The sequence below is a fragment of the Dyella sp. 333MFSha genome (assembly GCF_900102405.1).
In the GTDB taxonomy this organism is placed as follows: domain Bacteria; phylum Pseudomonadota; class Gammaproteobacteria; order Xanthomonadales; family Rhodanobacteraceae; genus Luteibacter; species Luteibacter mycovicinus.
The window spans coordinates 744880-799331 of sequence record NZ_FNBR01000002.1 but is presented as its reverse complement, the minus strand read 5'-3'; the positions used below and the strand labels follow the sequence as shown (position 1 = coordinate 799331).

The following is a 54452-nucleotide window of genomic DNA, read 5'->3' as shown; positions in this document are numbered from 1 at the left end:
CGGCTGATAGAATCTCCGGCTACTTGTCGGGAGAAGCAGCATGAAGGTCCTCGTTATCGGCGGCGGCGGTCGCGAACACGCGCTTGCCTGGAAACTCGGCCAGTCGGGCCGCGTCGACGAGGTCATCGTCGCTCCCGGCAACGCGGGCACGTCACGCGAGCCGGGCCTCCGTAACGCCTCAGTCCCGGTCACCGACATCGACGGTCTCGTGGCCCTGGCGAAAGCCGAGGGCGTAGGCCTCACCGTGGTCGGCCCCGAAGTCCCCCTCGTCGCCGGTGTGGTCGACCGCTTCACCGCCGAAGGCTTGCGCTGCTTCGGCCCTTCGGCCGCCGCCGCACAGCTGGAGGGCAGCAAGGCCTTCGCCAAGGACTTCCTCGCCCGCCACGGCATTCCTACGGCGCACTACGCGGTCTTTACCGAGCTGGCGCCTGCGCTCGCGCATGTGCGCGGTACCGGCGCCCCGATCGTCATCAAGGCCGACGGCCTCGCCGCCGGTAAAGGCGTGGTGGTCGCCATGACGCTCGCCGACGCGGAAGCCGCGCTCGAGGACATGCTCGGTCAGCAGGCCTTCGGTGACGCTTCGTCCCGTGTGGTCATCGAAGAATTCCTCGACGGGGAGGAAGCCAGCTTCATCGTCATCGCCGATGGCAGGCATGCGCTGCCGATGGCGACCAGCCAGGATCACAAGCGGCGCGACGACGGCGATCTCGGCCCGAACACGGGCGGCATGGGTGCCTATTCGCCAGCCCCGGTCGTGACCGACGAGGTCTCGGCGCGGGTCATGCGCGAGATCATCCAGCCCACCCTTGACGGCATGATCGCCGACGGTGCGCCGTTCACCGGGTTTCTCTATGCCGGGCTGATGATCGACAAGGCGGGCGCGCCGAAGGTCATCGAGTTCAACGTGCGCTTTGGCGATCCGGAAACGCAGCCGATCATGCTGCGCCTCCGTTCGGACCTGGTCGATCTGATCGAGGCGGCGCTGGATGGCCGCGTCGGCGACGTCACCGCCGAGTGGGATCCGCGCCCGTCGCTGGGCGTGGTGCTCGCCGCGGGCGGCTATCCGGGCAAGGTCCGCGCCGGCGATGTGATCACCGGCGCGGAGGGTGACTTCGGTGCGGACGTGAAGGTGTTCCATGCGGGTACGGCCGACAATGCCGACGGGCAGGCCGTCACCGCCGGGGGCAGAGTACTCACCGTCTGCGCGCTGGGCGTGGACGTGGCGGCCGCCCGCGCGTCGGCCTACGAGGCGCTCGGCAGCGTGCGGTTCGCCGACATGTATTTCCGCCACGACATCGCACACCGCGCGCTCTCACGAGCGTGAGGCCGCCACGCTACGTGGGCTAGCGGTTCGAATCGATCGGCAAAGGTTGCCAACGTTCTTCCGCACTGACCGCCGTGTGCCGGAGCAGCCCCTGGGAGATGGCGGGAGAGGCACCCGCAACGGCCGGCACGACGTCGCCCGGCGTCGGTGCCTGCGGATACGACGACCACGGGCGCAGCAGGTGATGGAATGGGTTGCTGCCGATCTCCTGGTGTCGCACGGGGTCGAAGATAGCCCGGGGTACGCCGTCGCGTACATGAAGGCGCCAGGAACCTCCGTCCATGTAGGTGGAGTGCAGGCGGTCGGCGCGCCATTGCCACTGCTTGTTCAGCATGGAGCCTGCGCAGGCTTCTGTCCTGACGCCGCCACCCGCCGGATCCGCCGCAAGGCAGAGCCGGCTCGCGACGTTGCGATAAGTGTGGTCGCTGTCGAGATACCACTGCTGCTCCGCACCGTCGGTGCCGCCTTTGCACGGCGTCAACGTCACGGCAGGCTGGTCCCGCTGTGACTGGGTGAGGCAGTGGCCCTCGCCTGCGAGAGATTGCAACCTGACGACGGGTTGCCGTTCGAGATGCGGCGAGCCGAGATCGATGCGCGTCAGATGCCCGATGCCGGCGTCCTCGTCGCGCCATGTCTCCATCGATGACGTCGGCGCGAGCCGCGTGGAGTTGTCCACCGAACTGCGCGTGGCGATGTCGATGGGACCGCTGTAGCCACCCGGGAGGCGCCACTCCGAGACGGTCTCGATCGTGGCTCGCTGCATCATCGGAGTCGTCGTGGGGAGCTTGAAGAGCCAGCCTGGCCCCACCCGATAGTGCGAGTACGAATACCAGACGTCGCTGGCGATGTCGGGCGCCAGCCGGAAACGCCACAGCGCCGATGCCTCACCCGCGGCGTTCTTCGTGACGGCGCTCTCGGTGAAGTAATCCTTCAGCGTCATCGCGACGCTGCGCTCCGACGTCTGCTCGAATCCCGCGTTGAACGAGACAGGCAGCTTCCCCCATGAGAAGCCGCTGTCTTTCGAAACGGCCGACGTCAGTTCCGCACTCGCCCCCGCGCCCACGCTGGTTTTCACGCCGACCTTGTCCACGAACGTGCGATCGGTCGCGCCGTCCGAACGGGGTGCCTGCGAAATCAGGCGTACCTGTCCTTCCCGCAGGTCCGGTGCGGTCAGGGTGGTCTCCACCTCGTAAAGAAGGGGCAGGGTCAGGATGTTTCCGTAGTTGTCCTCGGGCTCGCGGCCTCCCCACATGTGAAGACCCTGCACGCCAGGCAGCTGGTTGACGACGGTCTTCACGATGACGACCTTCTCGTCGACGCTGGGACTCACTTCCCGGACGACGACGATGTCGTGGTGGATGCTGCGGCCGTTGTCGAAGACGTCGCTGTCGCGCACTTCCATGCGTGGCACGTAACCGCCGACGGTGCGTGCGTCCTGAGCGACGACGGCCGCGAAAGGCGCCGCCGCGAGCACGGTGGCGACAAGCCAGGGTTCCGGGTGGCGCGTGGGGTCCGGTGCTCTCTTCCTTCTTGTCATGGGTTGTCTTCCTTGGATCGTGGGCAGTCACGCCGGTCAGGATGGCATCTGCTTGCAGGCGGCGACGTAGGAACCCGACGTTGCTGTCCGTGAGGTTTTTCCTGAAAACGCAGCGCACCGCGACGAGACCGGGTGTACCGGCCACGGTGACCCATGTCTCAGCTACACTCCGGAAAAATCAGAGGGTCGATCACGGATGTCCCAGTTCTCACTGCTCGCCACGCGCCGCTTCGCACCCTTTTTCTGGACCCAGGCGCTGGGCGCCTTCAACGACAACGCGTTCCGCAACGCGATGGTGATGCTGGTCGCCTTCCAGATGAGCCTGCCGGACGCCGAGGTTTCGCTATACACGAACCTCGCGCCCGCGCTCTTCATCCTGCCGTATTTCCTGTTCTCCGCCACGGCGGGACAGCTGGCCGAGAAGTTCGAGAAAACCCGGATCATCCGTTACGTGAAGCTCTTCGAAATCGCAGCGATGACCATCGCGGCCGTCGGCTTCTTCACTCACCACGTATCGCTGCTGCTCGTCGTCCTGTTTCTGATGGGCATCCATTCGACCGTCTTCGGCCCGATCAAGTATTCGATTCTTCCGCAGACCCTCGATCGCAGCGAACTCGTCGGCGGCAACGCGCTGGTCGAGATGGGCACGCAGCTTGCGATGCTGATCGGCATGATCGTCGGCAATTCGCTGATGCTGATCGCCGGCTACGGAACGCTCGCGGCATCGCTGACGACCATCGCGATCGCCGTGACCGGTTACCTCGTCAGCCGGTCCGTACCTCCCGCGCCCGCGACCGCGCCCGATCTGAAGTTCAACTGGAACCCGTTCAGCGAAACCTGGCGGGTGCTGAAGATCACGAACGCCGATCGCGCGGTCTTCAACGCCGTGCTGGGCATCTCGTGGTTCTGGTTCTTCGGCACCGTGATGATCGCGCAGCTGCCAAACTACACGCGTCACGTTCTCGGCGGGGACGGTTCGGTCAATACGCTCGTGCTGACGTTGTTTTCGCTGGGTACGGGCGTGGGCTCGCTCATGTGCGAGAAGCTCTCGGGCAAACGTGTCGAGATCGGTCTGGTGCCGATGGGCGCGTTCGGCCTGACCGTGTTCGCCGTCGATCTGTACTTCGCGCGGCCCGGTGTGACACCCGGCGCCTCGCTCGACTGGCTGGCCTTTCTCGCCATACCGGGCGCGTGGCGCGCCGCGCTCGACCTGACCATGATCGGAGCCTTCGCGGGCTTCTACGTCGTCCCGTTGTTCGCCTTCGTGCAGAGTCGCGCGCCTCGCGACCGCCTGTCGCGCGTGATCGCGGGCAACAACATCGTCAATGCGCTTTTCATCTGTGCCGCTTCCGGCTTCGGCATCGGCCTGACGGCGCTGGGACTTTCCGTGCCGACGATCTTCCTCGTGACGGGGCTGATCAACATCGCGGTCGCGGTGTATATCTTCACCCTCGTTCCCGAATTCATGATGCGCTTCATCACCTGGGTGCTCGTGCACACGCTTTACCGGGTGCGGGTGGACGGTCTTAAGAACGTGCCGGACGAAGGTGCCGCGCTGGTCGTGTGCAACCACGTGAGCTTCATGGATCCGTTGATCCTGATGGCCAGCGTGCGCCGCCCCATGCGTTTCGTCATGTACTACAAGATCTTCAACATCCCGGTGCTGCGCTTCGTCTTCCGCACCGCGAAGGCGATTCCCATCGCCGGGCGTAACGAGGATGTGGCGCTGATGGACAAGGCGTTCGACGAGATCGACGAGGCGCTGGCGGCCGGAGAGGTCGTCTGCATCTTCCCGGAAGGTGGTCTGACGCGCGACGGTGACATCCAGACCTTCCGCCCTGGCGTGGACCGCATCCTTGCGCGTCGGCCGGTACCCGTCGTGCCGCTGGCGCTGCGAGGCATGTGGGGCAGTATCTTCAGTCGCCGTGACGGTGCCTTGCGCCGTGCGCGTCTGCCGCGCCGGTTCTGGTCGAAGATCGAACTGGTGGGTGGTGCACCGCTGCCTGCGGAGGCCGCGAATGCGGCGTCACTGGAAGCGCGTGTCAGTGAACTGCGGGGCGACAAAGCCTGAGGGCATCGCCGGCGCGTTGAGCGCCGGCGATTCGATTCTCCTGCTTCAGCGACTGAGGGCGATCGTCTGCCAACGCTCCGCTGCCGGTACACGACGGTAGCTCAGGTAGCTGTCCGGCACCGTCGGCGAATTCGTCGACAGGCGCGGAATGGTGCTGCCAGGTGACGGTGCCAGCGGATAGTTGCTCCACGGCGGCAGCAACGCGTTTTCCGTGTTGACCACGACTTCGTCATGTCGCATGTCATCGAACTTTGCGATGAGGGAGTCATTCGACACTTCGAGGCGATGACGCGTGCCCCCTTCCATCAGGGACATGACGCGATCCGCGGCCCACTTCCAGCGCTGGTTGTGACGAAGGGCGCACTTCGCCGTGCCGACCGTGCCACTCTTCGTGTCGATCTGAAGGCACTGCGCACTCTCGCGGTTGCGGTATCGGCCTTCCGAATCCATGTTCCATTGCTGGGCGAGATGGCTTTCGGCGTTGTCGCATTCCATGAGCTGGGCGGCGCCGGCTTTCTCGTCAAAGGGGCCCTGGGTGATGCACAGGCCTTCGCCGCTGCTCGACTGAATCAGCACCGTCGGGCTGGACGTGAGAAAGGGTGAGCCAAGGTTGATCTTTACCACCTGCGTCGGCTGCGCGGGTACCTGGCGGAGATGCGCCCACGGATCGTTGCCCTTGTGCCAGAACCACCATGGAATGTCGGCCGTGTAGTCGGGATGGACATCGGAACTGCGGTCCCAGGAAAGGCCCATCGATCGGTTCCATCCGTAACGTCGATTCTCGACACGGCCGCCCGTACCGATCAGCAGATTTCCTTCGTAGTCGCCACGGACTCGCCATACCGACATCAGCTGGGCGGAGGCTTTGCGCATCATCGGCGTCACCATCGCCGTGCTGACTTTGTACTTGCTCTTTGCGTTGAAGTAGCCGGGGTTGCCTGCGACATCGTTGGCGAGGTGCATGTTCCAGGTCACGCCCTGGGCTCTGCCATAGTTCTCGGTCACGGCGTCGATGTAATAGGACTCCGTCTCCATCGATACCGAGGTGGCGTCGGTGTACGTGCGATTGGCGGAGAACTCGAACGGGACCTTGCCGATGGCGGAGATGCCGATACCCTTGAGTGCATCCTCGGCATTGGATGCGGTGCTGACGCCATAGGACGTGCTCACTTCGCTGCTCTTCGCAACGGTACGATTCACGTCCGGCGAGGTGTCGGGAACCATCCGGTCCAGACGGAGCTCCGGGCCACGGTCCTTGCCTTCCCAATCCACAAGCGTTCTGAATTCGTAGCGACCCGCGATGGCGAGGAAGTCGTGGATACCATCACGCTCGAAGGCGGGGCGGTTTTTGCCATAGACGCCGTTGTCCCATGGCGCGATATCGACACTCGCCTTGACGACGATGACCTTGCTGTCCCCGCTGGTGCGCGCATCGCGCAGTACGACGATGTCGTGGACGACCTTGTTGCCATGGGCGCTGATGGGTTTGTAGCGGAAGCGCTCGTGCGGCACGTGGTCGGGTATGTCGTCAGGCGCGGAGTGCGCACCGTTCAGGGTGCCGCTGCGCGCGAATGCCCTGAACGCTGGAGCCGCCGCCAGCTCGCGATAAAGCCGTTGGGAGGTTTCGACGTCGGCTGTCGTGTCGTCGAGCGTCGAGACTTCCAGTACGCCATCCTTGCCACGCCTGTACAGCGATGTCCGTCCCTGGCCTTCGATGCCGAAGACTTCCGCCTCATGACGGGTGGTCCCTTCGGGCGAGGTCACCAGTACGCCGATGCCCTCGTGGAGAGCCCTGCTTGCAAGCGAACGAACGGTTGCTTCGCTCAGGGCGTCACCGGAGATCCACGCGACGACGGGTTCTCGTTCCGCGGCGGCTTCCCGGTAGGACAGGCCGCGGAGCTCGTCGGGGGTTCGCCAGCGAGCCGGATCGCGTTGAGCCGTGGCCATGGCCTCGGGTAGGGTCTTCAGTCGCAGGAAGCGAACGGCGCTGTCGTTCGGTGTGGGGGAAGGCGGCAAGTGGGCGTCTACGCCAGAGCTCAGGCTGGCCAACAGGACCAGGGCAAGGGTGCGGGTTTTCATGGTCGCCATATCCTTGGCAGGGGGGAGTACGAAGCGTGCCGCTTTCCCCTACGAAGCGAGGTCAGTCCTTCGCCCCGAATTTGGCTCAGTCACCCCACCGCTAACACGTAGGGCTTTGTCTCGGATCGGCGTAAGTCGATATATCACGCCACCCAGGCGACCAACACGATCAGCGCGACCACTGCCAGCCAGACCACAAGCACGCGCCGTATGACCCGGCGCGCATCTTCGAGTTCAACGACGGGGTCGCTGACGTCCTGCGCGTAGCCATCGCCGGCTTCCACGTCGGCATCGACACCGGCACGGGCGACGGCACCCAGGAAGTCCGGATCCAGCCGTGAGCGCGGGCTGCCCGAGGTGCGATGCCACTGTTTCCAGGCACCCATGACGGCATCGAAGTCGGAAACCAGCGCCATCGCGAAGACCATGAGGTGCGCGGGAATCCAGTCGAGCGCATCGGCCAGGCGACGTGCCGCGGTACGCGTGTCCGTGTCGACGGATAGCGACGCGTCGCGACCCAGCAACTGCGCAAGACGGTAGCCGAGCGCGCCGGCCGGACCGAGCAGCAGGAACCACAGCAGCACGCCGAAGCGACGGCGCAGCGCGCCGTAAAAGGCCGCCTCGACCAGAGCCGGCGCAAACCACGGAAGGGTCTCTTCGTCGTGGCGGAGCGCGATCAGGGCCTCGTCGCGGCGAAGCGTATCGCTCGCACGCAGGATCGCGTCGATATCGGTCTCGATTTCGCGGGGTCCGAGTGCGTAGGTCAGGACGACGATCGCGAAAGCCAGCCATGCCAGATCGAAGAAGGGCAGGGCGCGGAGTACGCCTGCGATGATCGCCGCCGCGATGACGGGAACCAGCAGCACGACCGCGACGCGACCTGGACCGGAAAGATCGCTCAAGCGGGAGACCCAGCCCCGGAACCAGCGGTCGTCACGCCAGCGCGCCAGCCGGGGCACGCTCCAGACGATGGCCAGGGAGATGAGAATCGCGAGGAGACGTAGAGCCATGGCAAGCGGAATCCGCAGATCGATGGCCCGATTGTAGGCGAACCGTCAGCGGGCCGGCGAACTCGCGATCAGTTCCTCGAGGGAGATATTCCGCTGCGCCAGCCAGTGTTCGATCAGGCGATACGAGACCGAAAGCGGAGGCGGTACGCCCAGTTCACCCGAGCGCATGCCGGAGACGATGTCCTCGGCCGTGAACCAGCGGGCATCTTCCAGCTCGTCGTCGCGGAGGACGATCTCGCGGGTTCTGGCCGTGGCCGTGAAGCCGACCATCAGGGACGCCGGCAGGGGCCAGGGCTGTGACGAGTGGTAGGTCGCATGAAGTACCTCGACGCCGGACTCTTCGCGCACTTCGCGCCTGACCGCATCCTCGAGCGACTCGCCCGGCTCGATGAAGCCGGCCAGTGTGGAATACCGGCCCGCCGGCCAGCCGCGCTGTCGGCCCAGCAGGCAACGGTCGCCGTCCTCCACGATCACGATGATCGCGGCGTCGGTGCGGGGAAAATGCATGTGCGGACCGTCGGGATTCGTGCACTGCACGCGATGTCCCGAAGCCACGACGAGCGTGGGAGCACCGCAGAGACTGCAGAAACGCGTCTGCCGCTGCCAATGCGTGATGCCCTTGGCGAACGCGAAGAGTCCCGCTTCGAAGGCCGGCAGGATCAGCCCGGCTTCGCGCAGGGACATGCGTCGCGCGGAGGTCAGGTCGACGAAGATCTCAGCATGCGCCTCGTCGAGCACCAGCGTGAACCATGCCGTTCCGTTGGCTATCCCCAGCAGCGTGGAGACCACATCGCCGAAGCGTTCGGCCCGCATCACGGGAGTCATCCACTGAGGATGCTCGCCACGCTCGTCGACGAAGGCCTGCCCTTCGCTGTCCAGCACCAGGAAGCGCGTGTCGTCGGCGCGTTCGGTTTCTTCGACCCAGAGACGATCGTCGCGGCGCTCGGCCATCCGGTCGATAGCGACACCGGCGAAGACGTTCTCCCGCACGCGGCCCTCTGCGGACGTGTGGCGCTCCGTGCCGGAGCTCACGCGGTACGACCGGTCATGCGCTGAACGAGGAGCCGCAGCCGCACGTGGTCTTCGCGTTGGGATTGCGAATCACGAACTGCGAACCGCTGAACGACTCGGCGTAATCGATCTCGGCGCCGGTCAGGTACTGCAGCGACAGCGGATCGACGACAAGGGTCACGCCCTCGCGCGATACGGCCAGGTCGTCCTCGGCCTGATCTTCGTCGAAGGTGAAGCCGTACTGGAAACCCGAGCAGCCGCCTCCGCTGATGTACACGCGGAGCTTGAGCGAGGGGTTGCCTTCTTCGTCGATCAGCTCATGCACCTTTCGTGCGGCGGCCTCGGTGAAGATCAGGGGCGAACCCGCCGAGCGGTAATCCGGCGCGGCTGCCGACGGAGCCATGGGGAAGGGGTTGTTCATGCCTCCCATAATGGCGCCGATCGGCTACAGGTCAAGCCTCGGACAAGGTCGGGGTCTTCTCGATACCCGCCTGGGCCAGCTGCCGTACGGTCGGGGGCGCCCGATGGATCATCTTGCCGTTGACCTGGGCGCCGGCGGCCATTTCCAGCACCTGGTAGTGAACGTCGCCTTCGATACGCGCCAGCGGCGCCAGTTCGAGCCTTTCGGACACATCGATGTCGCCGGTCACGCCGCCGTTGATGCTTGCGTGTGGCACCTCGATCCGTCCGGTGACGCGTCCCGTCTCACTAATGGTGAGAAAGCCGTCGCTACCCGTGTCGGCGTGGACGGAGCCCTCGACCGCGCCATCCAGGTGCAGCGAGCCGCTGAAAAGCACGTCTCCACGAATGATCACGCCCCGCGCGATCAGGCTCGTGGCGGCGACGCCGACGGCTGGCCCCTGGTTCTTCCCCTTACTGTTGAACATCGCTTGCCTCGTCGTTGCGTGTTGCGTCGGCCCAGGCCACGGTGGCGCTGACGGCGTCATCCCCGGCAGGCCGTGCCTCGAGGCGCAGCCGCGTCGGCTGAAATCCAGCCGGCAGCGTGAAGCTGCCCTGGATCTGTTGAAAATACCGGAAGGCGAAGGGCAGGCCATCCACGGATGCGGCCTGGCCGAGAGCGGCGCCCTCGAGCGTACGCACCTTGTTGTCCTGGATACCCTCGACGGCGAGGTGGATGTCGCCCTTGACCTCATCGCCCCGGCGCGCGTTCTGAGTCAGGGTGATCATCACGTTCCAGGCGTTCGGCGTGCCCTTGATCGCCGTGGTGCGTGTGCCCTGGATTTTCAGCCCGTCGCGCTGCCCGTTACCGCCGACCAGGCGCGAATAAAACGCCAGATCCGTGCGCAGGCCACTGATCTCCTCGTCGCGCTCAGCAAGGTTCCGCTTCAGCTCCCGCGCGGCGATCTCGCTGACCTGGCCCGCTCGCTGCAGGTTGGCCACCTGCTGGCGCAGGTCTTCAGCCTCGGTCTCGTGCGCCACGATGCGGCCATGGCCGGGTGTGCCGGCCGGCGCCCTGCCCGCCGTCAGGCTCCAGGTCACCAGCGCGGTCAGGAGCAGGCTGCCCAGCCACGCGGCGCCCATCAGCAGCCGCTTTCGCCGCTCGACGGACATGTCGTCGAGACGGCGCACGACGAAGCGAGGTGGATGGCTTGGGGCCATGAATGGATCCGTGGAGAAGGCGTGAAGGCCGGATGGTATAGCCCCCGACTTCCGCCGCGGTCAAGGAACCCGCTCTCGTTCCACGAAAAAGGCCGCCTTGCGGCGGCCTTCCGGGGCGTCGAAGCGACCTGATCAGTGCTTGTCGAGCGAGCCGACCTTGCTGAGCATGTAGCGCTCCGGACCGATGTCCGAGATGAGACTGAACTGCGTCTCCAGCCAGTCGATGTGCTCTTCTTCCTGGCCCAGGATGAACTTGAAGAGGTCGCGGCTGACGAAGTCGTGGATGCCCTCGCTGTAGGCAATGGCCTCGCGCAGATCCTTCGTCGCGATCATTTCGAGATCCAGGTCGCCCTGCAGCGCTTCGACCACGTTCTCGCCGATGCGCAGCTTGCCCAGGTGCTGAAGGTTCGGCAGGCCGTCGAGGAACAGGATCCGCTCGATCAGCTTGTCGGCGTGCTTCATTTCCTCGATGGACTCCTCGTACTCGTGCTTGGCGAGTTCGTTGTAGCCCCAGTCCTTGAACATCCTGTAATGCAGGAAGTACTGGTTGATGGCGGCCAGCTCGTTGTAGAGGACCTTATTGAGGAATTCGATGACCTTCGCGTCGCCCTTCATGGGGGTGTCTCCCTGGATATTCAGCGGCGACTATACGACTCGCGGGGAAGCGATGACGTAACGAGAATGAAGACGGTTCGCGTCCGCAAAGGCGGGGCGCGAGCTCAGGCCGGAGTAGGGAGAAAGCTCAGTACCGGGCGCATCTCGGAGACCGCCTCACGGAGGCACTGCCGGGCTTCGGATTCACAGGCCCCGCAGCAGTCGGAGCAACCGGTGCGGGCCTGGAGCTCGGCGAACGATTCGACACCATCGGCCGCGGCGCGGCGAATGGCGTGGTCGGTGACGGCGTTGCACATGCATATGTACATGGGCCGGCATTCAAATACGAATGCGAACGATTGTCAACTACACAAATGTGAAATTCAGCGGTGAGGCCGCTCAGCGATCATTCGCCGCCGCGGGCGAGCCGCTCGGCTTCGGCCTGCTGTGGGCAGGTGCCCACCGTGACCGAGCACACGGTCTCGACCGTGGGAGCGAACTGACGTAAGGCGCGCTCGTACACCTGGCGCTTGAAGTTGACCACATGATTGGCGGGATACCAGAAATCGACCCAGCGCCACAGATCGAACTCCGGTTTTTCGCAGGCGTCCAGCCGAAAGGTGTCCTCGGTGCACTTGAGGCGCAGGAGGAACCACACCTGCTTCTGGCCGATGCAGGTGGGGCGCTGGTGGTGTCTCACGAAGCGGCTGGGCAAGCGGTAGCGCAGCCAGCCACGAGTCTCGGCAAGCACTTCCACGTGCTTGGCGAGCAGGCCTGTCTCTTCTTCCAGCTCGCGGTACATGGCCTCGAGCGGCGTTTCGTCGCTGCGCATGCCCCCCTGAGGAAACTGCCAGCCGTCGCGGTTGACACGGCGCGCCCAGAACAGGCGCCCGTCTCCATTGAGGAGAACGATGCCCACATTCGGTCGATAGCCATCTGCGTCGATCATCCGCCCTCCGCGAATCCATGCCGCGCGCCAGACTTGCAAGCCGGAAACGTGCGCGATGGGCCCGATTCAACCACAGCGCGAGAAGACGGGGCAAGGCACCACTTGAACGGAAGCTCAGCCCCGATTAAACTGCCCGGCCTTCGTGAGCCTCGCTTACGAACGACCAGGTTCCATGGCTAGGTAGCTCAGCTGGTCAGAGCGCGGCACTCATAATGCTGAGGTCGGCGGTTCGAGCCCGCCTCTAGCCACCAAAGTGAAAAGATAAAAGCGTGCCCACAAGGCGCGCTTTTTTCTTTTCCGCCAATTAGTTGGCTTGCCTCAGTCACTTTTCGGGCGCGCGGTGCGCGACTATGGAAGGTCGATATCGCCAGTCTGTTCGCGGCGCCGATGGCTGGAAAGCGTTGAATATCGCCCGGTCAAAGAGGCTGGCGCTGGATATGTCGGCGACCGGAATGACTTTGTACGCGGGTAAATCGGTGACAACGGCCTGGAAGGCCTTCGTGTAGTCCTCGGTGAAGGTGACTCTGAGAGTGTCCTTGTCGCGGTAGCCGCTCCGGAGAACGACGAGATTGACATGGGTGAACGCACTCGCCGTGAACGAAGGTGTGTTTTCCAGCACGCCCACATAGACCTTTCGGTCCTTCATCGTGATCAGAAGCGGGGCTCAGCATCCCAGGAGAATCCGGCTGTTAGAGTGCCTCGAAAAGCGCTTCTTCATGAAGCCGATGGGCTATCCATTGGCGGATGCCAGGAATCGAGCACGCGAGTCGCCGGAAAATCTCGAGCGGCATTGAGCGAAACCGCGCGCCCGGTGCGGGCCGAAAGGCGTGAGCGCTCATCATCATGAGCGATTCCAGCTGAGTCAGTGAGCCCCGGCCGTAGAGCCAGAGGCCGGATTCGAACATCGGCCAGGCTCTATTGAGCCAGATCGCCCCGGCGACACCGAGCCCGAACGCTAGCGCGCCGGTCCCGATGCCTTGCATGTCCAGGGCCCGATGGACTAATCGCCCGAGAAGGAGGCCTCCGGGCACCTGCAAGGCGATGAGCACTATGGCTCTTGCTATGACCGCTAACAGCAGGCCGACGAAGGCGGAGGCGAGCAACAGCTGTTCGCGTGCCTGTCGGGATGACCAATACACCGCGCAATTGGTGTAAGTGACCAGAATGTATCCGCCGAGCAAGGGGAGGATTAGCAGGTTGTACGGCATGCTCGCGTCCTTGCGTCGGTTCAACCGATCAACCTTCAGGCTTTTTGTTTCGCTTCGTCGCTGCGCCAGACGAGGCCGGGAGCGCGGATATCGCCTCGAGCATCTTCCGACCCCCCTCGCTCTTGAAGAAGCGGCGCACGTCGACCGTCATGCCGTTGCGGTGGAGGGACGCGTAAGTCATGCCCTTCAGCTCAGACGCTTTGAACAGCTTGCCCACGGTTCGATCTCCTCAATGCCTTTACCGCCGCTCACCCTTTGAAGTTCACGGGTAGCACTGTCAGTCTGCGCGTAACCTGCCTGCACCTGCCAGTGCCTGGCAACCTAGACGTATTGTCCGCCAATGGCAGCAGCCGAGTCGGTCTCGCCCGCGCCTGCGGTCTGCGCAGCGCTCACAGTGGCCCCGTCCAGCACCGCCCTCGCCAGTTCCACGACGTTATGCACGCGCAGCTTCGCCATCAGGTTGGCGCGGTGGAGTTCGACGGTCTTCGGGCTGATCCGCAATTCGCTGGCGATGACTTTGTTGAGTTTGCCACCCATGATTCCGTCGAGCACCTGCGATTCCCTTCGCGTCAGGCCGAGGTCCGGGCGCGTGGCGGCGATCGAAATGGGGCTGGCCGGAGAATCCGCCGCCACGCTCTCATCATCGGAGAGGGGCATCAGAAAAACGGCCTGGAACGCGCCGCTGGGTGCTTCCAGGCGCTGCCGGGTCACGCGATAGCGGCGAGGCTGGCCGTGCGGATCGCGGAAGGCGAATTCGTCGGCGGCGCCGGCAGGCTCCAGGTGATCGGCGATCCAGCGCGGTCCGGCTCTTCCACGGCCCACGCCAAACTCCCGCCGGAATGCGGCGTTGACCATCACGGCGCGCCCGCCTTCGTCGCGCCAGACCACGCAGGGCATGGGCAGGGCGGCAAATACTTCCTCGGCCAGTCCGCACTGGTGCGGCCGGTCTAGCGAGTCACGACCAAGGCACATGGATGCCTCCTCAGTGAGCACGAATTTCCTCAACGGACGCCCCCCGGCTCCGTCGGACAAGTTACCACTGCAACCGTTCCGATCGTAAAAGTCCACGAAACGACGCCATGACGGTTCGAAAATGCGAACCACGTCGTGAAGGCGGCCGCTGAGATCGTTTGAAGCCCGGTCCGTTACACTGTCCAGTCATCAGAGATCGATTCACCCTCATGCGTATCTATAAGACGTTCAACATCGAGGCGGCCCATCGCTTGCCGAATGTGCCCGAAGGCCACAAGTGCGCGCGGCTGCACGGTCATTCGTTTCGTGTGGAGCTCCACGTGGAAGGCCCGGTAGACCCCGTTTTCGGCTGGGTCATGGACTTCGGCGACCTGAAGGCGCGCTTCCAGCCGCTCTACGACCGCCTCGACCACAACTATCTCAACGACATCGACGGTCTCGAGAATCCGACCAGTGAAAACCTCGCGCGCTGGATCTTCCAGCGGCTGCGTGTCGACGTGCCGGGTCTGGCCAAGGTCGTGGTCAACGAAACCTGTACCTCGGGTGCGGAATACTCAGGCGACTGAGGCAAAGGCTGTCATCGCAACAATTAGCGGTTGCTGCGCCGCCGCAGACGGGTCTACACTCCGGCACCTCCCCGTTCCCCACGGATGCACTCGATGCCTCACGTAAACGGTTACGCCGATCTTGCCCGCTTCGTCGAGCAGGCCACTTCCGCGCAGGCCCTGGCCTGGCGCGGCATGGAGCGCGTGGCCGACCTGCACCTGCAGGCGATGGAAGGGCATGCGCGTGCGGCATCCGGCCTGATGGCCGATGCCATGCTCGCTACGGATGCGAACGCGATGCGCGCCATCATGGCTCGCGGTGGGGACCTCCAGCGGGAAGGCGTCGAGCGTGCCGCATCGGCCGCCGGTGGCATATTCGACGTAGCCGTTGAGACGGCCACCTCGCTCGGCGCGCTGGTAGGTCAGCCCGCCAGGGCCTGATCCACCGCCGCTCCCTCGCCAACGACGCGACGGACGGTCGCGCCGGCGGGTGGTTATTGGACTTTCGTCGCTTGTCCCGTCGTTTACGGCGCTGGTATACTTTTCCAGATTAGACCGTGGCCCGTTGAACCAAAGGTGCCGCCTCGAGCGAAACCACGGGAGCCTCGCGTTGCTCAACAGTCTTGCCGCCGGTCGTCATCTCGCCATGCGCATCGTTATCGCGCAGATCGGGGTGGCTATCATCGCGGGACTCGCTTTTTCACTGCAGGGGCGTGCCGCCGGACTGGCCGCATTTGCAGCCGCCCTGATCGTCGCTATCGCCAACGCGCTTTTTGCAGCGCGAGCGTTCAGCGCGCTGGGTGGAGGCGCGGCGACGTTCATGAGGTTCCTGGTGGGAATGATCCTTCGCTGGATCGTCCTCGTCGGCGGGCTGGCGCTCATTCTGGTCCAGTGGAAACTGCCGTTCCTGCCCGCGCTCGTGGGGTTGGTAGCGGGTTTCACGGTCAACGTATTTGCATTCAGATTCAAGGGTTGAGGCATGGCGAGCGAACCGCAAGGCGGTCTGACCGAATACATCCAGCACCACCTGAACCACATGACGGTGAATTTCAGCGCCGATCATTTCTGGTTCTGGAACATCCGCCTCGACTCGATCGTGGTGTCCTTCGTGCTGGGCGCCATCTTCTGCCTGTGGTTCTGGCTGTTCGCCCGTAAGGCGACGTCGGGGGTCCCGTCCAAGGGTCAGGCGCTGGTCGAACTCGCCGTTGAATTCGTCGACACTCAGGTGAAGGACACCTTCCACGGCGACCGCCGCACGGTCACGCCGCTGGCGCTGTCGATCTTCATGTGGGTGTTCTTCATGAACGCGATGGATCTGCTGCCGGTGGACCTGCCCGGCTGGCTGGTGCATACGTTCAGCGGTGCCGAAGTCGCGCATCACACCTATTTCCGCCAGGTTCCCACGGCTGACATCAATACGACGGTCGGTCTGGCCCTCGCGGTGATCCTCATCGTCATCGGCCACGGCATCAAGGCCAAGGGCGGCTTCGGTTTCGGCAAGGAAATGCTCACCGCGCCGTTCCATGCGGAGAGCATGGGCGCCAAGATCGTCCTGCTCATCCCGAATCTGCTTCTTAACGTCGTCGAGACCCTGTCGAAGCCCGTGTCCCTCGCGATGCGACTCTTCGGCAACATGTACGGTGGCGAACTGGTGTTCATGCTGATCGCCGGCCTGATGGTGAGCTGGATCGGCTTCGTGCCTGGTGTCGTGTTCAACACGGCCTGGGCGATCTTCCACATCCTGATCATCGCCCTCCAGGCGTTCATCTTCATGATGTTGACGATCGTCTATATCGCCACGGCACGTGAACACCACTAACTCACCGCACCGACGTTAGACCGCTCAGTCCAGTTTCGTTTCGTTTCCACCCATTCGTCATTCTTAGATATCCCAGGAGAACACCATGGAACTCACCGCACTCTTCGCACACGTGCAGGGCATGACCGCCATCGCCATCGGCGTGATCATCGGCCTCGGCGCGCTCGGCGCCTGCCTCGGCATCGCGATCATGGGCTCGAAGTTCCTCGAGTCGGCCGCTCGTCAGCCGGAACTGGTTCCGCTGCTGCAGGGCCGCATGTTCCTGCTCGCCGGTCTGATCGACGCCGCGTTCATTATCGGCCTCGCCATCGCCCTGCTGCTCGCCTTCTCGAACCCGCTGATCGGCGTTCTGCGCACCGCCGCCGGCGGCTGAGCAAGCGTTCGTCTTCGTCGCCGTGGCGTAATCCGTCACGGCGACCGTCAGTACCCCAGCGTTCGGAGTCTTTGGAGAGATCATGGAAATTAACATGACCTTCCTGGGCCAGATGATCTCTTTTGCGATCCTGGTCTGGTTCACCACCAAGTTCATCTGGCCCCAGCTCAACGGTGCCATCGAAGAACGCCAGAAGAAGGTGGCCGAAGGGCTCGCCGCGGCGGAGCGCGCCCGCGCCGAGCTGAAGGATGCCGACGCCAAGGTCGCCACCGAGATCAAGCAGGCCCGCGTGCAGTCGACGGACATCATCGACAAGGCGCAGCAGCAGGCCAACCAGATTCTCGAGAAGGCCCGCGCCGACGCGATCGAAGAGATCAACCGCCTGAAGGCTTCGGCCCAGGACGAGATCGCTTCGATGGCCCAGCGTGCCCGTGAGCAGCTTCGCGAGCAGGTCGGCGCCCTCGCTGTCCGTGGCGCGGAGAAGATCGTGCAGCGCGAAATCGATCCGGCGGCCCACAAGGCCCTGCTCGACCAGCTCGCTGCCGAGATCTGATCATGGCCCAGGCGCTCACCCTCGCCCGTCCCTACGCACGCGCCGCCTTCGAAGTGGCGCATGCGTCGGGTTCGCTGGCCGACTGGTCGTCGGCGCTGAACTTCGCGGCGCTCGTCGCCGCGGACCAGCGCGTCGCCGGCCTCGGCAACGATCCGCGCGTGCTGCCGACCCAGCTGGTCGCGCTGCACCTGCCGCAAGGCATGGCCGCCGAGGCGCCGTTCGCCCGCTTCCTCGAGGAGCTCGCGGAAAACGGCCGCATGGCGCTCCTGCCGGAAATCGCCTCGCTGTACGACGACTACAAGCGTGAGTCGGAGTCGACCCTGCTGGTCAAGGTTACGAGCGCGATGGATCTCGACGCCGCCGAGTCGGACAAGCTTCGCGTTTCGCTGAAGCGCCGCTTCAAGCGTGAGATCGAACTGGATACGCACGTCGATCCGGCGTTGCTTGGCGGTGTCGTCATCGACACGGGCGAGCAGGTCATCGACGGTTCCGCGCGAGGCCGCCTGCAGCGGCTGGCCAGCGCGCTGACGCACTGATTCTCATACCACCGGGTGCCGTGAAAGCGGCGCGACCCAAGGAACCGACCATGTCCAGCACCACACTGAATCCGTCCGAGATCAGCGAGCTGATCAAGACCCGCATCGAGCAGTTCAAGCTCGGCGCCGAGGCACGCAACGAAGGCACGATCATCAGCGTGTCCGACGGCATCGTGCGCATCCACGGCCTGGCCGATGTGATGCAGGGCGAAATGATCGAACTGCCGAACGACACCTACGCCCTCGCGCTGAACCTCGAGCGCGACTCGGTCGGCGCCGTGGTGCTTGGTGAATACCAGCACCTGCGCGAAGGCGATGCCGCCAAGACGACCGGCCGCATTCTCGAAGTGCCGGTCGGCCCGGGCCTGCTCGGCCGCGTCGTCGACGCACTGGGTAACCCGATCGACGGCAAGGGTCCGATCGACGCCGCCGGCAGCAGCCCGGTCGAGAAGGTCGCTCCGGGCGTCATCTGGCGCCAGTCGGTCGACCAGCCGATGCAGACGGGCTACAAGTCCATCGACTCGATGATCCCGATCGGCCGCGGCCAGCGCGAGCTGATCATCGGCGACCGCCAGACGGGCAAGACCGCCGTCGCGATCGACGCGATCATCAACCAGAAAGATTCGGGCATTAAGTGCATCTACGTCGCCATCGGCCAGAAGCGCAGCTCGATCGCCAACGTCGTGCGCAAGCTCGAAGAGAACGGCGCGCTGGCCAACACCATCGTCGTCGTCGCTTCGGCATCCGAAGCCGCCGCCCTGCAGTACGTCGCGCCGTATTCCGGCTGCGCCATGGGCGAGTACTTCCGTGACCGCGGCGAAGACGCGCTCATCGTGTACGACGATCTCTCCAAGCAGGCCGTGGCTTACCGCCAGATCTCGCTGCTGCTGAAGCGTCCGCCGGGTCGCGAAGCCTACCCGGGCGACGTGTTCTATCTCCACTCGCGTCTGCTCGAGCGCGCCTCGCGCGTCAGCGCCGAATACGTCGAGAAGATGACCAACGGCGAAGTGAAGGGCAAGACCGGTTCGCTGACCGCGCTGCCGATCATCGAGACCCAGGCCGGCGACGTTTCCGCGTTCGTTCCGACCAACGTCATCTCGATCACCGACGGCCAGATCTTCCTCGAGACCGATCTGTTCAACGCCGGTATCCGTCCGCCCGTCAACGCCGGTATCTCGGTGTCGCGCGTCGGTGGTGCCGCCCAGACCAAGATCATCAAGAAGCTGTCCGGCGGCGTGAAGCTCGCTCTCGCCCAATACCGCGAGCTGGCTGCGTTCGCGCAGTTCGCCTCGGACCTGGACGCCGCGACCCGCGCCCAGCTCGACCGTGGCCAGCGCGTCACCGAACTGATGAAGCAGGCGCAGTACTCGCCGCTGTCGATCGCCGAACTCGGCGTCTCGGTCTACGCGGCCGAGAAGGGCTACCTCGACGACCTGCCGGTCAACAAGGTGCTGCCGTTCGAGAAGGGCCTGCACGCCTTCTTCCGCCAGAATCACGGCGACCTGATGAAGAAGATCGACGAGACCGGCGACTGGGACAAGGACATCGAGGCGACCTTCAAGTCGGCCGCCGACGAGTTCAAGAAGACCGGTAGCTGGTAATAGCGAGACGCACGGGGCGGCGGCAACGTCCGCCCCGTGATCCGGCGTCACCCTTTACAGACGAGTAAGCCATGGCTAGCGGCCGCGAAATCAAAACCAAGATCAAGAGCACGCAGAACATGCGCAAGGTGACGCGTGCGCTCGAAATGGTCTCGGCGTCGAAGATCCGCAAGGCGCAGGACCTGATGAAGGCGTCGCGTCCTTACGCGCGTCTGATGCGCAAGGTCATCGCGCACGTCGCCCAGGCCAGCACGGACTTCACCCATCCGTACCTCACCGAGCGTCAGAACGTCGCGCGCGTGGGCTTCATCGTGGTGTCGACCGATCGCGGCCTCGCGGGCGGTCTCAACTCCAACCTGTTCCGTCGCACGCTGACCAGCATCCGCGAGTGGCAGGACAAGGGTGCCGAGATCGACGTCGTCGCCGTCGGCCAGAAGGCCGTGCAGTTCTTCCGTCGCATCAAGGGCGTCAACCTGATCGGTTCGGCCACGCACCTCGGCGAAAAACCGAAGCTGGAAGACCTGATCGGCGTGATCAAGGTCGTGCTCGACGCCTACGGCGACAACAAGCTCGATCGCGTTTTCCTGGTCTACAACGACTTCGTCAACACGATCGTGCAGAAGCCGACGATCGAGGCCCTGCTGCCCCTCACGCTGGTGGCGAAGGAACTCGAGGACGCCGAAGGCGATGCATCCACGGGCGTGAAGGTCGAGCAGACCCACGACTGGGATTACATCTACGAACCCGATGCGCGCACGGTGCTCGAGCATCTGATGACGCGTTACATCGAGTCGGTGGTGTACCAGGCCGCGCTGGAGAACCTCGCCAGCGAACACGCCGCGCGCATGGTCGCCATGAAGGCCGCGTCGGACAACGCGAACAAGGTTATCGGCGAACTGACACTGGTCTACAACAAGGCACGTCAGGCCGCGATCACCCAGGAAATCTCGGAGATCGTCGGCGGCGCCGCCGCGGTCTGACCGAAAGCTACACGCGATGGCGACGCAGTGAGCGGCGCCCGAACAGAACCTTACGAAGATTCATCCGGAGCATTCCATGAGCCAGGGCAAAGTTGTTCAGATCATCGGCGCGGTCGTCGACGTCGAATTCCCGCGCGACCAGGTGCCGCAGGTTTACGACGCACTGAAGATCGACGGCACCGAGATCACCCTCGAAGTGCAGCAGCAGCTCGGTGACGGCATCGTGCGCACCATCGCGCTCGGTTCCACCGACGGCCTGCGCCGCAACCTGCTCGCCCGCAACACCGGCGAAGGCATCAAGGTGCCGGTCGGTACCGCCACGCTCGGTCGCATCATGGACGTGCTGGGCAACCCCATCGACGAAGCCGGCCCGATCGGCGAGAAAGAGCAGTGGGTCATCCACCGCGAAGCCCCGTCGTATGACGAGCAGGCCGCGGCGAACGAACTGCTGGAAACCGGCATCAAGGTCATCGACCTCATGTGCCCGTTCGCCAAGGGCGGCAAGGTCGGCCTGTTCGGCGGCGCCGGCGTCGGCAAGACGGTCAACATGATGGAGCTCATCAACAACATCGCCAAGGCGCACTCGGGTCTGTCCGTGTTCGCCGGCGTGGGTGAGCGTACGCGTGAAGGTAACGACTTCTATCACGAGATGAAGGACTCCAACGTCCTCGACAAGGTCGCGATGGTCTACGGTCAGATGAACGAGCCGCCGGGCAACCGCCTGCGCGTCGCGCTGACCGGCCTGACGATGGCCGAGTACTTCCGTGACGAGAAGGACGAGTCGGGCAAGGGTAAGGACGTCCTGCTGTTCGTCGACAACATCTACCGCTACACGCTGGCCGGTACCGAAGTGTCCGCGCTGCTCGGTCGTATGCCGTCGGCCGTGGGTTATCAGCCGACGCTGGCCGAGGAAATGGGCGTCCTGCAGGAGCGCATCACCTCGACCAAGACCGGCTCGATCACGTCGATCCAGGCCGTTTACGTTCCCGCGGATGACCTTACCGATCCGTCGCCGGCCACGACCTTCGCGCATCTCGATGCCACGGTCACGCTGAGCCGCGATATCGCCTCGCTGGGTATCTACCCGGCCGTCGATCCGCTCGCTTCCAGCAGCCGTCAGCTCGATGCCTCGGTTATCGGCCAGGAGCACTACGACACGGCCCGTCGCGTGCAGGGCACCCTGCAGCGCTACAAGGAGCTGAAGGACATCATCGCCATCCTCGGCATGGACGAGCTGTCGCCGGAAGACAAGGCCTCGGTGTCGCGCGCCCGCAAGATCGAGCGCTTCTTCTCGCAGCCGTTCCACGTGGCCGAAGTCTTCACCGGCTCGCCGGGCAAGTACGTCGCTCTGAAGGAAACCATCCGCGGCTTCAAGATGATTCTCGACGGCGACCTGGATCACCTGCCCGAGCAGGCGTTCTACATGGTCGGCGGCATCGACGAAGCCATCAAGAAGGGCGAGGACATGGGTGCGAAGAAGGCCGCGTAAGCGACCTTCTCCTCCCATTCCCGACCAACGGAAGACAAGCCCATGACCCACACCATCCGCGTCGACATCGTCAGCGCCGAAGCCGAGATCTACTCCGGCGAAGCCACGCTCGTGGTCGCCACCGGTGAGCTTGGCGAGCTGGGTATCGCGCCGCGTCACGCGCCGCTGATTACCCGCCTGAAGCCGGGCCACGTGGACGTGGTCGGCACCAACGGCGATCGCCAGCAGTTCTATGTCTCCGGCGGCATCCTCGAGGTGCAGCCGCAGGTCGTGACGATCCTCGCCGACACAGCCGCCCGCGCGGCCGACCTCGACGAGGCGGCCGCCCTGAAGGCGAAGGAAGAAGCCGAGGCCGCGTTGTCCAACCGCGGCCCCGAGATGGACGTCGCCGAAGCCCAGGCCAAGCTGGCCGAGGCGCTGGCGCAGCTCCAGGCACTCGAGCGCATGCGCAAGACGCTGAAGCACTGAGCGACGCAGCCTCGCCCGATAAACCCCTCTCCGGAGGGGTTTTTTTTGCTTCTTCATCCGGAAATGACTGCCGCGGCGCAACACTGGGCTGTCGTTTCAAGGTGAAAGTCTCATGCGCACCCGCTACCGCCGAAGCTTCTGGATCCTGGGGATCGTCGCCGTCGTGCTCATCGCGGCCCGCGTCGCGCTGCCGTATGTCGTGCTCAACTACCTCAACGGTCGCCTGGCTCACATGGGCGCCTATGCCGGGCGGATTGCCGATATCGACATCCATCTGTGGCGCGGGTCGTACTCGATCGACCAGATGTCGGTGACCAAGGTCGACGGCAAGGTGCCGGTTCCACTGTTCAAGACCACGCGCGCGGACATTTCGCTGACCTGGCGCGCGCTGGTGAAGGGTCACTTCCGCGGCAAGATCGATTTCTACGATCCCGTCGTCAACTTCGTGGACGGCAAGTCGGAGGGCGACAAGCAGACGGGTAAGGGCGTGGACTGGCGCGAGCAGCTTCGTGCCCTGGCGCCGTTCCGGTTCGACGAAATCAACGTCATGAATGGCACGATCACCTTCAACAACTTCGTGTCGAGCCCGAAGGTCGACCTGAAGATGACCGACGTCAACGGCACGGTGACCAACCTCACCAACGTCCAGCGTGAAGGCGGAGACCGGGTAGCCCATATGCACGCGACGGCCAAGGTGCTTGGCGACGCGCCGCTCGAAACCCATGCCGACATCGATCCGGTGGAACGCCTCGGCGACTTCCATTATTCGATCACCGTCCACGACATCAAGCTGGTCAAGGCCAACGATCTCGCGCGCGCTTATTCCGGCCTCGATTTCGCGGGCGGCGAAGGCGACTTCGTCATGGAGCTTCAGGCCAAGGATCGCAAGCTCAGTGGCTATGCCAAGCCACTCTTCCACGGACTGAAGATCTTCAGCTGGAAGCAGGACGTGGAGGAAGACAAGAAGGGTCCGCTGAAGATCGTCTACGAAGCGGCGGCCGAGGGCGTGGCCAAGCTGTTCAAGAACCAGTCCAAGGACCAGTTCGCGACGCGTGTGACGATATCCGGCAACATCGACGACAAGAGCGTTTCCACGTCGGACGCCATCATCGGCATCCTGCGGAATGCCTTCGTCGAGGCCTATAAGCCGAACCTCGAAAACCTCAGCAAACGGAAGGACGACGAGTAGCCGACTTGGCAGCGCCGGCCAAACGCGCGACAGTGCGGCCCTCACTTACAGGCAGGTACGAGAGCCCATGACCGCTACGCCCCTTCACGTCCTGATCCTCGCCGCGGGCGAAGGCAAGCGGATGAAGTCCGCATCCGCCAAGGTGCTGATGCCGTTGGCGGGGCGGCCTCTGCTGTCGCATGTCATCGGTTCGGCGCGTGCGCTGAACCCCGTTGGCGTGCACGTCGTCTACGGACATAACGGGCAGCAGGTGCGCGATGCGTTCGCCGCCGATGGCTCGCTGGGCTGGATCGAGCAGCGCGAGCGTCTCGGTACCGGGCATGCCGTACGCACGGCGCTCGAGGCCCTGGAGACGGATGGCAAGCTCGAGGGACGGGTCCTCATCCTCTACGGCGACGTTCCTCTCATTCGCGCCGGAACGCTGGCGGCACTGGTCGGCACCGGCGAGGGTCTCGCCATGCTGGCGACGCGCCTCGCGGATCCGAAGGGTTACGGGCGCGTCGTGCTCGATGCGGCCGGCAAGGTCCGTCACATCGTCGAAGAAAAGGATGCCAACCCTGCCCAGCGCGCGGTCGACCTCGTCAACACGGGTATCGTCGCCGGCGATGCGGCACGCCTTCTCGCCTGGACGCGTGCGCTGGGCAACAGCAACGCGCAAGGCGAGTACTACCTCACCGACGTCTTTGAAATGGCCGCGGCCGAAGGAGCGCCCGCCGCCTGCGTCGATTGCGATCCGGTCGAAGCGTCAGGCGCGAACGACCCGTGGCAGCTGGCCGGTCTCGAGACGCTGTACCGGGAACGCGCCGCGCGCGAGCTGGCCCTGGCGGGCGTCCGTCTCGCCGATCCGGCGCGGCTGGACGTGCGTGGCAGCGTGAGCGCGGGGCGCGACGTCGAGGTCGACGTCAATGTGATCTTCGAAGGCGAGGTCGTGCTCGGCGACGACGTGCGCATCGGTCCGTTTACGCGCGTGCGCAACGCGACGCTGGCTGCCGGCACCGTCGTGCTCGCGCATTGCGACCTGGATGGCGTGGTCACCCACGGGCCTTGCACGATCGGTCCGTTCGCCCGCTTGCGCCCGGGGACCGACCTGGCGGCCGGCGTGCACATCGGAAACTTCGTCGAGACGAAGAACGCCGTGATCGCGGAGGGATCGAAGGCCAATCACCTCAGCTACCTGGGCGACACCGTGATCGGCAGCAAGGTCAACATCGGTGCCGGCACGATCACCTGCAATTACGACGGCGTAAACAAGAGTCGTACCACGATCGAAGACCGGGTGTTCGTGGGATCAAACAGCTCGCTCGTCGCGCCGGTGACCCTGCGTGCCGGTTCGACGATCGGTGCGGGCTCGGTGATCACCAAGGACGCACCGGCCGATACGCTGACGATCTCGCGTGCACGGCAGACGGCGATCGAGGGCTGGGTGCGACCTGTCAGGAAGCCGTGAGGCTATCAGCCCCGGTAGCGCCATCCATCGATCTCCACCAGCAACTCCGCCCGGCAGATGTCGCCGTGCACCAGCAGCAAGGGGGCGGAGGGGAAGCGCTTTGCCGCGAAGGCCCGCACCGCGGCTTCATCCTCAGGATGCCGTACGTACACCTTCAGCGGCGCCCCGCCATCGAGTCCGGCGGGCATGCCGCCGGACTCGAGCAGGGCATCGAGATTCCGCAGCGTTTCCGCCAACTGAGCTTCGAGATCCCCGGCGTGCGCGGAGGCATGACCCACGACCGCGGCGGTGCCTGAAATCGCCAGCACATCGCCCGCCGGCAGCAGGGTGGCGCGCGCGAAGCTCGGCGGGGTGCGCCCGTACTGACGCGGATACTGCCAGGCACTGACCTGACGCGGATTTTCCACGCGGGTGCCCGGCCGGTCGGTCGCGAGCAGATACACCTGCAACAGCCCGGGATCGCCGTGATGCCCGATCGCCGAGGCCGCCGGAAATCCCTGCGCGAACACGTCGCCCATGCCGCGGATACGCCCCGTGCAGAAGTGCTTGTAGCGTTCGTCGTCGCCCGAGCCCTCGTTGATCGCGCCGAGGTAATTCCAGATGCGCTGCACGTGCCGTTCTTCGGCCGCCTCGACGAACCTCGAAAGCAAACCATACGCATGCACGGCCGCGCCTTCGGGCCCGCCATGGTCGTCCTCGTGGCATTCGACGGCGGCGTAGAGCCAGCCGCCGCCGCGCGACCAGCGCAGGTCGCCGTCGCGGCCCGCCTCGACGGGGGCATCCACTTCCCACGCTTCCAGCGGCGCGTCGCCCAGCGGATCGAGGACGACCCGCAGCCAGCGCGGATCGTCGATCTCGCGAGGTGTCGAGCCAAAGCCGAAAAGGGCCAGCGTCCGCGGACCCGGCGCGGCGGAGCCGTCGCGATAACGGACCAGCGGGGAAGGAGGGGCGGTGAGCGCCGTGCGCTCGCGCATTTCATTGCCGTGGGGCATCAGGTAGTCCATAGAACGCGTTCGGGGCATCATATCGTCACGCCGTCGGCGATAAACGTGAACGGTCGATTCTTCACGAAGCTGAGTGGCCGCAGGGGCTTGCCCGGGGGCCCTGTGATAAACTCCGCGACCGCTGCCATCCGGGGGGAGGCAGGAAATCCAGGACCTGGAAACACAATGGCAACGCAAACCGCAGCACAGCACGAACTCGCCGAACTGATCGTCACGAGCCTCAACCTCGAGTCGGTGCAGCCGGCCGACATCGACCCGGAAGCGCCCCTGTTCGGCGGCGACCTGGGCCTGGATTCCATCGACGCCCTCGAAATCGCCCTGGCGGTGTCCAAGCGCTATGGCTTCCAGCTGAAGTCCGACAATCCGGACAACCGGACCATCTTCACCAGCCTCCGCACGCTGTCCGAGCACATCGAACAGCACCGCGCCGCGGCCTGATCGTCGTTCAGGCACCACTCGCCCGGAGCGTGCTTTGCTTCGCCCCGACCGTGAGCCTGAGATGCCCATGACCGATCCAGCCGACATCGCATCGTTCGTGCGCCCGCTGCGTTTCGACGCGGCGCACCCGAGTTTCGCCGGACATTTTCCCGGTCGCCCCATCGTTGCCGGCGTCCTGCTGCTCGAAGCCGCGGCCGACGCGTTGCGCGCGTGGCGCGGTGTCGGCGTGGGCCAGGTGATCGACGCGAAGTTCCTGCTGCCGCTGCTTCCCGATGAGGATGCCGAGGTCGAGCTGACCGGGCTGGATGCCGCGCGGGTGCGTTTCACCGTTCGCCGCGGCTCCGACACCCTGGTCCGCGGCACGCTCGAGGGCCGGGCATGAGTCACTGGAAACAACGGGAAGGTGGCGGGCGCTTTGCGATCTGGCTGATCCGCACGATCGCCCTGCGCCTCGGACGGGGCGTCGCGCGCCTGCTGCTTTATCCCATCGCGCTGTATTTCTTTCTGCGTCGCGCCGACGAACGCGCGGCCTCGCGCACCTATCTGTCGCGCGTGCTCGACCGGCCGGTGACCGCATATGACGTGTTTCACCATATCCACATGTTCGCCGCGACGCTGCTTGACCGGCTGTTTTTTCTGGCCCGTGGCGAGCGCGACTTCGAGGTCGAGGTGGAGGGCCTGCCGGAACTCGACCGACACCTGAATGCGGGACGCGGTGTTCTCCTGATCGGCTCCCATCAGGGTAGCTTCGAAGCATTGCGCGCGCTTGGCGGACGCCGTCCCGATGTGCCGCTGCGCGTCGTGCTGGACAAGCAGAAGACACCGGCGTTGACCGCCGTGCTCGAGGCGCTCGCGCCCGATGTCGGCGCCGCGGTGATCGACGCGGCGCTGGGAGGCGCATCCATCGCGCTCGCAATGGCCGAAGCCGCGGAGCAGGGCGGCATGCTCGCGCTGTTGGCCGACCGCGGGCATCGCGGTGAAGCGACGCGCATGGTGCCGTTCCTCGGCAAGCCTGCGCCGTTTCCCACGGGGCCATGGCAGCTCGCCGCCGTGCTCAAGGTTCCGGTGGTGGTCTGCATGGGTATCTATCTGGGCGGCAACCGCTACCGGTTGATCTTCGAGGCCTTCTCCGAAGGCATCGACGTGCCTCGTACGGAACGCGCCGCCGTCCTCGATGCGGTCGTGGCGCGCTACGCCCAGCGCGTCGAGCACTACGCCCGCGCCTATCCGTTCAACTGGTTCAACTTCTACGACTTCTGGCAGGAGATGGAGTCCGTAGAGGAGCCAGCCGCCGCCGTCGCTCTCTCCGGGCACTCCGATGCCCACGGCGGATGACCGTGTCCCTGCTGTCCAGACACGAGTTCATCGACCTGATTCCGCATGCGGGCGATATGTGCCTGCTCGACGGCGTGGTCGCCTTTGACGCATCCGCCCTCCATGCGTTCAGCACGCGCCATGTACTGCCGACGCATCCGCTGCGCGGCGCCCACGGCCTGCACGCGCTGCATCTGGCCGAATACGGCGCGCAGGCGATGGCGGTGCATGGCGCTTTACTGGCGAAGGAGCGCGGGGACACCGAGCCCCGTCCGGGGATGCTGGTGAGCCTGCGAGGGGTGAAGCTGGCGGTCGAACGGATCGATACGCTGGAAGGACGCCTCGACGTGCAAGCGGAGTGCCTGATGGCCGATACGTCCGGTGCCCAGTACAGTTTTCGTATCGCGCATGACGGCGTCGAGATCGCCTCGGGTCGAGCCGCGGTCATTCACCCGGCGGGTTGATTCGCCGGGCCGGAGGGGCAGCGCGAAAGGGTGACTGATGAGGAGCCTGACCGGCCCCTCCGGACCGACCGCCGTAGTGTCGATCCGCGGCGTCTCAGATCGCGCGACTCACGCCACCTGAGCGAACAGCGTCGTCCGCGCGCCCTCGACATCCACCAGATGCTCCGCACCTTCGATCAATGACGGATGATCCGCCGCCGCACGCTCGACCACGTGGGCCGCGAGCAGCCGCATCATGTGCACGTTGGCGCGGATGCGATCGCCGAGCGCTTTTTCGTTGAGCGAATCGTGCAACGTGGCATTCATGTCGGCGAACCAGGTGAGGTCGCGCTGATCCAGCATCATCTTCGGGTTACGGCGCTCGGACACGGCGTGCCAGCGCTGGAAGAAGACCTGCATCTCCTTGTTGAGGTCGGCCGCGGCGAGCAGCTCCGGCGCCAGGCGCCCGATGAAGTGCGTGTCGGCCAGTCGCTCCTGGAACATGATCTGGCAGAGCACACCCCAGTAATAGGCGTAATCCCAGATCACCTTGATCGACAGTACTTCGGGATCGCCGAACAGGTTGTACTGGCCGCGGTACATGTGCAGCGTATTCTCGTAGAACGAGAAGAACAGCCGCTCGTAGGCACGCGCGTGTGGCGCCAGCGGTTCGCCGCGCCGGTCCACGCCGATCAACTCGGTGATGTACGTGTTGGAGATGGCGATGAAGTCGCTGCCGGGCGAATAGAACGGATCGAGAAACGCGCCGGCTTCGCCGGTGAGTGCCCAGCGGTCCGACGAAAACATCCGCGAGCAGCCATAGGAGAAATGCCGGAAGAAGGCGAAGTCCAGCAACTTGTCGCGGCGCTTTTCGATCTCGCGCGCGACCACGGGCTGGTGCTCATGGATCCACGCCAGCGCCTTCTCGAAATCGCGCATGCCATCCAGGGGATGCATCTTGGCGTCGGCCACGATGCCGACCGAATGCGCCCCCGACGACAAGGGAATCAGCCACAGCCAGTAGCCCGGGCCGACCAGATGATTGGTGGAACGCCAGCGCTCCGGCGGATGCACGCGGTCCTTCCATTCGGCGTCATCGCACCAGCCGTCGATCTCCAGGCGATCGTCGATACGGAACCACACCGCATTGGCGTGGTGGCCGTTGTCGCGGGTGAGATCGAGTTTGCGCCGTATCATGCCCGCACGCCCCGAGGCGTCGAGCAGCCAGCGTGCCTGCAGCTCGTGGTCACTGCCGGACTGGCTGAAGCGAACCGTGTGGCTGTCGTCACCCTTGCCGATGTCAAAGCCACGGACGGTGGCGCCCTCGCGGAAATCGATGCCGCGGCGTACCGCTTCCTCGCCGAGGAAGGTTTCCAGAATACCGCGATCGATCTGGTAGCTCGGCGTCGGCAACACAGCGCTGACCCCCAGTTCAAGAACGTCGGCGAGGTCGTCGCGACCTTCCGAGAAAAAGAACCGAAAGCCGAACTTGCGGATGTGCTCCGTCTCGAAGTGTTCGCGCAGGCCCAGCGTATGCGTGAAGTAGTGGGCGGCGATTTCCACCGTCGACTCGCCGACCTTGTGCGCCGCCACCGGCAGCGGTCTTACCTGCCGCTCCAGCACGACGATGTCCATGTCGGGGTAGGCGCCTTTAAGCTGCAGCGCCAGGGACAGTCCCGCCAGGCCACCGCCAAGGATGACTGCGTCATATAACTTGCGATCCATCGTATCGACCCCTTGCGCGGTGCGTGCGCGTAGCGTTTTCAGTGCGTGTCGCGTGTCCCAGGTGCCGTCGCGACAATCGTCGGTGTCGCGCGGGAGGACCGGTAGCATGCCATTACGTGACCGTAATGGAAGATGCGGCCTACCGTATACACCGTGATCCGGGTGACGTCGCGCACCGGCTGGAAGTGGCTGAGGCGGAACTCGCCCTCGTAGCGCGAGGCGATCGGCACCGAGACCACGCCGATGCCGCGCTCGCGGCACGCCGTGATCAGCAGCGCGGCTTCGAAGACGAAGTTCTCGGCGGGAAGGTCGACAAGGTCGAGCGCGGCACGCGGGTACAGGCGCTGGCCGCTTTGCGTATCCGCCACCGGGCGACCGCAGGCCCAGGAGATGCCCCAATCGGCCACCGCGTTCGCACGGCGGCGTCCGGGCGGCTGCTGTTCACGCTCGAGCAGCCGCGCACCGATGACGATGCTGCCGGGATAGCGGCGGTGAGCTTCGAGGATCGCCGGGATGTCGGACGCCAGGTGCTGGCCGTCACCGTCCATCGTGATGACGTTGTCGAAACCCTGACGCAGCGCCTCGCGAAAGCCGCTGCGCAGGGCCTCACCCTTGCCGCGTCGTGTCGCGTGGCGGATCAGGGTGACGGGCAGCTCACCCACGATCCCGGGCGTGCGGTCGTCCGAGCCGTCGTCGACGACGATGACCGGCAAGCCCAGCTCCATGGCTTCGGCAACCACGCGACCGATGGCACGTTCCTCGTTGAGGCATGGAATCAGGATGCAGCAGCGATCACCGGTGGCGTTCATGGTGCGGCCTCGATATCCACGTGAAGGTCCAGGCCGGTGGCGGCGGCCACGCGCAAGGCGGTGGGGCGTGCGAGGGCCAGTGCACGCAACAGCGGTATCGCCTGGGCCGAGGGGCTGCTGGCCGCGATGTCGTCCATCCAGGCGTCACCCAGCGCGACAGCGCCCGTATTGCCGGCCGACGGCGTCAGATCGAGGCGCGCCAGGGCGCCCTCCGGACGCGGCGACAAGACCAGCGCGCAGGCGAACGGGCCGGTGGTGCTGGTCATCTCGCCGAGCGGGCCGGTGCCCGCGATGTCGTAACTGGCCAGCAGGACGTCGCGCTCGTCGGCCACCGCGAGGGTGGCGGCCTCGAGCAGTCCGGCGCCAAAGCTCGTCTCGCCGCCGGACACCGCGCTCGAGCTCGCATGGCAATGCGTGGCGATGGTCCAGTAGCCGGCAGGGGCGTTATGCACGGAGTTGTGGAATTTGGTGGGCGACAGTTCTGTGGGTGCCGTCGCCAGCGTGGTGCACATGTAGTCGGTGATCACCTGGTCGCCGTGCGCGGAAGCGAAGACGCAGGGCAGGGTGGCCGCGTCGAGACCGCTCATCCGCACGGCCTGACCCGCGGCGGCGGCGGCCAGCAGCACGCTTTCCGGCGCGCGTCGCCGTTCGTTCGGCGGCAGGACGTCGGCCACGGGCCGCGTGGTCGCACCCGGCGCGGCGGCACCGTTGGCGATCTCGCGGAACGCCTGCCAGTCGTCGGCGCCGGGTGCCCACGTGCCGATACCCTTGATCCATACGGTCAGCGCGGCGCTCATGCGGCAACCTCCGCCCGGGCAAAGGCGAGACAGGCGTTGTTTCCGCCAAAGCCGAACGAGTTGCTCAGGGCGATGCGAAGATCGCCGCGCTCGGATGTCCACGCCATCTGCGGCCCGCACAGCGGATCCGGTGTCGTCGCACCCAGATTGGCGGGCACGACGCCGTCGCGCATCGACAACAGCGTGAGCGTGGCCTCGAGAATGCCCGCGGCGCCCAGCGTATGACCGGTGAAGCCCTTGGTCGAGCTGGCGCGTGTGCTCGCCGGGAAACGCCGTGCCACCAGTGCCGCCTCGACCTCGTCGTTCTTCTGGCTGGCGGTTCCGTGCAGGTTGATGTAATCGACATCGCCCACGACGATGCCCGCCCGCGCCAGCGTGTCGTTCAGTGCGAGCTCGGCGCCGAGCCCTTCGGGATGCGGTGTCGACATGTGATGCGCGTCGCTGGCTTCGCCGTAGCCGATCAGCAGCGGCAGTCCGCCACCCTCCACGGCGCGCTCGATGAGCGCGAAGCCGGCCGCCTCGCCAATCGAGATGCCGCCACGGTTCGCGTCGAACGGGCGGCACGGTTCAGGTGACACGAGCTCGAGCGAGTTGAAGCCGAACAGGACGCTGTCGCAGAGCGTGTCGGTACCACCGACGACGGCGGCGTCGATCAGTCCGAGGCGGATCATGCGCTCGGCGTTGGCGAACACCTTGGCGCTGGAGGAGCACGCGGTGGCGACGGTCAGGCAAGGCCCTTCCAGGTCGAACGCCGTGGCGACGAATCCCGCCAGCGAATGGGGGGTGTGCAGGACGGAGCGATGGAGATCCGCCGGCATCCGGCCTCCTTCCAGGCGTCGATAGCCTTCTTCGGTCGCACCGATGCTGGCGGTCGACGTGCCGAGCAGGACGGCGACGCGCGAGGCGCCGTAGCGCTCGCGTGCGTCCCTGACCGCGTCGATAAAACCGTCCTGACGCAACGCCAGCCAGGCCAGGCGGTTGTTCCGGCATTCCCACTCGGCGAGAGCCGGCGGGAGCGGTTCGTCTTCGAGTCCGGCGACGCGGCCGATCCAGCAATCCAGGGGTGCTGAGCTGAAGTCGTTGGGTTGAAGGCCGCCCCGGGAGGTGGCGATGGCGGTGGCGTGAGCGTCGAGACCGCGACCGAGCGCGGAGGTCGCCGTGTACGCGCGGATGGCGAGAGGAGGCATGGGATGAGGCATGCGGCGAGCCTATCCTTTTTGAGCCGCAGCGTCGCGTGAATGACGGCACCCATGACATGGCCATTCATTCGCAGGACCTCATCGTTGCGCCTCGCCAGCCAAGTCGCCAGACTCCGCTGTCTATGGCCGGTCTTCTCAAACCCCTGCGTCGCGGCGTCTGGCGTTACCTCAGTGACCGCGACATCCTGATCGCGGCGTTCGTCACCGTCGTGGTCTTCGTCGGCACCCTGGGCCTGGTCTACGTCGCGCACGTGATCAACGTATGGGGCCTCGCCCGACGCAGCCCGATCGCCGGAGGGCATCGTCGGGCGCTGCTGATCTTCGGGCGTCGCCTGGTCGACGATCTGCCGGAGGCCGACTTCACCGAGCGTCTGGCGCGCGGGCGCGAAAACGTGCTCGCTGGCGCCGCCGATCGCGTGTTGTTGCTTGGCGGCACGAGTGGCGGCTCGGTCAGCGAAGCGGAGGCGGGACGTCGCTGGCTCGTCGCCGCGGGCTGGCCTGTCGATGTGCCGATGACGCTCGAGCAGCTGTCGATCGATTCCCTCGAAAACCTGCGGCACGCCCGCGAACTGTTGCGTCCATCGGACGAAGGCCGGCTGCCCGCCGTCTGGCTCGTCAGCAGTCGCTACCACCTGGCGCGTTGCCTGTACCTCGCCCGCCGGCTGGGTTTCGACGCCTCGCCCATCGCCGCCGAACCCCGGCTCGCGCTCAGCGGTCGTTATGTCGTGCGGATGCTCATGGAAGCGGGCTATCTGATGTGGATCGACATCGGCATGCGCTGGGCCTCGCTCACGGGCAACCGCCGCATGGCCGCACGTATTTCCTGACCCGTCATCCCTGACCCGTCATCGTTACGCGGCGGCGTGCCGCAGCGGGCCTCCCGGCCCGACTTGCTAAGCTTCGCGACATTTCCCGCCCAAGGATCCTGCGCCGTCATGTCCGAACAAGCCGATCTTGCCGAGTCGTTCCTGCGCGGGCTACAGGACCGCATCTGCGCCGCCATCGAGGGGATCGACGGCAAGGCGACGTTCGAGGAGGATGCCTGGACGCGCCCTGCGGGCGGCGGCGGACGCACGCGCGTCCTGCGCGACGGCGCCATCTTCGAACAGGCGGGCGTGAATTTTTCGCGGGTCGCCGGTTCGCCATTGCCGCCGAGCGCCACGGCGCACCGGCCCGACCTCGTCGGCGGCAGCTTCATCGCCACCGGCGTCTCGCTGGTTCTGCATCCGCGTAACCCGCACATCCCGACGACGCATGCCAACGTGCGTTACTTCGAGGCCTCGAAAGAAGGCGCGGAGCCCGTGTGGTGGTTCGGCGGCGGCTTCGATCTCACGCCGTTCTATCCGGTCGACGAGGACGTGCGTCACTGGCATCGGGTCGCCAGGGACCTCTGCGCGCCGTATGGCGATGACGTGTACTCGCGATACAAGCAGTGGTGCGACGAGTATTTCTACCTCAAGCATCGCGGCGAAACGCGCGGTGTCGGCGGTCTTTTCTACGACGACCTCAACGAGGGCGGCTTCGAGCGGTGCATGAGTTTCACGCGCGACGTCGGTCAGGGTTTTCTCGACGGCTACCTGCCCATTGTGGAGCGCCGTCGCGACACGCCGTATGGCGAGCGCGAGCGCGAATTCCAGCTCTATCGTCGCGGTCGTTACGTCGAGTTCAACCTGGTCTACGACCGCGGCACCTTGTTCGGTCTGCAGTCGGGCGGGCGCACGGAATCGATCCTGATGAGCCTGCCGCCACGTGTTCGCTTCGAATACGCGTACGCGCCCGAGGCGGACAGCCCCGAAGCGCGGCTGCAGGAATACCTGAAGCCGCGCGACTGGATCTGAGTTACGGGGCGCTGCCCGAGAACGTGTGCGGCGTGGCGCCTTCGATCTTGCCGACCGTCGCGGAGTCGCTCACGTAGAGATCGACCGCACGTTCGAACCTCAGGGTGCCCTGAACCACGGCGTGCGGTCCGATCACGATCTTCGGATTGCGGTCGTTGTTGGTGTGCCAGCCCATGTTGGGCTTCTTCACCAGGATGCCGCCCTCGACCTTCGAGCCGCCACCGATATCCATGTCCGCGTTGACGGTCTCGATGCCGCCGCCCACGTGCGCGCCGTCGAGCGAGATCTCACCATTGACGTTGGACAGGTGGCCTTTGACGTCGGCACCGCGCTCGAGCTGAACCCGCCCGTTGACCGTCTGCACGTCATCGCTCACGCGCGACTGCTCATGCAGGGACACCGCGCCGTTGACCGACTTCACGGCGGTGGCGGTGGCTCCTTCGCCGAGCTCGACCGAACCGTTGACGGTACTGGCCTTCTGTACCGTGGCGCGCGAACCGATGCGGACCGAGCCGTTCACCGTATGGACGTCGCCCGCGTTCTGGCCAGCGTCGACCGACGCGGTGCCGTTGACCTTGCTGATGTCGTCGGCCGCGACGGCGGCGCCGGCGAGGGACAGGGCGATGAGGAGGGAAATCAGGCTACGACGCATGCTGCGGCACTCCGCGAGTGGACTAGGACACCTGAGATGCGCGCGCCCCGCGCAAGGTTTAGCGTGACTTCCGGCACGGCTGCCTGCCGTCGCCGCGTAAGTTGACGCCTCGCGGGCGAGGTTCCACCATCGGATTTTTCCTCCTGACGTTGGATGCCATGTACAAGCTTGTCATGATCCGCCACGGCCAGTCGGCCTGGAACCTCGAGAACCGCTTCAGCGGCTGGGCCGATGTCGACCTCACCGAGCAGGGCGTGGCCGAGGCCCGTGAGGCCGGTCGCCTGCTCAAGGACGCCGGTTTCACCTTCGACCTGGCCCACACCTCCTACCTCAGGCGTGCCGTGCGCACCCTGTGGCACGTGCAGGACGAGATGGGCCTGATGTGGATCCCGGTGGTCACCGACTGGCGCCTCAACGAGCGCCACTACGGCGCCCTGACCGGCCTCAACAAGTCGGAGACCGCCAGCAAGTACGGCGAAGACCAGGTCAAGATCTGGCGCCGCAGCTACGACACGCCGCCGCCGGCCCTGAAGCCGGGCGAGATGTCGTTCGCGGACGACGGCCGCTACGACGGCATCGCCGACGTCCCGCTGACCGAGTGCCTGAAGGACACCGTCGCCCGCGTGCTGCCTTACTGGCACGAGGTGCTGGCCCCCGCGATCAGGAGCGGCAAAAGCGTGCTGATGGCGGCCCATGGCAACTCGATGCGCGCACTGGTGAAGTACTTCGACGACATCTCCGACGACGCCATCGCGGAGCTCAACATCCCCAACGGTATTCCGCTGGTCTACGAATTCGACGCCGACCTCAAGCCGGTCGGGCACTATTACCTGGGCGACGAGGCCGAGATCGCGGCCAAGATGGCCGCCGTCGCCAACCAGGGCAAAGCAAAATAACGCTGGCCGCTTCATGTAGGAGCGCGCCCCGCGCGCGACAGCTCTTCGCGCCGGTCCCCACGGGCCCGGCGCGGGAATCCGACCGCATGACACCCGTCACCCCCAACACCTAACATCCCGCCCTCGAATGCCCGCCACGGTCGCCGTAAGGTAGCGTCACAGTCACCACCACCGAGACCGCGCCCATGCTGGCTCCGACCACCATCCCGTTCATCGTCGCCCCGCTGATGGCCTTCGCCGTCTACCGCCGTGTTCGCGGCAGTTTCGGCCGGCAGCCGATCCGGACGAAGCGGATGACCGCCCGCATCGTCATCTTCGCGGCGATCGCCTGCCTGATGATGACCTCGGGTCTGCAGGACATCCGGCTTGCGGAGGGCGCCCTCGGCGGCCTCGTGCTCGGCGGTGCGCTGGCCTTCGTCGGCCTGCGCCTCACCCGTTTCGAGTCGAGCCCGCAGGGCGGCGACTTCTATATCCCGAATCCCTGGCTTGGGGCCGCGCTCACCGCGCTGCTGCTGGGCCGCATGGCCTGGCGCTTCCTGGTGCTGGCCCCCCTGTTTCAGGGCGAGGGCCCGGCTGTCGCCCATGCGCCGCCGCCCGGTAACAGCCCGCTCACCATGCTGGTGGTCGGTCTGACGATCGGCTACTACGCGGCCTACTACGCGGGGATCCTGGTGCACCACCGCCGCTTCAAGCGGCTGGCGCAGGCGGTCTGATCGCCGGAGACGCCCTCAGAGGGCGTCGTTATCCAGCTCGCCGGTACGGATACGCACGACCTGGTCGAGCTGACTGACGAAGATCTTGCCGTCGCCGATCTTGCCCGTGCGGGCCGCCTGCTGGATGGCCTCGACCACGCGCTCGACCTGATCATCGGTGATGGCGACCTCGAGCTTGATCTTGGGCAGGAAGTCGACCACGTACTCCGCCCCGCGATACAGTTCGGTGTGGCCCTTCTGCCGGCCGAAGCCTTTCACCTCGGTGACCGTGACGCCCTGGACGCCCACATCGGCGAGGGCTTCGCGGACGTCGTCCAGCTTGAACGGCTTGATGATGGCGACGACCAGCTTCATGTAACACTCCTCGGGGCGCGTCCGGCTGTCGGCGCGCGGACGGTCATTGTGCCATCCGCGGTCGGTCGGCGTCCTCCGGGAGCATTTTGTAGGGGAAACCCTACACGACGTGTAGGCATCCGCCTATAGCGCCTACAAACGAATCACCTAAACTTCATTCCACGACATCGAGGTGCGCAAGATGGATGTGCAGGGTATCGATCAACTCGCACAGCGGTTGGCATCGTTGGTTCCGCCAGGGTTGGCGCAAGCGCGTGAGGATATGCACGCCAACTTCAAAGACATTCTGGCGCAGGGACTACGCCGCCTCGATCTCGTAACCCGCGAAGAATTCGATGTGCAGAGCCAGGTATTGGCTCGTACGCGAGAAAAGCTCGACGCTCTGGAAAAGCGCATTGCCGACCTGGAAGTCAGCGCTGCGCAGCGCGGCCAATAGGGAAGGCCGCACAGCCCGGGACCGCCCCCGATCCGTCACCCTCACCCCGAGAGCGGTCGGGGGCGGTTATTTTTCTCCGAACAGGCGCAAGGAGTGCGTATGCGAGCCGGATCCCTTCAGGATCACCGACGTTCGCATCCCTTGTGGATGCGTAACCGGTTACGATACTCCCCGTCATGAGCCTCGCCGTCACCCTTTCGCGCGCGCAGGAAGGCGTTGCCGCGCCACAGGTCATCGTCGAGGTGCATCTCTCCGGCGGCCTGCCTTCCACCTCCATCGTCGGTCTGCCTGAAGCGGCGGTGCGCGAGGCGCGGGATCGTGTTCGTGTCGCCATCCAGAACACCGCCTTCGAATACCCGGCCCGTCGGGTCACCGTGAATCTGGCACCCGCCGAGCTCCCGAAAGACGGTGGCCGGTTCGATCTGGCCATCGCGCTGGGCATCCTCGCCGCGGGCTCCCAGGTGCCCCGCGAGCGGCTCGATGATTGCGAGTTCCTCGGCGAGCTTGCCCTGTCGGGCGAGCTCCGTGCCGTACCCGGCATCCTTCCCGCCCTGATCCGCGCTCGCCGTAGCGGTCGCCGCATCGTCGTACCCCGGGCCAACGCCGCGGAAGCCGCGTTGATCGGGGAGGGCGACATCCTGCTGGCGGACAGCCTCGCCGAGGTCTGCGCCTGGCTGCGCGGCAACGGCGATCTGACCAGTCCCGCCACGGCCGACTTCTACGACCTGCCGACCTGCGGCCCCGACATGCGTGACGTGCGCGGCCAGTATCAGGCGCGCCGCGCCATGGAAATCGCCGCTGCGGGTGGTCACCATCTTTTGCTCATCGGCCCACCCGGCACTGGCAAGACCATGCTGGCCGAGCGTCTCCCGGGGATCCTCCCGCCGATGACCGAATCGGAAGCGCTCGAGAGCTGCGCCATTCGTTCGCTGTCCGGCGAAGAGATCGAGCCGGGCTGCTGGCGCCGTCGTCCCTTCCGCGCTCCCCACCACACGGCCTCAGGCGTCGCCCTGGTCGGCGGCGGGGCCAATCCGCGTCCTGGCGAGATCTCGCTGGCGCACAACGGCGTGCTCTTCCTCGACGAGTTGCCCGAGTTCAGCCGGCACGTGCTCGAGGTGCTTCGCGAGCCGCTCGAATCCGGGCAGATCGTGATCTCACGCGCCGCGCGGCAATCGACGTTCCCGGCCGAGTTCCAGCTCGTTGCGGCGATGAATCCGTGCCCCTGTGGTTACAACGGCGATCCGCTGCATGAATGCCGCTGCACGCCCGACCAGGTACAGCGTTATCGCGGGCGTATCTCAGGCCCGCTGCTCGATCGCATCGACATCTGCGTCGAAGTGCCACGCGTTTCCATCGCCGAGTTCTCGGCCATGCGTGGGCCCATGGACGACGACAGCGCGACCGTGCGCGCGAGGGTGGTCAAGGCCCGGGAGAAAGCGCTGCTGCGCGCTGGCCAGGCGAACGCGGAGCTGAGCGTCGTCAACCTCGAACGCGACTGCGCGCTGCCGTCGGCGGAGCGCGAGTGGTTGCAGGTGACGCTGGATAAGCTGGGTGCCTCGGCGCGGGCGTATCACCGGATTCTTCGTGTTGCGCGGACGATCGCCGATCTGGAAGGCGGGGCGGGGTGTGTGGAGCAGGTGCATCTGGCGGAGGCTTTCCATTACCGGCGGTTCTGAAGCTGAATTAGCGCGGTCGCCGGCCCGCTGGCTAGGAGGCCTTCATTAAAGGGAATAGGTGTTCATGAAGATTCTTGAGGCTACGATCCATCACTTGATTAAACAGGTCAACACGACCGGTCAGAACTCTGTCGTAGTTCAGTTGCGAACCAAGGTTCTTCCAATCGATCAAACGCTGACCACAGTGGTGACTGATCTAATTGGTTTGTACGCAAAATCTGCTGACAGCCAAGGGACGTTTGGGACCAACTCGGCGGTTCATATATTCCCTCAGAGATTCGATGATTATCTTAATAAGAAACTGACCTTCAAGAAGATGACTGAAGATGCCGTCAACTTGATAGCAGCGGCAATGCAAGGGGTGAGCTTTGCAAGCGGAGGCTACGCGCTCTTCGTCCGCTATGAATTTCAGGGCTCTGATTTCTTCCTGATCGCGATGCTGAAGCTTCGGCCGGGCGCGGGAATTGACGAAAAAACGCTCGATCTCGAGCCAACGCTCAATATTGATCTTGACCGGCTCAACGAGGCCGCCCGCGTTAACGTAACTCGCCTTGTGGCTGGGGTTGAGCCCTACTTGACGTTCATCAAGGGACGACGCGCCAAGTCGCAAGTAACTGACTATTTTCGTTCGGCACTGTCCTGCACAAGTTTCACCAGTTCGGCGCATCATACGTTGCAGTTGATGCAGGCGGCGGATGCTTATGTGGAGCAGCGAAGCGACCTTGATGACGAAGGAAAAAAGGGCGAACGTATTGCGATGCGACAGCGCCTGTTCGATTACTTCAAGAGTAGCCCTGAGGAAGTGACGCTGCAGACGGCAGCTGCGCACGTGCATCCCAACGACGGTGACGAATTTCTTGATTTTGTTAAGGGTGACGGAGAGCAGCAAGCGTTCTCGATGGATGATGCTTTTCGGCCCGACAAGCGCACATATAGGCGATTGCAGCGTATTGCGGGAACGATCGGGTCCGTCCGGCTCAGTTTTGATGTTCAGGACGTTCAGGATGGGACCGTGTCTTACGATCCTGGACTGAATGCGGTCATCATCAAGGGGCCGACGGACGTCCTCAAGCAAGAGATCTTGAACAATGAGCACCCAGCTCCCTAACAATCTGCACGATCTTGCTTGGTGGCTCTATACGTGCCTAGAGGGGGTGCGTACTGTCGGACCACCTGGGGTCTGGGAAGGACGGTTGCCGGATAGTTATGACTACGCGGCAATCGTCGGCCATATCGAAAATGTGGATGAGCATCAGCGTCTTTTGAGGAACGGCTCCCCCGCAGGCAGGCTAATTGAATTCAACGCTGGAGCCGTGGGCGTCTACAGAACGATTGACGAGTTGGTGAGGGTTGCTGCAAATCGAAGGTCTGTCCCTTCGCGATTCACGATCATTGATCCGCATTTTTCGTTCGACGAAGCAGTGCCGCCAGCTGAGGAGCCGTGCGCGGTTTCTGCGTATAAATTGGCGGTGGGATTGTGGGATGCTTTGAGTGATTTAGCTGACATAAAGACGGGCTCGGAAGTCGTTTTTGTCGAAAGTCGGGATGCAACCCTGACCGTGTCTCCGGCTTACGAGGCCCGCAATCTTCGCGAACTCTCTTCATTCCCACAGTTCGCCGCAGAATACTTCAGGTCGGCGACGCACGTTGACCAGAAGAAGAGCATTGTTCGTGCTTCGATTGTTGAGCATTTTAAGCCGAAGCGGAAAGTTACCTTAGCTGACATCCTGGACAACTTCGAGGGCATTGAGCGAGAGGTTCGACGATCCTATGCGATGTATGCCCGTGAGTTTTCTTACAAGAAAACTCGTGACGATGTCGAGCGACAGAATGTCGACGACATGTTGCGGTTGAATAAGACAGTCGCCGAGATTCAGAACCAACTTCTTGCCATCCCCGCGGCAGTACTTCTTGCAGGCACGACATTGTCATCGGGTGCCGATCTGAAGAATCTGACAGTCCTTTTGGGTATGTGGGTGTTCTGCACATTTATGACGCTACTTGTTTCAAACCAGCGAAATTCCGTTCAAGCGATAAGTAGTGAGATGGCCGTTAGAAAGGCTTCGTTGTCGAAACTTCCCGATGACGTAAGCGCTGGCTTGGTCTCATTGTTCAGTGGACTGGACGGCCGTGTGCTTCGGCAGAATTGTGTGCTCAGCTTCATCGGTGTTGTGGTCTATATGGTGGGAGCGTTAACCACGGTGGCTGTTGTATGGCTGAACTACGGATCGTTACTGGTGCGCCTTGTAACGGCAGCATGGAGTAGCGTCATCAAGCAAATCGGTAGTTAGCACAGCGAGATACTCCGCGCTCTTCTGTTTGCTCTCAGTCGCCTTAAGGTGGAAGCGCGCCGGCCAGCCAGTTAAGACTTATTTCATGTACTGACCAGTTGACGAATCCCCCGGCCAGGAGCATGATTCTGTACCAGGCGGTTCTCTAATGGACTGTCTGCCCCGCTCCGGTGCTGGATACCCCTCCCTCCCCCCGCTCCAGCACCGGGGCCCGGCCTTTATCTTCACCAACGATTCCCTATGCTCTTCTTGACGGCCCGCCTCTGGCGCTGGCCGTTTTCTTTTTTGGAACAGGGAAAATCATGGGACTCGAACTCGGCATCCTGCTGACACTGATGCTTGGCATAGGCTTCCTCTGCCAGTGGGTGGCTTGGCGGGTGCGCCTTCCGGCCATCCTCTTCCTGCTGCTGGCAGGCATTCTGGCGGGCCCGGTGACCGGGCTGCTTCACCCGGACAAGGTCCTGGGCGACCTGTTGTTCCCGGTGGTATCGCTTGCGGTGGCGGTCATCCTTTTCGAAGGCAGCCTGACCCTGCGCTTCAGCGAGCTGAAGGGTATCGGGCACGCGGTCCGTGGCCTCGTCAGCTACGGCGCGATCATCGCGCTGCTGATGCTGGCGGGTGCGGCCCACTGGATCGGTGGTCTCAGCTGGGAACTGGCGCTGCTGTTCGGCGCACTGACCTGCGTGACCGGCCCGACCGTGATCGCGCCCATGCTGCGCACGGTTCGGCCCAATGCCCGTATCGCCAACATCCTGCGCTGGGAGGGGATCATCATCGATCCGATCGGCGCCCTGTTTGCGGTGCTGGTCTATGAAGCTATCGTCTCGCACCGCGAAGGTCACTCGATCCAGATCTTCCTCGGCACGATCGCGTGTGGCGCGATCGTCGGTGGCGTCGCCGCATTCATTCACGGCAACCTGCTGCGTCGCCACTGGATCCCCGAGTACCTGCAGAACTTCGGCACGCTGGCCGCGGTGCTCGCTACGTTCACGCTGTCCAACACGGTGGCACACGAGTCGGGCCTGCTGGCGGTGACCCTCATGGGAATCGCGCTGGGCAACATGCGTGACGTACACATCGACGACATCATGGACTTCAAGGAGCACCTGACCACCTTGCTGGTCTCGATGCTCTTCATCCTGCTGGCGGCGCGTCTGGACTGGCCGCTTCCCGATGGCGCGCTGCTGGGTGGCGTGCTGATCTTCTTCGTCGCGCAGCTCGTCATTCGTCCGCTGTCGGTCCTGGTGGCGAGCGTTGGCGGCGGGCTGTCGTGGCGTGAGCGTGCATTGATCGCCTGGGTCGCGCCGCGAGGCATCGTCGCCGCATCCGTGTCGGCGTTGTTCGCCATTCGTCTGGAAAAGGCGGGCATGGCCGGTGCCGACAAGATGGTGCCGCTCGTCTTCCTGATGATCATCGGCACGGTGGTCTTCCAGAGCGCGACGGCGCGTCCGCTGGCGCGCTGGCTGAAGGTTGCCGACCCCGAACCGCGTGGCGTGCTGATCTACGGATCCGACATCGTCGCGCTGGAGATCGCGCGCGCCCTGGCCGCCAATGAGGGGCTGCGTGTCGTCGTCGCCGACGACGACTGGAACGGTATTCGCACGGCGCGTATGGCGGGACTGTCGACGTTCTTCGGCAATCCTTCGTCGCAGGCGGCGGATCGCAATCTCGATCTCGCGGGCATCGGCCACCTGCTCGCCGTATCGACACATCGCGAACTGAACTCGCTGGCCAGCGTGCACTATCGCGAGGAGTTCGGTCGCGACAAGGTATTCCGCCTGCGCAACCTGTCGCCCGAGGAAAGCCACGGTCGCGCCTCGCTTGCGGGGAGTCTCGTCGCCACCGCGTTGTTCGCCGAGGACATGACTCACGCGCGCTTCGCGGAACTGCTGCACGAGGGATGGCGAATCAAGTCCACGCGACTGACCGAGACATTCGACTGGCCGCATTTCATCGAAGAGTACGGTTCGCGCACGGTGCCGTTGTTCGGGGTGGAGGAGAAGGGCGACCTTCGCATCGCTTCGGGCAAGAAGGTGCTGGAGCCGAAGCCCGGCTGGACAGTGATCGCCCTGGTGCCACCCGAGCGCTGATCGCTGCCGCGACACGGGGCGGCGTTCGCAGGGTCCATCGATGACCATGAGCACGGCGGCGAACATACTTTCGCCGCCGTGCCCGAGCGCAAACGATTCGCGTCGAATGCGTTACGCCGCTGAGGCCGGATGAAACTGCTGTTCTTCCGTCGAGCCGCTCAGCGCGGAGAGCGAACTGAACGAGCCTGAGATCACCTGGTTCACCGTGTCGAAGTAGCCGGTGCCGACCTCGCGCTGATGCTTCGCCGCCGTATAGCCATCCTTCTCCGCCGCGAACTCCGCTTCCTGCAGTTCGACGTAGGCCGCCATCTGTCGATCCTTGTACCCACGCGCCAGCTGGAACATGGAGTAGTTCAGCGCATGGAAGCCGGCCAGGGTGATGAACTGGAAGGCGTAGCCGAGTTCGCCAAGCTGCTTCTGGAACGTCGCGATCGTCCTTTCATCGAGGTTCTTCTTCCAGTTGAAGCTGGGCGAGCAGTTGTACGCCAGCTTCTTGCCCGGATACTTCGCATGGATGGCCTCGGCGAACCGGCGCGCTTCTTCCATATCGGGCGTCGAGGTCTCGCACCAGAGCAGGTCGGCATAAGGTGCATAGGCCAGCCCGCGACTGATCGCCTGATCGATGCCTTGCGTCGCTTCGTAAAAACCTTCCACGGTGCGTTTGCCGGTGAGGAAAGGCTTGTCGTAGTCGTCCACATCGGAGGTGACCAGCGCGGCACCCATCGCATCCGTGCGCGCGACGATCAGCGTCGGCACACCGGCGACGTCGGCGGCCAGGCGCGCCGCGACCAGCTTCTGCACGGCTTCCTGCGTCGGCACCAGCACCTTGCCACCCATGTGGCCGCACTTCTTCGCACTGGCTAGCTGGTCTTCGAAATGCACGCCGGCGGCGCCCGCTTCGATCATGTGCGTCATCAGTTCGTACGCGTTGAGCACGCCGCCGAAGCCCGCTTCGGCATCGGCGACGATCGGCACCAGCCAGTCGAGACCGTCCTTGCCCTCGGCGTGATGAATCTGGTCCGCGCGCAGCAGCGTCTTGTTGATCTTGCGGACGACGTTAGGCACCGAGTCGACCGGATAGAGCGACTGATCGGGATACATCGCCCCGGCCGTGTTCGCATCGGCGGCGACCTGCCAGCCGGAGAGGTAGATGGCCTGCAGTCCGGCCTTGACCTGCTGCATCGCCTGGTTGCCGGTGAGTGCGCCGAGGGCGTTGACGTAAGGCGTGTCATGAAGGGCGCGCCACAGGCGATCGGCGCCGCGGCGGGCGAGTGTGTGCTCGATCTGGACCGTGCCACGCAGCCTGATCACGTCCTCGGCGGCGTAGGGGCGTTCGACGCCCTTCCAGCGTTCGTTGTTGGTCCAGTCCAGCGTGATGTGCTCGGCGTTATGCGTCTTCATCGTAAGGCTCCTTCGAGAGGTCGGTCAGGACAGGTGTTCGTAAGCGGGAAGGGTGAGGAAGTCGCGTAGTTCGTCGGCGTGAGTCAGTGCGGAAATCAGGCGGGCCGCATCATCGGCGCGCGATGCGCCGGGCAGGTCGCTGGCGCGAAGGCGGTGCGCATGGGCCGCGAGTGCCTGGTCGAAGAGGCCGAAGTCGATGTGTGCGTGGTCGCTGAACTCGATCGGTCCGTGATGCAGCCATTGCCAGAGCTGCGCGCGGGCGATCTCCGCGGTGGCGGCGTCTTCCATGAGGTTGTGAATCGGTACGCAGCCGAGGCCTTCGAGCCACGCCGCCGTATAGCGAAGGCAAACCTCGACGTTATTGTCGAAGCCGGAGCGGGTGACCGTACCGATGGCGGGCGCGATGAGCGCGTCACGCGAAACGGTCACGTCGTCGCGTGTCACTTGCAACTGGTTCGACGTCGGCATGTGTTCGTCGAAGATCGCCATCGCGACGGGGACGAGCGCCGGATGGGCGACCCAGGTGCCATCGTGTCCCGCGGTCACTTCGCGCAGCTTGTCGGCGCGGACCTTGGCCATCGCGGCGTTGTTCGCGGCGTCGTCGCCGCGGATCGGAATCTGCGCCGCCATGCCGCCCATCGCGAAGGCGCCGCGGCGATGACACGTTCGGATCAGCAGTTCGGAATACGCCTTGAGAAAGGGCACGGTCATGGTGACCTGGCCACGCTCCGGGAGCAGCCGGTCGGCATGGGCGCGGAATGTCTTCAGGTAAGAAAAGATGTAGTCCCAACGGCCGCAGTTCAGCCCGACGATGCGGGCACGCAGCGCGTGCAGGATCTCGTCCATCTGGAACACGGCGGGGAGGGTTTCGATGAGCACGGTGGCCTTCATCGATCCGTGGGGCAGGCCGAGCTGCTCCTCCGCATAGGTCATCACCGATTCCCATAATGCGGCTTCTTCCATGCTCTGCAGCTTTGGCAGGTAGAAGTACGGGCCGCGATCGCGTTCGTGCAGCGCGGCGGCGTTGTGAAACGCATAGAGCCCGAAGTCGACGAGCGCACCGGCGACCACGTCACCGTCAACCTCGGCATGGCGCTCCGGCAGGTGCCAGCCGCGCGGGCGGATCACCAGCACCGCGGGATCCTTGCCGACGCGATAGACCTTACCCTCGCCGTTCGTGAACTCGATGCTGCCGTTCACCGCATCGCGGAGGTTGCGCTGCCCTTCCATCTGGTTGGCCCAGGTCGGCGCGCTCGAGTCCTCGAAGTCGGCCATGAACACCTTCGCGCCCGAGTTCAGGGCGTTGATGATCATCTTCCGCTCGACCGGACCGGTGATCTCGACCCGGCGGTCCATCAGGGCATCTGGTATCGGGCCGACGGCCCAGTCGCCATCGCGGATCGCCGCCGTATCGATGCGGAAGTCGGGGAGTTCGCCCGCGTCGTAGCGTTGTTGGCGTGCCGTCCGCTCAGCCAGAAGGCTCAGGCGACGGCCGTCGAACCGGCGGTGCAGCCCCGCCACGAAGGCGATGGCATCCGGCGTGAGGATGTCGCCGTAGGTGTTGCGGCCGTCACCGAAGCGGACGCCGGAGAGGGGATCGATCGCGCTCTCTGGAACTGCCATGGGTCCGTGCCTCGGGATGCGGGTCTGGAGTTGAAGCTATGCCCGGGGCTATGCTTTTGACAAAGCATATGTTTCAAAGAGCAGTATTAAAAAAAGCAATGTTGAATCTATCTAACTGAAATGGCTGATGAAAATGTCAGGTAAGAAGACGGTCGTGAGGGCGAAACGCTCATCGAAGCCCGCTCCGACACGGACGAAAGGCCGCGAGATCCCCGATGCCACGAGCCGCTTTTACTACAAGGGCAATCGCCTGAAGCAGCTGCGTGCCTTCGTCTACACCACCCGGCTGGGCACGCTGAGTCGCGCGGCTGAGGCTCTGTTTCTGTCTCAACCCTCAGTGAGCCTGCAACTGAAGGCGCTTGAGCGCGAGATGGGTATGCCACTCCTCGAGCGCACACGACGTCGCGTCACCCTGACCGACGCCGGCGAAGCCCTCTACGAGATGGCCCGTCCACTGGTGGAAGGCTTCGAGAACCTCGACCGGGAATTCCAGAAGAAGACCCGGGGTGCGCAGTCAGGCAAGCTGACCGTGGCGGCGGGATCCTCGACCATCCAGTATCTGCTGCCCGAACTCGTGAAGGCGTACCGGGAGCGGTATCCGTCCGTACAACTCCAGCTCGCAAACGTTACGGGCAAGGATGGCCTCGCGTTGCTTCGTGCCGACGACGCCGACATCGCGATTGGCTCGATGCTCGACGTGCCCAACGACATCGCATGGGCGCCGGTCTATCACTACGACCCGATGTTGATCATGCCGCCCGATCATCCGCTGGCTGCGAAGTCGGAGATTCGGCTTGAAGACCTTTCTCCCTATGGGCTGATCCTGCCGCCGCAGCGGCTTACGACATTTCGTCTGGTCGATATGGTTTTCCAGCAACGGCATGTGCCTTACACCGTCGCGATTGAAGTCGGTGGCTGGGATGTGATCAAGCAGTACGTCGCGATGGGGCTGGGTATCTCCATCGTCACCGGTATCTGCATTACGGAAGCGGATCGCGAGAAGCTTGCCGTGCGAAACCTGCGGCAGTATTTCCCGCAGCGCAGCTATGGGGTTGTGATGCGTAAAGGAAAGTTTCTCAGTCCTGAAGCACGCGCCTTCATCGATCTTATTCGACCCGGTCTGCTGACCCATCGTGATTACGATGAATCAGGGCATTCGGAACGCTGACGCTCATGCGTAGGTGTCGATGCTCCGCTCGGGGTGCAACGCGCGGATCATGTCGCGCAAGCCGGTGGCCAGTTCCATCCCTTTCTCATAGATGCGAATGGTATCGGTCCAGTCGATTCCGGACGTCGAATTCCTAACGTATGAAAGGTGGCCATTGAGCCGTTCCATGACATCGAACGGCGTATCGATCCCCCGGTCATAGCCCATGGCCGCGAGCGTATCCTCGCCCTCGATGTCGATCGCTCCCTCCCAGAACAGTCGAGCTGTAATGGAATTTAGCTGGCGGGGAGTCGCATGCGTCAGATCGAGATCGCGAATCAGCTCTTGCGTCTCAGGTTTAAGACGACGCAGAGCGTCTGTCGCGGTGCCTGTGTTGAATCGCCCGGTGCCGATTCGCTGGACATGGCCGCGAACGATATTGGGATCTTGCTGTGTCAGATGCGGGCCATGAGTGCGATTCGCGATTTGCATGTTGATCTCCCTTCTTTAGCACGAGAATGCAGCTGGCGTCGGAAAATCGATGTCGGTTTGGTTCGCGTGGACGCGCAGGTGACTGGCGCGAAGTGTGTGGGTAAGTCGACCTCGTGAGCTGCCGACGAACATCGTGTCGTCTCGCCGCCTGACTGCCGTCAGATCGCCGTTTGAGGTCGTCGATACCGCATACCTTGCCGAAGCGCGGTTCTGCGCGTCGCCACACCCCACTCGATTACCTCGTCCGCCTGTCCTACGGCATCGGGTGACCATCGCGCTTCACACGCCGCGATGTTTCCCGCGATACCCCGCGAACATGGCGCGGATGCGCGTCATGTCCGCTTCCATATCGCCCGAGGCATGGACCAGCGGTCCCACGGTGAATGTCTTCGTCGGGTAATCGATGAACACCGTCTGGATAGGCACGCCGGCGGCTCGCGCGATACGCAGAAATCCCGACTTCCATTGCTTGACGGGCTTACGCGTGCCCTCGGGCGCAATGGCGACCCACATCTTCTCGTGCTCGGCAAAGCGCTTGACCATCTGGTCGACGACATTGGTGGCCGCGGAACGATCGATGGGAATCATGCCGAGCCTGCGCACCACGGGACCCAACGGCCCGTTGAGGACTTCACGCTTGATCATCACCCCGACGTCCATGCCCATGGCCGACTTCACCAGCAAGCCCCACACACCGTCCCAGTAGGACGAGTGCGGCGCGCCGATGAGAATGACCTTGGGCAGGTTGGGCATGTCGCCGACGACACGCCATCCGCTGCGCTTGATCACCCACCGGCAGATGCGCATCCAGCGGGACACGGGCAGCTGCGGAATGTTCGGGCCGAGTACGGGAATGCCATCCAGGGGAGGGAGGGTCACTCGGCGCTCCACTTGGTGGAACGACCTTTCTTGGTCTGGCTGCGCTGGGTCTTGCCCGCGAGACGGCGTTCTTTCGAGGCGCGGGTCGGCTTGGTGGCAACGCGCTTCTTCGCCACGACTGTCGCAGCGCGAATGATCTCGGCAAGACGGTCGCGGGCGTCATCTCGGTTGCGCGCCTGCTCGCGGAAACGCCGGGCCTGGATCACCAGCACGCCGGCATCCGTGATCCGGCGGTCGCCACGGGCAAGCAGGCGCTCGCGAACCGCGTCGGGCAGCGACGGCGACGACGCGACGTCGAAGCGCAGTTCGACCGCGCTCTCGGTTCGGTTGACATGCTGCCCGCCAGGACCGTCCGCGCGCGTAAAGCGCTCGATCAGTTCAGCATCGGGAATCGCGATGGAGGAGGTGACGGTAAGCATGATGGCTGCGGATTCTAGCAGCCGGCCCGCTAAGTCCCGTCGTGCGCTGCCGCAGGCCAGGCGTAGGTGTCCTGCCAGGCGAAGCGTTCGATCAGGCGCAGCCAGGTGTCGTCCAGACCGGCTTCGATGCACATCGGGCGAACGGCGGTTGGGTGCACGAAGTCGAGCGCCGCGGCGTGCAGCAGCAGGCGGTGCGATGCGAAGTGCTGCTTGAACAGGCGATTGTGGTCGCCGCGTCCGTGCTGGCTGTCGCCCACCAACGGATGATGGATGTGGGCGAAGTGCTTGCGGATCTGTCGGAAGCGGCCGGTCCGAGGCTCAGCGAGCATGAGTGCATAACGCTGCTTCTCGTACCGGCCCAGCGGAATGTCGACTTCCGTCGTGGCCAGTTGCCGGTAGTCCGTACTGGCCTCGCGTCGTGGACCCGTGTCCTTCGAGCCTGGCAACGGGTAGTCGATGGTGCCTTCCGCCGGATCGGGCCAGCCGCGCACCACGGCGAGGTACCGCTTACGGACACTGCGGCCCATGAACTGTTCGCCAAGCTGGGCGGCGACTTCCGGCGAGCGGGCCACGAGCAGGACACCCGACGTGGCGCGATCCAGTCGGTGCGCCAGGTGCAGCGGCCCATCGACTTGCTCACGGAGCAGGTCGATCAGAAACGCATCGTCCGGCCCGACGAACTTCGACCGGTGTACGGCGAGGTTCGCGGGTTTGTTGACGGCGACGATGTCGTCGTCCTGATAGAGGATCTCGAGCACGTCGGTCAGGGCACCCGGCGCGGCCAGCCCGCGATGAATGCGGCGACACCCACCACGGCGGCGGCGATCGCCGGCCACATGCCACGCGACGACAACGTACCGATCAGGGCCGCACAAATCAGCAGCGTCGCACCGAGCAGGCCGCAGGCGATCAGGCGCCGCATGCGTCTCGCATCGTCGCGTGCCAGGGCGAGAGCGATCGGGTCCGCTATCTCGCGGCGTTCGCCGCTGGCGACCTGACGCAGTGCGTCGCGCACCAGCTCGGGCACGCGCGGCGCCGTATGGATCCATTCCGGCAGGCGACGACGCACGTCGCGCAGGGTAGCCCGCACGCTGTAGCGCTCGCGCAGGATCCGGCGAAGCACCGGGTGAGCGACGGCCCAGATATCGATCTCGGGGTCGAGCATGCGGCCGACGCCTTCGATATTGAGCAATGTCTTCTGCAGCAGGATCAGCTGTGGCTGCAGCGTGAGCTCGAAGCGACGCGCGGTCTGGAAGAGCTTCACCACCAGCTCGGCGATGGATATCTGCGACAGCGGGCGTGTGAAGTAGGGCTCGCAGACCGTGCGCACAGCGGCCTCGAGCTCATCCAGCCGGATGGTCGACGGCATCCAGCCGGCGGCGACATGCAGCTGCGCGATGCGCGCGTAGTCGCGCTCGAACAGGGCGATGAAGTTTTCGGCGAGCCAGTACTGGTCGGCCTCGGGCAACGAACCCATGATGCCGAAGTCGAGCGCGATGAATCGCGGCTCGTCCACACGCGAGGTGTCGACCCAGATATTGCCGGGGTGGGCATCGGCGTGGAAGAAGTTGTCGCGGAAGACCTGCTCGTAGAACAAGCGCACGCCCTTCTCGGCGAGCGCCTTGCGATCGAGGCCGGCGGCATCGATCGCGACGACGTCATCGGCGCTGACGCCGCGCACGCGTTCCAGGGTCAGCACGCCCTGGGTGCTGAAGTCCCAGTGCACTTCCGGGACATACAGGTCGATGCCGCTGGCGAAGTTGCGCCGGAGCAGGCTGGCGCTGGCGCCTTCGCGTTGCAGGTCGAGCTCGTTCTCGAGCATCTTCTCGACCTCGGCCACCACCTCGAGCGGACGGATCTTGTCCGCGGCCGGGTGCCAGCGCTGGGCGAGCTCACCGAGTGCATGGAGCAGGTCGATGTCGCGGGCAATCCGCTTGTCGATACCGGGGCGCAACACTTTGAGCACCACCTCGCGGCCATCGTGCAGCGTGGCCGCGTGCACCTGGGCGATGGAGGCGGACGCCAGTGCGTTCTCGTCGAAGCTGGCGAACAGTGTTGCGACCGGCGCACGCAATTCGCGCTCGACGATCGCGCGTGCCTCGGCGCCGGGGAAAGGCGGCACCTGATCCTGCAACAGCGCGAGTTCGTCGGCGATGTCCGGCGGCACCAGATCGCGCCGTGTCGACAGCACCTGGCCGGCCTTGACGAAGATCGGGCCGAGTTCGGTCAGAGCGAGACGCAACCGCGCGCCGCGCGACATGCCGCGGGTGTCGGCGGCCGGCCCGGGAAACAGTGGGCGCAGCAGCTTGAGCGGGCGGTAGATATGCGCGCCCTCGATCACTTCGTCGAGCTGGTACTTGAGCAGGATGGCGGCGACACGCAGCAGGCGTGGAGCAAGGCGCAGCGGCGTCATGAATGTCGCTCCTTCAGGGCACGCTCGAGTCGGGCAAGCCGGGCCTCCGCGCGCTCGGCGCGTTCGCGGACCGTATCGACCCCGTCGAGGAAGATATCCATCTCGCCCGGCGCCACCGCGACCCTGCCTTCGTCACGAAGCCAGTCGGCGCCGTCATCGGTCAGGTGCGACACCGTGTCGCGCGCGTGGGCGAGTCCATCGCGGAGGGCTTTGGCCAGGGGGACGCCAATCCGGTCGCCGAAGGTCTTCGCGAAAGCTTCCTCGACATCCGGCGCGTACTGGCGCGCGAGCCGCTCCAGGCGGCGAGCGAGTTCGGCATCGCCGGCGATGTCCACCTTACCGGGCGCCACGCCGTCGTCATCACGGCGCATGGCCATGGCGAGGAGACTGCCGGGCGAGGCGACGACACGCAGGCTGCCGCCGTCTTCAGGCGGTCCCACGCGCAAGCGGCCCTTTTCCACCGTAATGCGGATACCCAGTTCGGGGCCGGCGAGATGCACCTGCACACTGCGGCCATCGAGCGCGTCGAGACGGGCACGGGTGTCGGGATCGAGGTCGACCGCGCGGTTGAGTGCGGTCTCCATGGCGCGTCCGGCCAGCACGCGCAGCGGACGGGGCAGGAAGCGGTTCGGGCCGGCGTCGGCGGAGGGTCGTTCGGGGGTCATGCCCCGATTGTAGCTTGCGCGGGTCAGCCCGCGCCGTCGAAACCCGCCTGACGCCACGCTTCGAACACGGCGACCGCGACCGCGTTGGACAGATTGAGGCTGCGATTGCCCGGACGCATGGGCAGGCGCACGCGCTGTGCCTCCGGAATCGCGTCGAGTACGTCGTCGGGCAGGCCGGCCGTTTCACAGCCGAAGAGCAGTGCGTCGGTCATCCCGAAGGCGACGTCGGTATGAAGCTGGCGCCCCCGGGTCGAGAAGGCGAAGACACGGGGTCGGCCGATGGCATCCAGACAGGCGTCAAGGTCGTCATGGACCGCGACGCTGGCGAACTCGTGGTAATCCAGTCCGGCTCGGCGCAACCGGGCATCGTCCAGCTCGAAACCGAGCGGTCGTATCAGGTGCAGGGTCGCGCCGGTGTTGGCGCACAGACGAATCACATTGCCCGTATTGGGCGGAATCTCGGGTCGGAACAGGATGACGTGGGGCATGCCCCCATTATGCCGCCGGCGGCGGGCACGCGGCGGCATCCTCGCCCGATACGCACGCGGTCGTCGCGACGGGGTTCATCTGGCTGGTCGCAGCCAGCTGGATCGGCGCGCCCGTGTACGTGAGCATGTTGCCGACAATCAGGCCGCAGACGAGCAGGGAGGCGACGAGCAGGGTGCGCAGGATGAGCAGTTCGTGTTGCATGGCGGTGGCTCCGGGTACGGGTTTTCTTGGGTCAGACCATCTGGAACAGAGTCAGGCCACAGACGAACATCGACGTGGCGAGCAGGGCGCGGAGCATCAGCATTTCGTATTTCATGGTGTCGTCCTCAGTGTTGCCGGAGCGAAAGGCCGTCCGGCAGGGCATGCCTAGTAACGCAAACGCCGTGCCAGTCTTTAAGAGCGCGCAATCAGCTGATTCGCATGAGGTTTGTCAGGTCGTTCCGAAACGGATGCCTGTCCGCGGACACTGACCGTGTGCGAGCGGACACCGTCCGCACACTCCGACATGCCCGATTGCGTCCGGACGACATCGCGGGCTAGCCTCCACGGGACCCGGGCCATGAAGGCCCACTGGAGCCGTGCATGAAGAACCGCCTCGCCCTGCTCGCCGCCGGGCTGATCTCCTTCGTCGGGGCCGCCGCCGCGGCCACCACCTCTCCCGATGCGATTCCCGACATTCCCTACACCCGTTTCCAGCTGCCCAACGGGCTGACAGTGGTCGTGCATGAGGACCACAAGGCGCCCGTCGTCGCGGTCAGCATCTGGTACCACGTGGGCTCGGGAGACGAACCGGCCGGCAAGACCGGCTTCGCGCACCTCTTCGAACACCTCATGTTCTCTGGGTCGGAAAACCGTAAGGGCACCTACTTCCAGC

At 64.7% G+C, this 54452-nt stretch carries 63 protein-coding genes and 1 tRNA gene (2 of these 64 only partly in view); 32 read left to right on the top strand and 32 right to left on the bottom strand.

Annotated features, from left to right (window positions below; genetic code table 11):
* A protein-coding gene (locus BLT40_RS10930; protein ID WP_079522368.1) for an AMP-binding protein crosses the window boundary here: on the top strand, positions 1-7 show its end. It extends 1358 nt beyond the left edge of the window; the window shows 7 of its 1365 coding nt (coding positions 1359-1365); the start codon falls outside the window, past its left edge; the stop codon is at positions 5-7.
* Positions 8-40: 33 nt separating this feature from the next.
* Entirely contained in the window at positions 41-1324 is a 1284-nt protein-coding gene (gene purD, locus BLT40_RS10925) for a phosphoribosylamine--glycine ligase (protein ID WP_079522367.1), read from the top strand.
* 19 nt (positions 1325-1343) lie between these two features.
* On the opposite strand, the gene BLT40_RS10920 is transcribed toward purD, so the two are convergent.
* Positions 1344-2861 (bottom strand): RICIN domain-containing protein, encoded by a 1518-nt coding sequence (locus BLT40_RS10920; protein WP_079522366.1) that lies wholly within the window; start codon positions 2859-2861, stop codon positions 1344-1346.
* A 196-nt stretch (positions 2862-3057) separates the two neighbouring features.
* Here BLT40_RS10920 and BLT40_RS10915 point away from each other — a divergent pair, with 196 nt between their 5' ends.
* Complete coding sequence (locus BLT40_RS10915) at positions 3058-4932, top strand: MFS transporter (RefSeq protein ID WP_079522365.1); 1875 nt, start codon at positions 3058-3060, stop codon at positions 4930-4932.
* 45 nt (positions 4933-4977) lie between these two features.
* Here the strand turns inward: BLT40_RS10915 and BLT40_RS10910 are convergent, their stop codons facing one another.
* From BLT40_RS10910 to BLT40_RS10870, 9 genes are all read right to left on the bottom strand, one after another.
* Positions 4978-7011: an RICIN domain-containing protein gene (locus tag BLT40_RS10910; RefSeq protein ID WP_143025872.1), complete on the bottom strand. Its 2034-nt coding sequence runs from the start codon at positions 7009-7011 to the stop codon at positions 4978-4980.
* 143 nt (positions 7012-7154) lie between these two features.
* The gene (locus tag BLT40_RS10905) at positions 7155-8021 is read right to left on the bottom strand and encodes a cobalamin biosynthesis protein (RefSeq protein WP_090352993.1); all 867 of its coding nucleotides are present in this window, start codon (positions 8019-8021) and stop codon (positions 7155-7157) included.
* 45 nt (positions 8022-8066) lie between these two features.
* Positions 8067-9053 carry an NAD(+) diphosphatase gene (gene nudC / locus BLT40_RS10900; protein ID WP_255363995.1) on the bottom strand — a complete coding sequence of 329 codons (987 nt, stop codon included), beginning with the start codon at positions 9051-9053 and terminating at the stop codon, positions 8067-8069.
* Positions 9054-9066: 13 nt separating this feature from the next.
* Complete coding sequence (gene erpA, locus BLT40_RS10895; protein WP_143025871.1) at positions 9067-9453, bottom strand: iron-sulfur cluster insertion protein ErpA; 387 nt, start codon at positions 9451-9453, stop codon at positions 9067-9069.
* Positions 9454-9484: 31 nt separating this feature from the next.
* Positions 9485-9919: a bactofilin family protein gene (locus BLT40_RS10890; RefSeq protein ID WP_090352987.1), complete on the bottom strand. Its 435-nt coding sequence runs from the start codon at positions 9917-9919 to the stop codon at positions 9485-9487.
* Positions 9906-10652, bottom strand: a complete 747-nt coding sequence (locus BLT40_RS10885; RefSeq protein WP_079522362.1) for a DUF6776 family protein — start codon at positions 10650-10652, stop codon at positions 9906-9908. Before BLT40_RS10885 ends, BLT40_RS10890 begins: the two co-directional genes overlap by 14 nt.
* Positions 10653-10784: 132 nt before the next feature.
* Positions 10785-11267 (bottom strand): bacterioferritin, encoded by a 483-nt coding sequence (gene bfr, locus BLT40_RS10880; protein ID WP_036109515.1) that lies wholly within the window; start codon positions 11265-11267, stop codon positions 10785-10787.
* Positions 11268-11371: 104 nt separating this feature from the next.
* A complete protein-coding gene (locus BLT40_RS10875; RefSeq protein WP_036109516.1) occupies positions 11372-11575 on the bottom strand; it encodes a (2Fe-2S)-binding protein in 204 nt (67 codons plus the stop codon).
* A gap of 77 nt (positions 11576-11652) precedes the next feature.
* Complete coding sequence (locus BLT40_RS10870) at positions 11653-12195, bottom strand: RNA pyrophosphohydrolase (RefSeq protein WP_036109517.1); 543 nt, start codon at positions 12193-12195, stop codon at positions 11653-11655.
* A gap of 174 nt (positions 12196-12369) precedes the next feature.
* Here BLT40_RS10870 and BLT40_RS10865 point away from each other — a divergent pair.
* Positions 12370-12446, top strand: a tRNA-Met gene (locus tag BLT40_RS10865).
* A 71-nt stretch (positions 12447-12517) separates the two neighbouring features.
* On the opposite strand, the gene BLT40_RS10860 is transcribed toward BLT40_RS10865, so the two are convergent.
* From BLT40_RS10860 to BLT40_RS20730, 4 genes are all read right to left on the bottom strand, one after another.
* The gene (locus BLT40_RS10860) at positions 12518-12841 is read right to left on the bottom strand and encodes a hypothetical protein (RefSeq protein ID WP_090352984.1); all 324 of its coding nucleotides are present in this window, start codon (positions 12839-12841) and stop codon (positions 12518-12520) included.
* Positions 12842-12884: 43 nt separating this feature from the next.
* The gene (locus BLT40_RS10855; protein ID WP_090352981.1) at positions 12885-13403 is read right to left on the bottom strand and encodes a hypothetical protein; all 519 of its coding nucleotides are present in this window, start codon (positions 13401-13403) and stop codon (positions 12885-12887) included.
* A gap of 28 nt (positions 13404-13431) precedes the next feature.
* Complete coding sequence (locus BLT40_RS10850) at positions 13432-13620, bottom strand: hypothetical protein (protein ID WP_090352979.1); 189 nt, start codon at positions 13618-13620, stop codon at positions 13432-13434.
* Positions 13621-13724: 104 nt separating this feature from the next.
* Positions 13725-14375 carry a LuxR family transcriptional regulator gene (locus BLT40_RS20730; protein WP_090352976.1) on the bottom strand — a complete coding sequence of 217 codons (651 nt, stop codon included), beginning with the start codon at positions 14373-14375 and terminating at the stop codon, positions 13725-13727.
* 209 nt (positions 14376-14584) lie between these two features.
* Here BLT40_RS20730 and queD point away from each other — a divergent pair, with 209 nt between their 5' ends.
* The 13 genes from queD to glmU all read left to right on the top strand — a co-directional run bounded on the left by queD (position 14585) and on the right by glmU (position 25375).
* Positions 14585-14941 (top strand): 6-carboxytetrahydropterin synthase QueD, encoded by a 357-nt coding sequence (queD, locus tag BLT40_RS10840; RefSeq protein WP_090352974.1) that lies wholly within the window; start codon positions 14585-14587, stop codon positions 14939-14941.
* A 93-nt stretch (positions 14942-15034) separates the two neighbouring features.
* Entirely contained in the window at positions 15035-15361 is a 327-nt protein-coding gene (locus BLT40_RS10835; protein ID WP_036109519.1) for a phasin family protein, read from the top strand.
* Positions 15362-15530: 169 nt separating this feature from the next.
* Positions 15531-15896, top strand: coding sequence for an ATP synthase subunit I (locus tag BLT40_RS10830; RefSeq protein WP_255363994.1), 366 nt, complete (start codon positions 15531-15533; stop codon positions 15894-15896).
* A gap of 3 nt (positions 15897-15899) precedes the next feature.
* Positions 15900-16739: a F0F1 ATP synthase subunit A gene (atpB, locus tag BLT40_RS10825; RefSeq protein WP_036109521.1), complete on the top strand. Its 840-nt coding sequence runs from the start codon at positions 15900-15902 to the stop codon at positions 16737-16739.
* A gap of 85 nt (positions 16740-16824) precedes the next feature.
* Positions 16825-17112: a F0F1 ATP synthase subunit C gene (gene atpE / locus BLT40_RS10820; protein WP_036109522.1), complete on the top strand. Its 288-nt coding sequence runs from the start codon at positions 16825-16827 to the stop codon at positions 17110-17112.
* A gap of 82 nt (positions 17113-17194) precedes the next feature.
* The gene (locus BLT40_RS10815; protein ID WP_036109523.1) at positions 17195-17665 is read left to right on the top strand and encodes a F0F1 ATP synthase subunit B; all 471 of its coding nucleotides are present in this window, start codon (positions 17195-17197) and stop codon (positions 17663-17665) included.
* 2 nt (positions 17666-17667) lie between these two features.
* Positions 17668-18201, top strand: a complete 534-nt coding sequence (locus BLT40_RS10810; protein WP_036109524.1) for a F0F1 ATP synthase subunit delta — start codon at positions 17668-17670, stop codon at positions 18199-18201.
* A gap of 50 nt (positions 18202-18251) precedes the next feature.
* Positions 18252-19802 (top strand): F0F1 ATP synthase subunit alpha, encoded by a 1551-nt coding sequence (gene atpA / locus BLT40_RS10805; RefSeq protein ID WP_036109525.1) that lies wholly within the window; start codon positions 18252-18254, stop codon positions 19800-19802.
* 71 nt (positions 19803-19873) lie between these two features.
* On the top strand, positions 19874-20782 hold the full coding sequence (atpG, locus tag BLT40_RS10800; RefSeq protein WP_090352969.1) for a F0F1 ATP synthase subunit gamma: 909 nt from the start codon (positions 19874-19876) through the stop codon (positions 20780-20782).
* A 76-nt stretch (positions 20783-20858) separates the two neighbouring features.
* Positions 20859-22271, top strand: coding sequence for a F0F1 ATP synthase subunit beta (gene atpD, locus BLT40_RS10795; RefSeq protein ID WP_079522357.1), 1413 nt, complete (start codon positions 20859-20861; stop codon positions 22269-22271).
* A 42-nt stretch (positions 22272-22313) separates the two neighbouring features.
* Positions 22314-22739, top strand: coding sequence for a F0F1 ATP synthase subunit epsilon (locus BLT40_RS10790; protein WP_036109528.1), 426 nt, complete (start codon positions 22314-22316; stop codon positions 22737-22739).
* A gap of 112 nt (positions 22740-22851) precedes the next feature.
* Complete coding sequence (locus BLT40_RS10785; RefSeq protein WP_079522356.1) at positions 22852-23928, top strand: AsmA family protein; 1077 nt, start codon at positions 22852-22854, stop codon at positions 23926-23928.
* A gap of 67 nt (positions 23929-23995) precedes the next feature.
* Entirely contained in the window at positions 23996-25375 is a 1380-nt protein-coding gene (gene glmU / locus BLT40_RS10780) for a bifunctional UDP-N-acetylglucosamine diphosphorylase/glucosamine-1-phosphate N-acetyltransferase GlmU (RefSeq protein WP_090352965.1), read from the top strand.
* A gap of 5 nt (positions 25376-25380) precedes the next feature.
* On the opposite strand, the gene BLT40_RS10775 is transcribed toward glmU, so the two are convergent.
* Positions 25381-26367 (bottom strand): chorismate transformation FkbO/Hyg5 family protein, encoded by a 987-nt coding sequence (locus tag BLT40_RS10775; RefSeq protein ID WP_255363993.1) that lies wholly within the window; start codon positions 26365-26367, stop codon positions 25381-25383.
* A 177-nt stretch (positions 26368-26544) separates the two neighbouring features.
* Here BLT40_RS10775 and BLT40_RS10770 point away from each other — a divergent pair, with 177 nt between their 5' ends.
* The 4 genes from BLT40_RS10770 (at position 26545) to BLT40_RS10755 (ending at position 28595) form a co-directional block, all read left to right on the top strand.
* Positions 26545-26817 (top strand): phosphopantetheine-binding protein, encoded by a 273-nt coding sequence (locus BLT40_RS10770; RefSeq protein ID WP_036109531.1) that lies wholly within the window; start codon positions 26545-26547, stop codon positions 26815-26817.
* Between the two features lie 67 nt (positions 26818-26884).
* The gene (locus tag BLT40_RS10765) at positions 26885-27199 is read left to right on the top strand and encodes an ApeI family dehydratase (RefSeq protein WP_052191425.1); all 315 of its coding nucleotides are present in this window, start codon (positions 26885-26887) and stop codon (positions 27197-27199) included.
* On the top strand, positions 27196-28152 hold the full coding sequence (locus BLT40_RS10760; RefSeq protein ID WP_036109532.1) for an LpxL/LpxP family acyltransferase: 957 nt from the start codon (positions 27196-27198) through the stop codon (positions 28150-28152). The genes BLT40_RS10765 and BLT40_RS10760 overlap by 4 nt, the downstream gene beginning before the upstream one ends.
* Before the next feature lie 8 nt (positions 28153-28160).
* Positions 28161-28595 carry a hotdog family protein gene (locus tag BLT40_RS10755; protein WP_090353883.1) on the top strand — a complete coding sequence of 145 codons (435 nt, stop codon included), beginning with the start codon at positions 28161-28163 and terminating at the stop codon, positions 28593-28595.
* Between the two features lie 108 nt (positions 28596-28703).
* On the opposite strand, the gene BLT40_RS10750 is transcribed toward BLT40_RS10755, so the two are convergent.
* The 4 genes from BLT40_RS10750 to BLT40_RS10735 are packed head-to-tail and all read right to left on the bottom strand — an operon-like array spanning position 28704 to position 33104.
* The gene (locus tag BLT40_RS10750; protein WP_090352963.1) at positions 28704-30299 is read right to left on the bottom strand and encodes an NAD(P)/FAD-dependent oxidoreductase; all 1596 of its coding nucleotides are present in this window, start codon (positions 30297-30299) and stop codon (positions 28704-28706) included.
* Between the two features lie 38 nt (positions 30300-30337).
* Entirely contained in the window at positions 30338-31108 is a 771-nt protein-coding gene (locus BLT40_RS10745) for a glycosyltransferase family 2 protein (protein ID WP_036109535.1), read from the bottom strand.
* Positions 31105-31905, bottom strand: a complete 801-nt coding sequence (locus BLT40_RS10740) for a beta-ketoacyl synthase chain length factor (RefSeq protein ID WP_079522351.1) — start codon at positions 31903-31905, stop codon at positions 31105-31107. The genes BLT40_RS10745 and BLT40_RS10740 overlap by 4 nt, the downstream gene beginning before the upstream one ends.
* Positions 31902-33104 (bottom strand): beta-ketoacyl-[acyl-carrier-protein] synthase family protein, encoded by a 1203-nt coding sequence (locus BLT40_RS10735; protein ID WP_176167852.1) that lies wholly within the window; start codon positions 33102-33104, stop codon positions 31902-31904. The genes BLT40_RS10740 and BLT40_RS10735 overlap by 4 nt, the downstream gene beginning before the upstream one ends.
* A gap of 35 nt (positions 33105-33139) precedes the next feature.
* Between BLT40_RS10735 and BLT40_RS10730 the strand changes: the two genes are divergently transcribed.
* Both BLT40_RS10730 and hemF read left to right on the top strand, forming a co-directional pair.
* Positions 33140-33931, top strand: coding sequence for a YdcF family protein (locus BLT40_RS10730; RefSeq protein WP_255363992.1), 792 nt, complete (start codon positions 33140-33142; stop codon positions 33929-33931).
* Positions 33932-34039: 108 nt separating this feature from the next.
* The gene (hemF, locus tag BLT40_RS10725; RefSeq protein ID WP_090352961.1) at positions 34040-34942 is read left to right on the top strand and encodes an oxygen-dependent coproporphyrinogen oxidase; all 903 of its coding nucleotides are present in this window, start codon (positions 34040-34042) and stop codon (positions 34940-34942) included.
* Between the two features lies 1 nt (position 34943).
* Here the strand turns inward: hemF and BLT40_RS10720 are convergent, their stop codons facing one another.
* A complete protein-coding gene (locus BLT40_RS10720; RefSeq protein WP_036109544.1) occupies positions 34944-35594 on the bottom strand; it encodes a DUF4097 family beta strand repeat-containing protein in 651 nt (216 codons plus the stop codon).
* Between the two features lie 158 nt (positions 35595-35752).
* On the opposite strand from BLT40_RS10720, the gene gpmA reads away from it, so the two are divergent.
* Both gpmA and BLT40_RS10710 read left to right on the top strand, forming a co-directional pair.
* Positions 35753-36490, top strand: coding sequence for a 2,3-diphosphoglycerate-dependent phosphoglycerate mutase (gpmA, locus tag BLT40_RS10715; RefSeq protein ID WP_090352958.1), 738 nt, complete (start codon positions 35753-35755; stop codon positions 36488-36490).
* 185 nt (positions 36491-36675) lie between these two features.
* Entirely contained in the window at positions 36676-37203 is a 528-nt protein-coding gene (locus BLT40_RS10710) for a CcdC protein domain-containing protein (protein WP_043696372.1), read from the top strand.
* A 15-nt stretch (positions 37204-37218) separates the two neighbouring features.
* On the opposite strand, the gene glnK is transcribed toward BLT40_RS10710, so the two are convergent.
* Positions 37219-37557 (bottom strand): P-II family nitrogen regulator, encoded by a 339-nt coding sequence (glnK, locus tag BLT40_RS10705; RefSeq protein ID WP_036109554.1) that lies wholly within the window; start codon positions 37555-37557, stop codon positions 37219-37221.
* A 181-nt stretch (positions 37558-37738) separates the two neighbouring features.
* Here glnK and BLT40_RS10700 point away from each other — a divergent pair, with 181 nt between their 5' ends.
* The 5 genes from BLT40_RS10700 to BLT40_RS10680 all read left to right on the top strand — a co-directional run bounded on the left by BLT40_RS10700 (position 37739) and on the right by BLT40_RS10680 (position 44050).
* The gene (locus tag BLT40_RS10700) at positions 37739-37993 is read left to right on the top strand and encodes a ubiquinone biosynthesis accessory factor UbiK (protein WP_079522345.1); all 255 of its coding nucleotides are present in this window, start codon (positions 37739-37741) and stop codon (positions 37991-37993) included.
* Positions 37994-38169: 176 nt separating this feature from the next.
* Positions 38170-39669 carry a YifB family Mg chelatase-like AAA ATPase gene (locus BLT40_RS10695; protein WP_090352956.1) on the top strand — a complete coding sequence of 500 codons (1500 nt, stop codon included), beginning with the start codon at positions 38170-38172 and terminating at the stop codon, positions 39667-39669.
* 64 nt (positions 39670-39733) lie between these two features.
* The gene (locus BLT40_RS10690; RefSeq protein ID WP_090352954.1) at positions 39734-40777 is read left to right on the top strand and encodes a nucleoid-associated protein; all 1044 of its coding nucleotides are present in this window, start codon (positions 39734-39736) and stop codon (positions 40775-40777) included.
* Positions 40758-41960: a hypothetical protein gene (locus BLT40_RS10685; protein WP_090352952.1), complete on the top strand. Its 1203-nt coding sequence runs from the start codon at positions 40758-40760 to the stop codon at positions 41958-41960. The genes BLT40_RS10690 and BLT40_RS10685 overlap by 20 nt, the downstream gene beginning before the upstream one ends.
* A 302-nt stretch (positions 41961-42262) precedes the next feature.
* A complete protein-coding gene (locus BLT40_RS10680; protein ID WP_043696368.1) occupies positions 42263-44050 on the top strand; it encodes a cation:proton antiporter in 1788 nt (595 codons plus the stop codon).
* Between the two features lie 111 nt (positions 44051-44161).
* Here BLT40_RS10680 and aceA read toward each other — a convergent pair whose 3' ends face one another.
* The gene (gene aceA / locus BLT40_RS10675) at positions 44162-45451 is read right to left on the bottom strand and encodes an isocitrate lyase (RefSeq protein ID WP_090352950.1); all 1290 of its coding nucleotides are present in this window, start codon (positions 45449-45451) and stop codon (positions 44162-44164) included.
* Between the two features lie 24 nt (positions 45452-45475).
* The gene (gene aceB, locus BLT40_RS10670; RefSeq protein WP_090352947.1) at positions 45476-47074 is read right to left on the bottom strand and encodes a malate synthase A; all 1599 of its coding nucleotides are present in this window, start codon (positions 47072-47074) and stop codon (positions 45476-45478) included.
* Between the two features lie 127 nt (positions 47075-47201).
* On the opposite strand from aceB, the gene BLT40_RS10665 reads away from it, so the two are divergent.
* Positions 47202-48242 carry a LysR family transcriptional regulator gene (locus BLT40_RS10665; protein ID WP_090352944.1) on the top strand — a complete coding sequence of 347 codons (1041 nt, stop codon included), beginning with the start codon at positions 47202-47204 and terminating at the stop codon, positions 48240-48242.
* A 3-nt stretch (positions 48243-48245) separates the two neighbouring features.
* On the opposite strand, the gene BLT40_RS10660 is transcribed toward BLT40_RS10665, so the two are convergent.
* The 9 genes from BLT40_RS10660 to BLT40_RS20610 form a co-directional block, all read right to left on the bottom strand.
* The gene (locus tag BLT40_RS10660; RefSeq protein WP_036109571.1) at positions 48246-48713 is read right to left on the bottom strand and encodes a hypothetical protein; all 468 of its coding nucleotides are present in this window, start codon (positions 48711-48713) and stop codon (positions 48246-48248) included.
* Between the two features lie 279 nt (positions 48714-48992).
* The gene (locus BLT40_RS10655; protein WP_239709127.1) at positions 48993-49592 is read right to left on the bottom strand and encodes a 1-acyl-sn-glycerol-3-phosphate acyltransferase; all 600 of its coding nucleotides are present in this window, start codon (positions 49590-49592) and stop codon (positions 48993-48995) included.
* Positions 49589-50011: an alternative ribosome rescue aminoacyl-tRNA hydrolase ArfB gene (arfB, locus tag BLT40_RS10650; RefSeq protein ID WP_090352942.1), complete on the bottom strand. Its 423-nt coding sequence runs from the start codon at positions 50009-50011 to the stop codon at positions 49589-49591. Before arfB ends, BLT40_RS10655 begins: the two co-directional genes overlap by 4 nt.
* Before the next feature lie 29 nt (positions 50012-50040).
* Entirely contained in the window at positions 50041-50769 is a 729-nt protein-coding gene (locus BLT40_RS10645; RefSeq protein ID WP_090353877.1) for a pseudouridine synthase, read from the bottom strand.
* Between the two features lie 5 nt (positions 50770-50774).
* Positions 50775-52424, bottom strand: coding sequence for a ubiquinone biosynthesis regulatory protein kinase UbiB (ubiB, locus tag BLT40_RS10640; protein WP_036109579.1), 1650 nt, complete (start codon positions 52422-52424; stop codon positions 50775-50777).
* Positions 52421-53089 carry a ubiquinone biosynthesis accessory factor UbiJ gene (locus tag BLT40_RS10635; RefSeq protein WP_090352940.1) on the bottom strand — a complete coding sequence of 223 codons (669 nt, stop codon included), beginning with the start codon at positions 53087-53089 and terminating at the stop codon, positions 52421-52423. Before BLT40_RS10635 ends, ubiB begins: the two co-directional genes overlap by 4 nt.
* A gap of 23 nt (positions 53090-53112) precedes the next feature.
* Positions 53113-53577 carry a tRNA (cytidine(34)-2'-O)-methyltransferase gene (locus BLT40_RS10630; protein WP_036109586.1) on the bottom strand — a complete coding sequence of 155 codons (465 nt, stop codon included), beginning with the start codon at positions 53575-53577 and terminating at the stop codon, positions 53113-53115.
* Between the two features lie 7 nt (positions 53578-53584).
* The gene (locus BLT40_RS10625; protein ID WP_036109589.1) at positions 53585-53779 is read right to left on the bottom strand and encodes a hypothetical protein; all 195 of its coding nucleotides are present in this window, start codon (positions 53777-53779) and stop codon (positions 53585-53587) included.
* Positions 53780-53810: 31 nt separating this feature from the next.
* Entirely contained in the window at positions 53811-53942 is a 132-nt protein-coding gene (locus BLT40_RS20610; RefSeq protein ID WP_255363991.1) for a hypothetical protein, read from the bottom strand.
* 218 nt (positions 53943-54160) lie between these two features.
* Here BLT40_RS20610 and BLT40_RS10620 point away from each other — a divergent pair, with 218 nt between their 5' ends.
* Positions 54161-54452 carry the start of a M16 family metallopeptidase gene (locus BLT40_RS10620; protein ID WP_090352939.1) on the top strand. The gene runs 2603 nt beyond the window's last position, so 292 of the gene's 2895 nt are visible here — the first part of the coding sequence; the start codon lies at positions 54161-54163; its stop codon lies off the right edge, out of view.

Coding starts and splice junctions, on each gene's coding strand:
- purD (WP_079522367.1), top strand. CDS start 41: ATGAAGGTCCTCGTTATCGGCGGCGGCGGTCGCGAACACGCGCTTGCC.
- BLT40_RS10920 (WP_079522366.1), bottom strand. CDS start 2,861: ATGACAAGAAGGAAGAGAGCACCGGACCCCACGCGCCACCCGGAACCC.
- BLT40_RS10915 (WP_079522365.1), top strand. CDS start 3,058: ATGTCCCAGTTCTCACTGCTCGCCACGCGCCGCTTCGCACCCTTTTTC.
- BLT40_RS10910 (WP_143025872.1), bottom strand. CDS start 7,011: ATGAAAACCCGCACCCTTGCCCTGGTCCTGTTGGCCAGCCTGAGCTCT.
- BLT40_RS10905 (WP_090352993.1), bottom strand. CDS start 8,021: ATGGCTCTACGTCTCCTCGCGATTCTCATCTCCCTGGCCATCGTCTGG.
- erpA (WP_143025871.1), bottom strand. CDS start 9,453: ATGAACAACCCCTTCCCCATGGCTCCGTCGGCAGCCGCGCCGGATTAC.
- BLT40_RS10890 (WP_090352987.1), bottom strand. CDS start 9,919: ATGTTCAACAGTAAGGGGAAGAACCAGGGGCCAGCCGTCGGCGTCGCC.
- BLT40_RS10885 (WP_079522362.1), bottom strand. CDS start 10,652: ATGGCCCCAAGCCATCCACCTCGCTTCGTCGTGCGCCGTCTCGACGAC.
- bfr (WP_036109515.1), bottom strand. CDS start 11,267: ATGAAGGGCGACGCGAAGGTCATCGAATTCCTCAATAAGGTCCTCTAC.
- BLT40_RS10875 (WP_036109516.1), bottom strand. CDS start 11,575: ATGTACATATGCATGTGCAACGCCGTCACCGACCACGCCATTCGCCGC.
- BLT40_RS10870 (WP_036109517.1), bottom strand. CDS start 12,195: ATGATCGACGCAGATGGCTATCGACCGAATGTGGGCATCGTTCTCCTC.
- BLT40_RS10860 (WP_090352984.1), bottom strand. CDS start 12,841: ATGAAGGACCGAAAGGTCTATGTGGGCGTGCTGGAAAACACACCTTCG.
- BLT40_RS10855 (WP_090352981.1), bottom strand. CDS start 13,403: ATGCCGTACAACCTGCTAATCCTCCCCTTGCTCGGCGGATACATTCTG.
- BLT40_RS20730 (WP_090352976.1), bottom strand. CDS start 14,375: ATGTGCCTTGGTCGTGACTCGCTAGACCGGCCGCACCAGTGCGGACTG.
- queD (WP_090352974.1), top strand. CDS start 14,585: ATGCGTATCTATAAGACGTTCAACATCGAGGCGGCCCATCGCTTGCCG.
- BLT40_RS10835 (WP_036109519.1), top strand. CDS start 15,035: ATGCCTCACGTAAACGGTTACGCCGATCTTGCCCGCTTCGTCGAGCAG.
- atpB (WP_036109521.1), top strand. CDS start 15,900: ATGGCGAGCGAACCGCAAGGCGGTCTGACCGAATACATCCAGCACCAC.
- atpE (WP_036109522.1), top strand. CDS start 16,825: ATGGAACTCACCGCACTCTTCGCACACGTGCAGGGCATGACCGCCATC.
- BLT40_RS10815 (WP_036109523.1), top strand. CDS start 17,195: ATGGAAATTAACATGACCTTCCTGGGCCAGATGATCTCTTTTGCGATC.
- BLT40_RS10810 (WP_036109524.1), top strand. CDS start 17,668: ATGGCCCAGGCGCTCACCCTCGCCCGTCCCTACGCACGCGCCGCCTTC.
- atpA (WP_036109525.1), top strand. CDS start 18,252: ATGTCCAGCACCACACTGAATCCGTCCGAGATCAGCGAGCTGATCAAG.
- atpG (WP_090352969.1), top strand. CDS start 19,874: ATGGCTAGCGGCCGCGAAATCAAAACCAAGATCAAGAGCACGCAGAAC.
- atpD (WP_079522357.1), top strand. CDS start 20,859: ATGAGCCAGGGCAAAGTTGTTCAGATCATCGGCGCGGTCGTCGACGTC.
- BLT40_RS10790 (WP_036109528.1), top strand. CDS start 22,314: ATGACCCACACCATCCGCGTCGACATCGTCAGCGCCGAAGCCGAGATC.
- BLT40_RS10785 (WP_079522356.1), top strand. CDS start 22,852: ATGCGCACCCGCTACCGCCGAAGCTTCTGGATCCTGGGGATCGTCGCC.
- glmU (WP_090352965.1), top strand. CDS start 23,996: ATGACCGCTACGCCCCTTCACGTCCTGATCCTCGCCGCGGGCGAAGGC.
- BLT40_RS10775 (WP_255363993.1), bottom strand. CDS start 26,367: ATGCCCCACGGCAATGAAATGCGCGAGCGCACGGCGCTCACCGCCCCT.
- BLT40_RS10770 (WP_036109531.1), top strand. CDS start 26,545: ATGGCAACGCAAACCGCAGCACAGCACGAACTCGCCGAACTGATCGTC.
- BLT40_RS10765 (WP_052191425.1), top strand. CDS start 26,885: ATGACCGATCCAGCCGACATCGCATCGTTCGTGCGCCCGCTGCGTTTC.
- BLT40_RS10760 (WP_036109532.1), top strand. CDS start 27,196: ATGAGTCACTGGAAACAACGGGAAGGTGGCGGGCGCTTTGCGATCTGG.
- BLT40_RS10750 (WP_090352963.1), bottom strand. CDS start 30,299: ATGGATCGCAAGTTATATGACGCAGTCATCCTTGGCGGTGGCCTGGCG.
- BLT40_RS10745 (WP_036109535.1), bottom strand. CDS start 31,108: ATGAACGCCACCGGTGATCGCTGCTGCATCCTGATTCCATGCCTCAAC.
- BLT40_RS10740 (WP_079522351.1), bottom strand. CDS start 31,905: ATGAGCGCCGCGCTGACCGTATGGATCAAGGGTATCGGCACGTGGGCA.
- BLT40_RS10735 (WP_176167852.1), bottom strand. CDS start 33,104: ATGCCTCATCCCATGCCTCCTCTCGCCATCCGCGCGTACACGGCGACC.
- hemF (WP_090352961.1), top strand. CDS start 34,040: ATGTCCGAACAAGCCGATCTTGCCGAGTCGTTCCTGCGCGGGCTACAG.
- BLT40_RS10720 (WP_036109544.1), bottom strand. CDS start 35,594: ATGCGTCGTAGCCTGATTTCCCTCCTCATCGCCCTGTCCCTCGCCGGC.
- gpmA (WP_090352958.1), top strand. CDS start 35,753: ATGTACAAGCTTGTCATGATCCGCCACGGCCAGTCGGCCTGGAACCTC.
- BLT40_RS10710 (WP_043696372.1), top strand. CDS start 36,676: ATGCTGGCTCCGACCACCATCCCGTTCATCGTCGCCCCGCTGATGGCC.
- glnK (WP_036109554.1), bottom strand. CDS start 37,557: ATGAAGCTGGTCGTCGCCATCATCAAGCCGTTCAAGCTGGACGACGTC.
- BLT40_RS10700 (WP_079522345.1), top strand. CDS start 37,739: ATGGATGTGCAGGGTATCGATCAACTCGCACAGCGGTTGGCATCGTTG.
- BLT40_RS10695 (WP_090352956.1), top strand. CDS start 38,170: ATGAGCCTCGCCGTCACCCTTTCGCGCGCGCAGGAAGGCGTTGCCGCG.
- BLT40_RS10690 (WP_090352954.1), top strand. CDS start 39,734: ATGAAGATTCTTGAGGCTACGATCCATCACTTGATTAAACAGGTCAAC.
- BLT40_RS10685 (WP_090352952.1), top strand. CDS start 40,758: ATGAGCACCCAGCTCCCTAACAATCTGCACGATCTTGCTTGGTGGCTC.
- BLT40_RS10680 (WP_043696368.1), top strand. CDS start 42,263: ATGGGACTCGAACTCGGCATCCTGCTGACACTGATGCTTGGCATAGGC.
- aceA (WP_090352950.1), bottom strand. CDS start 45,451: ATGAAGACGCATAACGCCGAGCACATCACGCTGGACTGGACCAACAAC.
- aceB (WP_090352947.1), bottom strand. CDS start 47,074: ATGGCAGTTCCAGAGAGCGCGATCGATCCCCTCTCCGGCGTCCGCTTC.
- BLT40_RS10665 (WP_090352944.1), top strand. CDS start 47,202: ATGAAAATGTCAGGTAAGAAGACGGTCGTGAGGGCGAAACGCTCATCG.
- BLT40_RS10660 (WP_036109571.1), bottom strand. CDS start 48,713: ATGCAAATCGCGAATCGCACTCATGGCCCGCATCTGACACAGCAAGAT.
- arfB (WP_090352942.1), bottom strand. CDS start 50,011: ATGCTTACCGTCACCTCCTCCATCGCGATTCCCGATGCTGAACTGATC.
- ubiB (WP_036109579.1), bottom strand. CDS start 52,424: ATGACGCCGCTGCGCCTTGCTCCACGCCTGCTGCGTGTCGCCGCCATC.
- BLT40_RS10635 (WP_090352940.1), bottom strand. CDS start 53,089: ATGACCCCCGAACGACCCTCCGCCGACGCCGGCCCGAACCGCTTCCTG.
- BLT40_RS10630 (WP_036109586.1), bottom strand. CDS start 53,577: ATGCCCCACGTCATCCTGTTCCGACCCGAGATTCCGCCCAATACGGGC.
- BLT40_RS10625 (WP_036109589.1), bottom strand. CDS start 53,779: ATGCAACACGAACTGCTCATCCTGCGCACCCTGCTCGTCGCCTCCCTG.
- BLT40_RS20610 (WP_255363991.1), bottom strand. CDS start 53,942: ATGCCCTGCCGGACGGCCTTTCGCTCCGGCAACACTGAGGACGACACC.